Below are 57,671 nucleotides of genomic sequence, written 5' to 3'. Positions count from 1 at the left end.
GCATGGCTTTGGCACTCATTGATTGCAGTATTGATAGCCAAGTGGCAATCAATTGCCTGAAACGGCAAAGAGACTGAAAGTATCGGCTAAGTCAACGCGAATAACTAAGAGGGATTTGTTATGTATATCAATGGATACACAGCACCGAGCTATGCCCACAAAGTGGGCAATCCGAGTATGGGCGCGACTGAACGTACGCCTGGCTCGCAAGTACAAAGTGGCGGCTCTGCACCCGAATCAGATAACCGAGAAAGTTACGTCAAATACATAAACTCAGCCACGGAGGAACAATTAGCTGGCTCTATTGATGCAATAAAAAAATATGGACCGCCCGTGGCCATGTTCAGAATGAGCGATATTGTCAATGCGGCTAACCAAGATGAAATACATGGCCGTATCGGCAGAGCAATTGAGCATTTTGAGGTGGAGGCACAGCAATACCATACTCTGGAACTGGCAATCATCAGTGAGGGTGAGCAAGCTGGAAAGTCTTCAAAGGAAATTTTACAAGAGATTGTTGCGCTGCGCGATCAACAGTCAGCGCTATTCAAAATGGGCACTCAGTGGGGCAGCAAAGGGCTCGCTCACCCTGATAACGATAAGCAGTTAGTCGCAGCAACGCCAGGTTACGTTAATCTTTATGCGTAGCTGGACATAAAAGTGCGCTTCACCTTCGAAATAAATTACACGTATAACTTTTATTTCTTCATAAATAACAGGTGTTTATGCTTTTATTCCAAGCGTGGCTGGGGGTTAAAGCTCTATCACCTGACGCCTAGAGTACTGAACGGCCTGGGTTCTAAAGCTTAGATATGTTTGGGTACGTGCCTTTAGATTAGAAAGATTGATCTAAAACGTACTTTATCTATTTAAGGGAATAAATAATTGCAAATGCTTAACTTTACATTTACTTTAATGGCGTAATGTAAACTCAATAAGGATATCAATATGAAAAAACATACACTTACACTCTCTCTTCTCTCAATTCTTGCTTCAACGCACGCGCTTGCGATTGACCATGACCTGGAACATGCAGGTCAGGTTAAGAAATTCGTAAATAATGCATTAAATGCGCCTGTAGCGGTTATGCAATCTCAACGAGTTGCCAGTGCGTCAGTTCAGTCTGAAACGACAGCTGCCATCACGCCAGTCTGCCCAACGCTTGCGACAGGCAGCCTGTATACCCTTAGCAACTCTAGCGCGGGTGAGAGTATTTGCTATCACTTTGAAATTACTGAAAGAAGTAAAACTACAGCTTTGTTAGTGGGGCAATCTCAGGGAACCAATGTCAATTTAAGTATCATCAAACATAACCCTGATAATACCTTTACTGCTATTGGTAGCTCGGCAAACCCTGGCAACCAAGACGAGGTCGTCTTAGCGCTCACTGAGCCGGGACACTACTACTGGTTTATGGAGGTTGTAGAATCAGATGGGGCCGAGTATAACTTCGGTGCAGCCGTTGCTAACAACCTTGACCCTTACGAGTTTAACGATACTGTTGCTTTATCAACAGTACTGCCTGACAGACAAAATTCGCTTGTTGGTAACATGGACAGTATTAACGATGTTGACTATTACCAATTCACGGCAGTTAGAGGGCAAGACTTATCACTGAGCTTTTTTGATGGTTTAAGCAATGAATATGTTGTCGAGATCTATAATAGCGGATGGACGCCTATAGCTCCTAATACCTATCAAATTATTTCTAATTTACAGGAAAATCAGTCAATTAATTTAAGAGTGAGTGCAAACAAAGCGTTACCTGTTAACCCGGCAAATAGCTATACATTAAATATCGCGTCTATTGTCGCATCTTTTGATAGCGATGTTATTACGGGGGAGAGTAATGTCAATCGCATTCCTTATTCTGCAAAATACTACTCAGGTCCGTATCTTACAACGCAAGCGTATAGGAAGTTAAATTGGTCATTGGTACTTAAAGATACAACTGGTGCGCCAATTGAAGGAGCGCTTGCACAATTTACGCTTATTAAAAATGTCAATGACGCTGAAAATACTTTGGCAACTTATAGAGTAAACTCTGATAGTAACGGAGCGATTTCTGAGCAAATTAACCTAGGCGCTTGTAATCCAAATGCCAGAGGTATCGAACATACTGAATATAGCCTTGGCTATAAGAATGAGTGGCGTTCTGATGTTGAAGTGGGTCTATGGCGTTTAGACATTCCAACAAACAGAGGCGTGGATGAGAACGGCAAGTTAGATACCATCGGCATTGGCGGTGACAATGTATCTTATGTTTATTTTGGACATATCTGTGATCAAGATCTGATCTCCAGCAACCCATCATAAAAAAGCGAGGGCTTCCATGTAGTTGGAAGCCCTCATACCAATCAGTATTTACTTGCTTTACTACTCAATTGCGCCGAAATATTATCATTCAATTTCATCCAGTTACTGTCATAACCCCATGCGCTTTTAAATTCGCTATCAGCCTTAGAACTATCTAACATATTCTTAATATCAAAAACTTGCGAGAAGTTTTCCTCGGTGACGTTATATTTGGCCCAACCGCGAACTTCCATCTCGACATTCTTTAAATAACTGGCCTTAAAATCATTCGCTGCAGCAACAAATTCATCGTTGCTATTGAGTGTCTGCTCTACCAGCTTTCGCTCATCTTCAGTCAAAGAGCCTGTGACTTGCAATTCACCAGACTCTGTTATCGAAATGCCCCAGTCTTTCTTCGCTAACTGTGGTTGCTGTTCATTTAGTTCAGACATGATCTCTTCATATTGTTTCGTCATCCGCTCGACAGACTGAGAAAGATCTCCGCTTGGGGTATATAGATGAACGGTTGCCAGTGCAATGTCGTCCAATGCTTCATCGACTGTTTTTGTAACCGCTTCTGCATTAGATGTGATCGACGCTGGCCGCTCATAAGTTGAAGGAAGTTCTTTAGCAGAATTACTATGATAAACATCCGCGAGCATACCTGCTTGCTTATCTGACAGCTCGGATTTCGTATTGACTGATGATGTTTGTTTCTCCTTTGCTGGAGATATAGTTTGCTGCGTTAAACTACTCACATTTGTACCAATTTTCATAATTTTTTCCTTGTACGTTGCATTCTTAAATTGTTATCGACATGTTACCTTTTATCTTGAGTATATTTAATAACAAAATGGTCTTTTTTGGTCAAACTCAGGTAACTATGGTTGTCGTTGAGTGGTTAGTCACGTATCTGAGTCCCAGGTAGACTTGCCTCACACCTTTGTAAAATGTGATGGCTGTGAGTGGTGCCTGAGAGCAATGGGGGCTCAATTGGCGATTAGTCAATGAACCATCTATTTGTTGTTGTAGGTACGAAGCTGCGCCTCTTTTCAATTGTATTCTTAAAATACCAATCTGGTTGTTACCTGCTTAGATAGGCAATTTGCTGCCTTCAGCCCCTAAAGACTGACGTTTCTAAAGCGCTACAGAGCCGACTTTTTTATTATCTGGCAGGTTGGAATACAAAGGCTTTGTCTGTGTTTGAGAGATTGAACATCACAGTTGTGCGATATTTCTTTTTCAACAGGTGTGAATTGGTTTAAATTGGTTAGCCTGTATAAATTAAATAATATTTTATAAGCTGGAAACTAACTGAAGGTTTTCAAAAATGCATTATATATTGGTATTTTTTCAGTGAGTGTATTTTTAAGGGGCTTGTTTCTGTTAAGCAGATTAAAATAAAAAGCGGTTGACGCGCCAATGTTCTTTTTTATAATCGACGCCGAAACCCCTCACTGGTAGAGGGAGACAAAATCAATAAGGATGACTATGTCTTTTTTCAAAAAAGCACTTGGCGCGGTGGGTATTGGCGCAGCAAAAGTAGACACACTGTTAGATTATCATCAATTTGCACCCGGTGAAGAAATTTCCGGCACCGTCAAAATCAATGGTGGCAAGGTTGCACAGGAGATCAACAAAATCGATCTTAAAGTGATGTGTACTTACACCGTTGAAAGAGAAAACAGTGAAGGTGAGTCGGAAACTTTCACTAAGCAGCACACGCTGGCCAAGTTTCGTATTAACGAGCGCTTTACCATTGAGCCCGGTGATGAAAAACATATTCCTTTCGCTTTCGAGTTAGACTTGGAAACGCCGATCACGGTGGGTGAGTCGCAAACCTGGATTGCCACTAACCTGGATATCGATATGGCACTGGATAAGTCAGATCGCGACTACATTCGGGTGGTGCCCACCGAGTTGCAGCAGGCAGTGATTGATGCAATGGAAGAGCTTGGCTTTAAACTGTACGAGTCCGATTGTGAAGGGATAGAAGAAGCGTCTTTTTCACGTCTGCCGTTTGTCCAGGAATTAGAGTTTAAAACCAATGCCGGTGAGTTCCATGGTCGTTTTGATGAGGTTGAGCTGGTGTTTTTCAATCGTGGAGAACAGCTTGAAGTGATTTTTGAAATTGATCGTAAGGCCCGTGGCCTGCGTGGTTTCTTTGCCGAAGCACTCGACCTGGATGAGTCAAAAGCCCGCCTGGAGGTGGATGAAGACAACCTTGAAGATCTCGAAGATTTGATCTTCGAACTGCTTGAAGACAACTGTTAACGCCTTGCCAATTCGAGTCAGCCGCGTGTACTTCACAGTTACGTGGCTGATATCACATAACACGCTGATATTAAATAAGGTGCATACTGCTTTGGGCACGATTTTAAGTGAGCGATTATCGTGATCAGTGATGCGTTGTGAAAATTACCGCAAGTGCCAATGAATGCTGCTTGGTTATCCATCGCAATTATGTAGAATAGAAAACTCAATTCGTAGCAAGGTAGACTAGGTGACAATGAATGTCCGATTTTAAAGTTTGGAAACTGATAAGTCTGCTCTGTGTCATGGTGTTAATGCTGGGGTGTGAATCGAAAGAAGAACGCATACAGCAGACCATTACCCACACACAGCAGGATGCCTCCCGAGCCATTAACGCATTGGGCGATGCCCTGGATAAAAACCAGGTGCGCAATGCAAATCTCTTAACTGAGTACGCCAATGTACTGAGCCAACAAAACCCGCAACTAAGTAATATTGCTCAGCTGATAGCACAGGATGCAACCAGCAACGGTCCATTATATCAAAGTCTGCTGAGTCGCTATCAGGCATTAAAGTCGCCTCAGCCAGGTATGAGTAGTGATGACATCATTGAACAAGCGGTGTTGCTTAAAGAGGCCGCTTCAGTGAGTTTATTCAATGACGCGCTGACCGATCCCATCAATGTGTTGGCCGACATGTCTAACGGCACGCTGGCCCGGGTTGGGGCGGTCAGTCAGTCGGCTGAGCAGGCGGCCAATAATGGTCAACCTGCACTTGGTAACCAGCTGGTTGGCAATGCCAACTATGGTGAATGGCAAACCAACTCCAATGGCACCAGCTTCTGGATGTGGTATGGCATGTACCGGATGCTCGGCGATCTGGTTGGGGACATCGAATATAGCAGCTGGAGCAAGCGCCGCAAATACAGCTACTACAGCGATTATGGACGCAAACGTTACACCAGCTATCAGGGTTATAAGCGCCAGAATGCCATCGAACAACGTACCCGGCAGTCTTACCAGCGCCAGGGCCGGCAATTTACCAGCCCGTATGCAAAAAGAAAGGCGGGCGCGTCAGGCTTAAGCCGGGCCAGTCATACCCCATCGTCAATATCGCGAAGCAGCTACTCGAGAGCCAAATCGAGCTCGGGCTCAATTCGCAATAGTTCAAACCGGACCTCTCGCGGCGTGAGCCGGGGCAAGTAGCGCATCAGATAGCGGAGTTTAAACATGTATCAATTTAACGGATTAACCGTCTGGACATTACAGGCACTTCTCATCGATATGGCGGTCATCATTGCCCTGTTTGTGAGTTTAAAATATATCAAAGGGTGGGTGTCTAACCTGCACGCCAATGACGAAATTACCGAAAGAGACAATTTTGCCTTTGGCCTGAGCTTTGCTGGCGGCCTTACCGGCCTGGCCATTGTACTGACCGGGATCACCAGTGGCGCTTTTGCCAGCACGCTGACTCAGGAAGCACTGCAAATGGCGGGCTATGGTGTGGTGGGCATTGTGCTGATCAAGCTGGGTCATTTCTTTCAGGACAAAGTCGCGCTGCGCAAAGTAGACCTGCACAGTGAAATCATTAAGGGCAACATTACCTCCGCATTAATTGACTTTGGCCATGTGGTCAGTGTCGCGATTGTGATCCGCTCGGCGTTACTCTGGGTGCTGACCGAGGGCTGGTATGGCCTGCCGATTGTTGCCATTGCTTTTGTCATCGGCAATATCTGTATGTTGTTGGTAAGCCAGTACCGGGTGCAGTTGTTCAAGCGGACTAATCGTAACGGCGACTGTTTGCAGCAGGCTATTTTAGATAACAATGTGGCTGTGGGTATTCGTTATGCTGGATTTCTGATTGGTGCGGCACTGGCCCTGACTGCGGCTTCCGGCCTGGCACCTTATGTGGCCGATAACATGACCAGCAGTTTAATCTACTGGAGTGTGGCGGCGCTGGGCAGCATTGTGTTATTTACTTTGTTGCACCTGGTTATGATCAAAGTCATTCTCGCGGGTACCGATATTTCTGATGAGGTCAATCGGCAGAAAAACATTGGTGTGGCGACCATTTCTGCGGCGGTGTCATTTGCCGTGGGCGTGACCATGGCAACCCTGTTAGGCGCATAATTCTTGAGTGTATCTGTTCCTCCCAATCAGCCAAAAGTGACCGGCAGTTTATCGCTGCTGGGTCACGATGTTTTACTGATCGGCGTGATGGCCATTCTGGCTGGCTGTGGCCTGATCTACGAGTATTTACTTTCTCACTATGCCGGGCGAGTGCTTGGCTCAGTGGAAAGCGCCATTTATGCCATGATAGGCACTATGATAGTGGCCATGGGGATAGGTGCGTTTCTGGCGCGCTGGTTTAAAGATCCCTTTACGGCCTTTGCCTGGCTGGAAAGCGTGATTGCGTTGCTGGGCATGAGCAGTATCCTGATCATTGCCAGTATCATAGCGCTGACCTACACCTTACCGCACACCCTATCCAGTCATTATAATCTGCCCCCAGACAGCCTGCTCGACGGCATGCCGTTTCAGCAGCTTCAGGATTTTGCCCGGTTTTTGCCCTATATATTCGGGCTTATTTTGGGGATCCTGATTGGCATGGAGATCCCCCTAATTGCCCGTATTCGCCAGCAGGTGTATGGGCGCTTTCTGGAAAATAATGCCGGCACCATTTATGGGGCTGACTACATTGGCGCCGGCGTCGGGGCCGCTATTTGGGTGATGATCATGCTGGCTTTGCCGATTATGCAAGCCGCAGCCTGGACGGCTTTATTCAATATCGTTGCCGGGCTGATCTTCTTATGGCGCTATTTTAGCTATGTGCGTTTTGCCAAACTCCTGCTGGCCTGCCACATTTTGCTATTAGGGGTATTTGCCATCATCTTGGTGCACGGCAGTGGTTGGATGAAAGATCTCAGCAACGTGCTGTACAAAGACAAGGTCATTTACTCTGAATCAACCAAGTATCAGCATGTGGTGATCACCGAGCGACTCAGTCGCACGCAGGCCACGCCCATACACGATTTATTTTTAAATGGCCGCTTACAGTTCTCATCGGCGGATGAGCAAATCTATCACACTATGCTAGTGTATCCGCCTATGCTGGCATCAAACCGGCACGAGAGGGTGCTGATCATTGGTGGCGGAGATGGGCTAGCATTGCGCGACGTGCTTAGATGGCCGGTGCAAAGCGCTACGTTGATTGACCTGGACGGCCAGTTGTTGTCGCTGTTTGGTTTACAGGGGCAAGGGTTTGAGGCGCGCCCGGAGATCACAACTAAGCTAGTGCAGCTGAATCACAACGCGCTGAACGACCCAAGGGCAGAGGTGATAGTTGCAGATGCCTTTTTAGAAGTTGAGCGCATGCTGGACCGTGGTCTGCAATTCGATACCATCATCATTGACCTGCCTGATCCTAACCATCCGGATCTGAATAAGTTGTACAGTGATTACTTTTATAATCATGTCAGGCAATTACTGGCACCAGATGGGGCATTGGCCATCCAGTCAACCTCGCCCTATCATGCCAAAAAGGCCTTTATCAGCATTGCAAAAACCGTCAAGCAGGCGGGTTTTGCCCACGTTGAGCAGTATCAGCAAAATATTCCATCCTTTGGTCAATGGGGATGGACCATAGCGACGCGTACCGGTCAACCTGCCAGCGCCAGAATTGCATCCGTTGAGGGGCTGCCGGTGGCGAGTAACTGGGTCAGTAAAAACTATTTACTGTCTTCTTTTGTCTTTCCTAATCGCTTTTTTGACAAGAATAAAGAGATTGAAGTCAACCGGTTAGGCTCAGGTGTACTGTACGATTATTACCGCCAGGCATGGCAAACCGAAGATGAGCTGTATAAAAATTAACGCAACAGTGTTGACATATTATGTCGCACATGCAAATCTTAACTCAGACATAATATGTCAAAATCAAAAGGTAAAGAAAGATGGAATTAAATGAGTTATCAATCAAATTGGCATCGTTTGAAACAGAAGGTGCTAACTTCGAATCCTTTCTGATCTCCAATGAGGGTGAGCAGGATGTATTACAAGTGATTGTAGAGGGAAATGACGAATTACCGATCTTTGTAACTCAGACAGAAGAGCAACTGGTGTGTATTAGTTATCTGTTCAACGAGAATGAAGTGAAGCCTGAGTTATTGAATGAGTTAAACGAAGCATTGTTAAAACTCAATGTGCCGATCCCGTTGAGTGCGTTTGCTAAAATTGATGAACAGTACGCCATCTTTGGCGCGCTGGCTGTTTCCTCCTCCATCGATGAGATAACGCACGAACTGGTCACGCTGGCAGACAATGCCATCGAAGCGCTGGACGCTGTGACTGTGTACTTGAAAGACTAATAGTGGAGAAGTGAGATGAGTATTTTAAAGAAATTATTTACTGCTGTGCGTGGCGGTGCCCGTGAAGTGGGTGAGTCGATTGTTGATGCCAATGGCATCCGTATTTTCGAGCAGGAAATTGCCGACGCAAAAAATGCCCTGGCGAAAGCGAAAAAGAGCCTGACTGAAGTGATGGCGAAAGAAATGCAAACCAAACGCAAACTGGCGGCGCTGGACGAGAGCATTGCCGAGCATGAAGAGTATGCAGGTCAGGCATTGCAACAGGGCAACGAAGCGCTGGCGGTCGAAATTGCGGAAAAAATTGGTGAGTTCGAAACTGAGAAAGAAGAGCATCAGCAAGTGCTTAACGGCTTTACCAAGCACGTTATTTTGCTTAAGCAGCAAGTGAAAGACGCTGAAAAGTCGATTAAAGAAAACCAGCGTCAACTGACCATGGTGAAAACCACCGAAAGCGTGCAAAAGGCCACAATGGCGGTCAACAGCACACTGAATACCAACGAATCGTCTATGGTCAACGCACGTCAGTCACTGGAGCGCATTAAGCAGCGTCAGCTGGACAGACAAGACCAGCTGGCTGCGGCTAAAGAGCTGGAAGCGGCTGAAAGCGGTGCCGATCTGAAAGCAAAAATGGCTGAAGCGGGCATTGGTACAACGCAAAAGAGCAACGACATTCTGGATCGCATTAAGGCAAAACAAGCCAAATAACCGAGTTTGTTTTTTTAAAAAGGAGGCCTGGCCTCCTTTTTTGCCTGCTCTAATTGAATAAAGGTGAGTTATGTTTGGTTTTTTTAAATCTAAGAAAGCGCCAGAGCGCCAGCTCAATCATGCCCGTGATTTACGCGTAGGTGATATGCTGAGTGTGATTGATTCGTTTGCTTATCCAGACTGGTTAAAAGGTCAGACCATGAAGGTGATCGCGGTGCAAACCTATCAATACCAGCGCAGTGCTGAATATGAATTTGTGCTGGAGTCTGAATCGGGCAAGGTGGTGTTTTTACAGATTGAGCAGGATGACGGGGAAGAGTTTGCCAACTTCTCAGTGAAAATTCAGCGCGATGATGTGGACGCCATTTTTACTCTGGACGAGTTTGCCCGGATCTTCGATGAAGAATCCCTGACCCGGATTGAAACACAGGCAAAGCCTGCTGAGTTCGAACGCTTTTTGGGGCAGAGCTACCAGCAAAGTGAAGCGCCGTATGTTGCTTATTACCATGAGCAGGATTACCGCGGACGCACATTACCACGATATCAGGATGAAAGCGGGGACGTGTGCGAGGTGATTGAGCTGGCTTCGCCCGATGAAAAGCACAGCATTAATATTGAAGTCTGGGACGGCGGAGAAACGGAGGTGTCTTTAACGCTGACGCGACCGCTGAGTGATATTGTCGACTTGTTTCCCGGAGCCGGCGAGTGACAGATAAACAAGCGAAATGGCAGCGTCAGGAGCGGGCGCTGCGGGCGACTCAAATGGCGTTTGACTTAACCACAGAGGTGCAGAAAAGCCTGAAAAAACAGGCTATAGACGAAGAGTTAACGCCTTCTGATATGATCCGCAAAATCCTCGATTTAGAAGTCAAATCGAAAAAAACCCGACAACGTTTGTCATTCAATCTTACAGACGAAGAAATTGCCCTGCTGGCGCAACGCTTTGGTGTAGACCCCAGCGACAAGCGCGCGGTTAAGCAGCAGGTCGCCAGCTTATTGATCAATCGCTACACAGACGCGCAGGGCTCTTAGCTGATGCGCGCCTGCACTGGATATCTCAAGCCAATGGTTTGATGGTCCTTTGAAAAGCTGCTACCAGAGCACATAGCACCACACCGACAAACGGCAGGACCGCTCCACTCACAGCAAAGCGGCCTTATCTGCTATCCAAGCTAACCCCGATTTCTCTGCTAAGACTCACCACCACAATCGCAAAAATCTGCGTTTTACCAGGCGCCAGGTTTGCGCGAATGCCGCTCAATTTACCATAACGCACCAGCATGATGCCCTACTAATCCGCCTGTATAGATATTTATCTGAGCAGCAGGCAAAGCTGGGCAGACTGGACTAGAGTTACTAAGCCGCGTATCGCAGTTGGGCTTTTCGTTTAAATAAGTCTATGACACAGGTCGTCAACCTTACTGGAGTCTGCAGGTAGTAGGGATAAATTATTTTCCAAACCACCAGGCCGGCTCTGACCATAAAGTTGCAGCAAGCTTTACAGCAGGTGTGCAGTTGAGCTGGCATGGAGGCGGTGTTTTTTAAGGAGCAACTCATGGCAGAACACCAATCACGCGCACGCTTTTTTCAGCAGCACCCCAAAGCCCGGGCCCACGCCGCACTGGATCACGCAACCAATCAGCAACTCAAGGTTACACCGGGACCCGTCACTCTGACCAAGAATAAATACCAGGGCAAAAAGGCCGTGATCATCGGGGCCGGTGTGTCCGGCCTGACGGCGGCTTATGAGTTGTTAGCGCAGCAGTCGGGGATGGAAGTCACGGTGCTTGAAGCGCAAAACCGCACCGGGGGGCGCTGTTTGAGCCTGCGCACCGGTGATACCTTAATTGAAGATGTCGACAGTGATTTATTTAATTCTAAGCCTGGTCAGCCTCAGGTGGTGCGCTTTGATCGGCCACAAGGGGATGCAGAGCCGTATTTGAATGCAGGTCCGGGCCGTATTCCTTCGAGTCATAAACGCCTGCTGTCATACCTGAAGCAGTTCAGTGTGGATGTTGAAGTGTATGTGATGAACAGTGAGTCAAACCTGGTACAGATGTCGGATAGTTTTGCTGGGTTACCGCTGGTGTATCGTCGTTTAGATCACAATACCCGGGGCTGGCTTGCTCAGATGGTGTTTGAGAATGCCGAGCAGCTGATCAAAACCACGGAATGTGGTGTGACGGATCGGGATGTACAAAGTCGTGCCGAACAACTTAAAGAGTTAATGATCAGTTTTGGTGAGCTGGTACCCAGTGGCCCCAATGTCGGCAAATACGTTGTAACGGCCGGTGAAGATGGACTGGAGAATGGCCGCTCGCGGGCAGGTTACACTGAGCTGCCGGGAGTAGATGCAGGGACAATTGCAGAGCCTCTGAGCTTCGACAGCCTGCTGGCGTCAGAGTTTTGGGATAAAACCCGATTTTATCAGCCCGTTGACTTCCTCTGGCAGGCGACTTTGTTCCAGCCTGTTGGTGGGATGGATCAGGTACAACATGCGTTTGCGCAGCATGTCGCTGAATTGGGCGGCACCATCTTACTCAACAGCCCGGTAAAACGCATTGACTGGGATGCATCGCGCCAGCAGTTCGCAATCTCCATTGCGAAACTGGGCACCGAGGACCTGGATGTTATGTATGCTGATTATTGTTTTTGTAATCTGGCCATTCCTTTCTTAAAAGAGATTTTGTCAGAGACGCTGCAGGACCCGAACAGCCAGGTGGGCCTCAACAGCGATTTCAAATCAGCATTACAGGCCGTGTATCAGTCTCAGTTTGTCGATGATCATGGTGGCTATAAGGCGAAATTCCTGGCCTGTACCACCAAGGTAGGCTGGCAGGCAGACCGTTACTTGTGGCAGGGTAGCCAAGTTCAGGAAGTCCATGATGATAGTGCGGACGTGGATGTTCTGAGTGTGCCTGATTCTGAAATTGGCGTGGTGCCCATTTTCGGCGGTATTTCCTGGACGGACAACGACATCACCCAGATCTGGTATCCCTCCACCGCCTACCATGACCAAAAAGGTGTACTCACCGGGGCCTATAATTTCTCTGAAATTGCCTATGAATGGGGCAAGCTGCCAGTGCAGGCGCGTCTGGACAAAGCGCGGGAAGGGGCTAAGTTATTCGGTCAGGCGTTTGGCAACGGTCTGGAACATGGTCTGGCGATCGCCTGGCAAAATATGCCCTACATTAAAGGCGGTTGGGCACAGTGGCACGTGGTGGGCGATCAGGCGGTGCATCATTTCAATATGCTGGCACAGGGAAGCGCAGTCAAAGCAACAGATGGCAGCGAAACTCAGCCTAATTTCTTTATTGTGGGCGATCAGCTGTCTTCTTTACCCGGCTGGCAGGAAGGAGCCATTGCCGCGGCGCTTAATGCACTGACCCGGATGGAGTGCCCGCAAATGGCGATCCCGCATCTATCTTGTCTGCCAGATACGCGCCTGATAGTGGAAGGGGTTTAACCGCGACACCCGAGCGCATTCAGGAGTGGCGAATGCGCTCTAAGTTTGAACTTGCAGCAGTGGTTAAGGCGGTACCACTGCTTTTATGCTGTGACTAACTATAAAGATTTGATCGGCGGAACTATTCCTGGCATTTGTTGCCACATAACCGCAAAAGGCTGCTATTTTTAAAGGAGCTTAAAATTGCTTATGTGAATACGTCATTTTAGATGTTAGATCAGTCCCTTGCGCACAATTGATGTATTCAGTGCAGACACAATAACCAGTAAATCAAAAACCATACAGCGGTGATCACTTATGATAATAAAGCATTCCTTCCTTTTAGTCGTCATGGCGACGGTTTTGTCTGCGTGCTCTGAGCCACAGACGTCAGCCGAGAAAGCACCCCAATTACGACCGGTCAGAACCATTGAACTCAGCGTGAATAATTTTGGACCGCTGCAGGAGTTTCCGGCTGTGGTCGATGCAGCCAGCACCGCGGATCTGTCGTTTAAAGTGTCTGGTGAACTGACCCATCTGAATGTGAGACAAGGTCAGGAAGTTAGCAAAGGGGATGTGATTGCAAAAATCGATGACACCGATTACAAGCTGGCACTGGAAGAAGCACAAGCGGCGTTTGAAAAAGCCGAAGCCGACTTTGAGCGGGGCAAGCAGCTAATCGTCACCGGCACCATCAGTCAGTCGGATTATGACTTACTGAAGTCGCAGTTTGCTAGTGCCAAAACCAAGTTAGCCAATGCCAGAAACAACCTCGATTATACACAGCTGAGGGCTTCTTTTTCGGGGATTGTGGCACGCACACATGTCGAACAATTCGAAGAGGTGCAGGCCAAACAAGTGGTGGCAACCTTGCAAGACATAGAGCACATTAACCTGAAAGTGAATGTGCCGGAAAGTTTGATGATCCACGTTAGTAAAGACACGCCAAAACAGGTGTTTGCGGAGTTTGCCGCAATTGAAGGCAAGCGCTTTGAACTTGAATTTGTCGAGGTGAGTACCCAGGCCGACGAGGTAACCAAAACCTATGAGGTGACGCTGGGTATGTTGCCTCCTCCGGGTTACAACATTTTACCGGGCATGACCGCCAAAGTGATGGCCAGTGCGCCCAGTGAGGCCCAGTCTCGTCTTTATCTGCCTTTGTCTGCAGTGCTAAAAGATGATCAAGGCCACTACGTCTGGACGGTGACATCAATCGGTGACGGAAAAGGTAAAATAGCGAAAACGCCGGTACAAATAGGAGAAGTATCTTCGCTCGGGTTTCCGGTGATCTCCGGGGTGACGGCTGGCACGCACGTGGTCACGGCAGGCATGAGCAAAGTGACTGAAGAGCAGGTTGTGAAATTCCAGGGAGGTCGTGAGTGAACATCACCCGAATTGCATTAGAGAATAATCGCACCACCTGGGTTTTGATCTTTGCCTTACTGTTTTTCGGCATCGTGGCGTTTAACAAGATGCCCAAGGATTACGACCCGGGTTTTATCATCAGAACGGCACAGGTTGTGACTTACTTTCCCGGTGCAAGCCCGCAACGGGTCGAAGAGCTGGTCACGGACAAAATTGAAAAGGTCGTACAACAAATTCCGGAACTGGATTTTGTGAAAAGCACCTCGAAAACCGGGGTCTCAATCGTCAGTGTCAATATTAAAGAAAGCTACAAAGAAATGCGGCCCATCTGGGACAATCTGCGCCGTAAGATTGAAACCGTGGAAAGCGACCTGCCGAGCGATGCGCAAAAGCCCATAGTGAATGACGAGTTTGGCGATGTGTTTGGCGTTGTCATCGGGCTGACTGCCGAGGGCTATACCTACCGCGAAATGGAAGAAGTGGCCGAGCAGGTCAGAGATGAGTTACTCAGGTTGCCTGAAGCGGCCAAAGTGGAGATCTTTGGTGCCCAGGAGCAGCGTGTTTTTATTGAGTTTGAAAATGCCAAGCTGGCATCTCTGGGCATTTCACCGGGGCAACTCAAAGATCAGCTGGCCGCGCGCAATATTGTTAACCCGGGCGGCTCCATTTTTATTGAAGATGAAACACTGGCGCTGGAGCCAAGTGGTAATTTTGAATCGGTGGAAGACATTGCCGGCACCATCATTAATATTGCTGGGTCGGAGCAGGTGATCCTGCTCAGTGACATTGCCAGGGTGTACCGTGATTATGTTGATCCGGCCAAAGTAAAGGTGCGGGTTGCGGATGAGCGCGGTATGACGATCGCCATTTCTATGCGCCAGGGGGGCAATAACCTGTTACTGGGTGAACAGGTGCTCGATGCCATACATTATCTGGAGTCTGTGTATCCGATTGGTGTGGACTTTGAGCTACTGTCCTTTTTGCCCCGAGAGGTTGAGCAAAAGGTAGATGATTTTGTCTCTAACCTGGTTCAGGCGGTGCTGGTGGTGACCCTGGTGATGCTATTCAGCTTAGGGCTGCGAACCGGTTTGATTGTGGCCAGCCTGATCCCCATGAGTATGGTGTTTGGCATACTGGCGATGTCGTTTTTTGACATCAGCATAGATCAGATCTCTCTGGCGGCACTGATCATCGCACTGGGCATGCTGGTGGATAACGGCATTGTGATGTCGGAAAGCATCATGGTGCAGATGGAGCGCGGCAAGTCGGCGGTCGATGCCGCGGTAGAGTCTGCGGATGAGCTGAAAGTGCCGTTACTGGTGTCTTCGCTGACCACAGGTGCGGCGTTTTTGCCTATCTTCCTGGCAGAATCCGCCACCGGGGAATATACCGCCTCTTTGTTTAAGGTTGTGACCATCACCTTGTTGTGTTCCTGGTTATTGGCAATGACCATGATCCCTATGCTGTGTGTGCTATTCACCCGGGTAAAATCTGAATCTGCTAATTACGATGCAGGCGTGTATCTGGTTTATAAAAACATTCTGATGGGGCTTATCAAGCACCGCTGGATGACGCTCGCCGGGTGCGTGCTGATGTTTTTCCTGGCTATACAGGGCTTGCAGCTGGTGCCTAAGTTGTTTTTCCCGCCCTCGGACCGGGATTACTTTAAGGTTGAGCTGGAGCTGCCGGTTGGCACGCGCCTCAGTGCCACCGAGGCCATGGTTAAGGATATGGAAGCCTTTTTACAGCGTGATTTAACGGTCAACGAGTCGCGTGACAAAGGCGTCACCAATTGGGTCACTTATGTGGGCAACGGAGGACCCAGGTTCCTGCTGACCCATACCCCGGAGCCGACCAGTTCAAACTATGCTTTGATGATAGTGTCGACCACCTCCTATCGTCATATCGATGAACTGATGGCAAAAATTGAGACCTATGCGCTACAGCGCCATCCCGACTTACTGATTAAGCAACGAAAAATCGAAAATGGCTCACCGATAGATAACCCCGTTGAGGTTCGTTTAACTGGCAGCGATATTGATGTGCTGACTGGGCTGGTCAATCAACTCAAGGCTCAAATGCGTAGCACGCCGGGATTGAAGGCGGTGAGTGATGACTGGGGCTTACCAATTAAGAAGCTGCAGATCAAAATTAACCAGACCCGCGCGCGCCGCGCCGGTGTATCCAGCAAAGACATCGCCAGTTCTTTGCAAACCGGGTTGAGCGGGCTGGAATTAACTCAGTACCGCGAGGGTGATGAGCTTATTCCGGTTACCCTGCGCTCGGTGGCCGCCGACAGGCAGGATATCGGTAAGTTAGAAGCCATGGTAGTGTATTCACAGGCCTCGGGTAAGTCGGTGCCACTGAAGCAAGTGGCGGATATTGAAGTGGTGTGGGAAAACGCGCAGATCCTCAGACGAGACCGCCTCAAATCCGTGACTGTGGGCGCTCAGCTGGATGGTATCACTGCCGATGAAGGCTTTTCTAAGCTCAAGCCCTGGCTTGAAGAGCAACAAAAAAATTGGCCCTTTGGCTACAGTTATGAGCTGGGCGGCGAGGCCGAGTCTTCTGGCAAAGCCAATCAGTCTATCGCCGAGAAAATGCCCATTGCCATCTTCATTATTGTGATCCTGCTGGTTGGTCAGTTTAATTCACTCCGTAAATCGGCCATTGTCCTGACCACTGTGCCACTGGGCTTTATCGGGGTGGTTGCCGGGTTGCTGGTCGGACAGTCATTTTTTGGCTTTATGACCTTACTGGGGATCATCTCACTGGCGGGTATCGTGATTAACAACGCCATTGTGTTACTGGAGCGGATTAAGTATGAACTGGATCAGGGCGACGATGCAGTACTGGCCATTATTCAGGCCGCTCAGCAGCGCATGCGGCCTATATTGCTTACGACCGCAACCACAGTGCTGGGACTGGTGCCGCTCTATCTGGGTGGGGGTGAAATGTGGGAACCCATGGCGTTGGCGATTATGGGTGGCCTGTTGTTTTCAACTATACTGACATTAGGCGTTGTGCCCGTCTTATATGCGCTGCTGTATCGCATTTCTGTGAAGTTGTAACACATGGCAGATACCAATCCGCCAAAGTCAGTGGATTGGTATCAAATTGTCGTTAAATGTTACCTTTCATTGCGTGTTCAGCAAAAAATGCACAGTATTTAAGGGTTGAATAGCTAATACCAATTTGCTTAATTAAGTGTTCTATTTTGAGGCGAGAAAATATGTTCGATAACAAGGCAAAAATTTTGCTATTTAGTTGTTCTAAATGAGAAATTTTTAACACAGTTAGCGTCATATTTGCTCCGTCAAATTGAACAGGTATTAAGTGAAATTGGTATAATATCGACCACAGATGGGTTGGCAATCGTGAGGAGAACATCATGAAACTTTTACATGCAATAGCGTTGCTTTGCCTGAGTCCATTGGCTGCGCAGGCCGGGGAAGCCAATATCACCTGGCGCGACTTTAACGATTATCGCGATGTGGTGCCGGCCAATGAAAGCAAAGCGGGTTACCACAAACGGGTGGCTGCGCAGCTTGAAAAGCACCTGAGCAAGTTGATGACAGAGGCCCCTGAGGGTTATCAGCTTAATATTACCTTTGACGACATAGATCTGGCGGGTGATGTGCGCTTTAACATGCACGACATCCGGGTTGTTAAACCGATTTTCTTTCCGCGTCTGAAAATCAGCTACACGCTCACCGACAACAATGGTGCGGTTGTGGCGCAGGCGCAGGAGAAGGTGCTTAAAGATCTGTCGTTTATGGACCGGGTAAGAACCGGGCGAGACAGTGAGTTTTACTATGATAAACGGCTGTTAAGCACTTGGTACAAAGAAGAGATCGCAGACAAAGTGAAAGGGTAACTGCGCCATCGCCGGGTTGACTCACCCGGCCAGTGGTTTTGGTGCGCCCTACTTAAATGTGGCGAGTAACTGGATGAGCTGCTGCAGCTTAAAAACCGTTTTTGTAAGTAGCGCCTCGTCTAGTTGCTCTGACTGGCTGAGTGCTTCGACATCAGCGGCAATATCCAGCACATAAGGCTTGAAGCGCTTGGCAGCAAAATCAAAACCGGCGTCTTCGGCAAATAATGCCTGGAATTTTCCGTGACCTTGTTGCTGTAGTTCGTCTAATTTTTTATCGGCATCAAGTGCTTGACGGTAAACAAGTTTTAGATTTTCATTCAGCTTTTCGATAACGGTCTGCATATTTTTCCTAAAGACTTACATGAACTGGCCGATATTGTACTTGGATCCATCAATCTTGTCAGGTATAAGCTTATGAATATATCCGGAAGTAACCTACCTGCTATGTCTGGGACAGGGCAAAGCGGCGAAGTAATGAGCGCGCAGCTAGCCAAAAAACAGCAAAAAGCAGATGGACAAGCCGCCCTGGCCTTAATTGAGTCTGCTGGAAATTCAGCTCCAGCAAAGTCAACCACGGCCACTATGGGCAATAATATCAACGTCTACGTGTAGGCATTGATATGCTGTGCCTAACCTGAATTCGCAAGCCCTGGCTTGTGTGTGGTATCAGGCCGGGCTCAGTCCCAAATCAATCGGCGTCTTACTAGGTTGGCCGCCGATTTCTCTTACCAGCTTAGGCACCAAAAAGCCGGGCAAGGCGTCCAGTAGTCCATGCATCAATGTAATGGCCTCTTGTTCTGACACCTCAAAATGACTGGCACCTTCTACCTTATCCAGCACATGCAGGTAGTAAGGCAGTACATCTGCGTCAAATAAGGCTTCGCTTAGCGCCTGTTGAGCAGCCAGGCTATCGTTAATCCCTTTGAGCAATACCGCCTGATTTAACAGCATCACGCCGGCACGTTTTAGCTTTTGCATTGCCGCTGTAAAGTGTATATCGATTTCGTTGGCATGATTAATGTGATTTACCAGAACCGGTTTTAGCCGGCTTCTACTGAGCGTCTCGCATAAGCCGTCGGTTACTCGTGCCGGGATCACCACAGGTAAGCGGGTGTGAATTCTCAGGCGTGTCAGGTGAGGTATTTCATCGAGGTGTTCAAGCAGCCAGGCCAGCATGTCATCTTTGGCCATCAGAGGATCGCCGCCGCTTAAAATCACTTCATTGATCTCAGGGTGGCTGCTCAGATAGTCGAATACGGCCTGCAAAGAACGTTTATTGAGCTGGTTATCCTGATAAGGAAAGTGACGACGAAAGCAATAGCGGCAATTCACGGCGCAGCCAGTTTTTAGCATCAGCAGCACGCGGGAGCGGTACTTGTGCAGCAATCCGGGCAGCGCTGCCTGTTGTTCGTCGAGGGGATCTTTGTGAAAACCGGCTTTGGCTATGAATTCCTGATGCTGAGGCAGCACCTGAAGCAGCAAGGGATCTTTGGCATCCCCATAACGCATTTTTGCGATAAAGGGACGTGGAACTCTGAGCGGAAACAATCGCTTAGCGGCCAGGTCTTGTTCACTGAAGTGGCCCTCCAGGCCCACCAGTTTTAGCAGCTCGTCTGCACTGGTGACCACATTCGCCAATTCTTTTTGCCAGTTAGTATGCAAATTTACTTCATTTATTTGTATCATTAGCGGGTTTATTACTCGAAATACAAAGATTAGAGGATACGATGGCGAATTATAGCACCAACGAATTCAAGGGCGGCCTAAAAATTATGATCGATGGAGAGCCTTGCTCCATCCTGGAAAATGAAGTGGTCAAGCCCGGTAAGGGCCAGGCGTTTAACCGCGTTAAGATCCGTAAGCTGATCTCAGGTAAAGTTTTAGAGAAAACTTTTAAGTCTGGTGAATCGGTTGAAGGTGCAGACGTCATGGACACCGACCTGGCTTACCTGTACACAGATGGTGAGTTCTGGCACTTTATGAACAACGAAACCTTCGAGCAAATCGCGGCAGATGAAAAAGCGCTGGGCGATAGCGTGAAGTGGTTGGTTGAAAACGATGTGTGTACCATCACATTGTGGAACGGCAGTCCAATTGCTGTGACGCCGCCTAACTTCGTTGAGCTGGAGATCACTGAAACAGATCCAGGTCTGAAAGGCGATACAGCAGGCACCGGTGGTAAACCTGCGACGCTGAGCACAGGCGCTGTGGTACGTGTTCCTTTGTTCGTACAAATCGGTGAAGTGATCAAAGTAGATACGCGCAGCGGCGAATACGTGAGTCGTGTTAAGTAAGCCAGTGCGCTGTGTTGCTATCTCGCTTTGTTATTAAGTGAGTCTGCATCGACAAGTCACCTGTAAATCCCGGTCCTGACCGGGATTTTTTTGTCTGGAGTAATTATGAGTCATTCTGCATCTGGTGGGGCGTCTGATATTGTTTGGGCACCGAGTGCCAGTATCGATACCTTGCGTCAGCGTGCCGCTGTCCTCGCTAAAATTCGTGCTTTTTTTGCCGCACGCGAAGTCCTTGAAGTCGAAACTCCGAGCCTGGCCCAAGCCTCAGTGACGGACGTTCATCTTGCCACCTTCTCAACCACATTTGTCGGGCCGGGTCATGCCAGCGGTACGCCTCTGTATCTGCAAACCTCACCGGAATTTGCCATGAAGCGGCTACTGGCTGCCGGCAGTGGTGCGATTTACCAGATTGGTAAAGCGTTTCGCAATGAAGAGTCAGGCCGACATCATAACCCCGAGTTCACCATGCTGGAGTGGTATCGGCCCGGGTTTGATGAATTTGCGCTGATGGCGGAAGTGAACGACTTAATGCAGGCTATTCTGGGCTGCCCTGAAGCCGAGTCACTGAGTTATCAGCAGGCCTTTATCACCCATTTGGGCCTGGATCCGCTGAGCGCGTCTATGGATGAATTAAGACAGCTGGCATCTCAGCGCGGCCATGGCCACATTGCAGAGCAGGAGCAACACCGCGATACGCTACTGCAATTGCTGTTCTGTATGGAGATTGAGCCTTTAATTGGTCAGCAGGCACCGTGCTTTGTTTATTATTTCCCGGCCTCTCAGGCCGCACTGGCACAGCTCAACGCCGAGGACCCCAGAGTGGCTGGGCGGTTTGAACTTTATTACCGTGGCATGGAGCTGGCCAATGGCTTCAATGAATTAACGGATGAAGTCGAGCAGAGCGCGCGTTTTGATGAAGATAACGCGCTGCGTGCTGCAATGGGGCTGGCACCTGTGGCAAAAGACCCGCGTTTTTTGGCGGCGCTGGCGCAAGGGCTACCTGCGTGTGCCGGGGTGGCGCTGGGCGTCGATCGCCTGGTTATGCTGGCGACTGGCAAGACCCAACTCAAAGAGGTTATCGCGTTTGATGTTGACAGGGCATAAGGCGAGTGTGAGTAATTAGGGGCCTGAGCAGGCCCTATACAAAACGCTTAAGCTCTTGCTGTGTCCTGGTCGAGCGCTGCTGTGCATCCTGACAGTCAGTCAGGGCGGCATCAATCTGCGCTTTGGCGGATTGCCCCAGCTCAACAATGCGTTGTACTGACTGGTGCGTGTGCTGCTGAGTGGACTCGAGCTGATGCACGGCGCTGACAATCTCTTCGAGCTGCGACTGATTGCGTTCAAAGTCCTCAGACATATCGGCAAAGCCCTGCGACGTAGTACGAATGGCTTTCTCGGCAGAGCTTGAATGATCGATCAGTTGCTCAGACTCCTGATGGGTTTCACCGACCAGCACATCCATTTGGTTAATAAAGTCACTGATCTGGCGGGTGGCGTCGTTCACCTTAACTGAGAGGTTACGCACTTCATCCGCGACCACGGCAAAGCCCCGGCCAGCTTCTCCAGCCCGCGCCGCTTCGATGGCGGCATTGAGCGCCAGCAGGTTGGTTTGATCGGAAAATTCTTCGACCATTTTCAAAATACTGCGGATGTTCTCACTGTTTTCTTTAAGCCCGGCCACGGTAGAAGAAAAGCTGCCGAGCAGATGGGTAATTTGCTGCACTTCCTTCACCAGCGTCGCCAGTGACTGTGACGAGCCACGTACAAAGTGCAGACTTTCCGTATTGGCCTGATAAACCTGATCGGTATTGTGTACTATGCTTTGCAAACTGTGCGTGACCTGATCGCTGGCGGCGATAATGGTATCGCCCTGATCGATCTGCTGGCCACCCAGTAAAGCGGTTTGTTTCATCGAGTCAGTGACCTGCTGATTACTGCGGTTCGCCGCTTCTGCGCTTTGGTAGGTGGCTGCTAGCAGTTCGCTGAGGTGCTGAGTAAAGGTATTGTATTGCTCACTGAGGTCGCGAAATTCGTCATAGGTGAACTGTGGTAACCTGGCATCGAGGTCGCCATCCTGACGGTTAATTTGCTCCAGCGTGTCCCGCATGGCCTGCACGGGGCGCACAATCAGGTAGCGCATATAAAAGAAGGTAAAAATAAAGGCACCCACCGACACCAGGGCCAGCAACCAGAATACACCGGTTGAAGCATTTTGTTCGGCCAGCTCACTGTGTAGCCACAGTAAGGTAATGATTTGAAAAACTAATAAAAACCCCAGATTACCAAAAATCTTGCGGGTCAGGGTGAAGAACAAAGATTCTTCGATCAAATTATAGATGCGCATGTACAAACTCATATTAGGCTCTTCACTGTGCCGTTTAGCATACAGTATAGAGTAAACCTGGCAGGTGCAACTGTTTACAGGTTAAGCAATTTATTTTAATCAGCGGCATAATCCTCAGCGCGTTTTGCCTGCTTACTTTGCCGCTGAGGTCTGGTTTAGCTGTTGCTGCACCACCATTTTGGCGTAACAGGGATAATTACTGAATATGCCGTCTACCCCATAATCTAACATTAATTCAATGTCTTTTGCCTTATCGACGGTATAAGCCAGAACTTTAAGGCCGCGCTGTTTGGCATCCTGAACAAATTCATGGTTAATGAAGTTCTTGTCCATATGGATACTTTCGGCATGCAGTTGCTGGGCAAATTGAGCAAAAGTGAGCGGAATAGACGCCGTGAGTGCGCCGATCCTCACCCAGGGAAGCTTTTGCTTAAGCCACAATAGCTGGTGGTGATCAAAAGAAGACAGCAGCAGCTGGTGTCTGGCAATGATGCCGCGCTGCACATTGTCTTCTATGGTTGCAACAAACTTATCCAGGCTGAAGGTATGTTTAAGTTCCAGGTTAATCGTCGTTTGCTGACCTATGGTATCAAGCACCTGTTGCAGCGTTGGTACAGCCTCGTTGTTACTGAGCTTAAGCTGGGACAGCGCCGCTCGCGTGGTTTCATTGACCTTGCCCCGGCCGTTGGTGGTGCGATCCAGCCAGGTATCGTGAATAATGGCATAATCATCCAGGCAACTTTGCACATCGAGTTCTATGCCATCGACCCCCACTTCTAATGCCGCTGTAATTGCGCTGAGTGAGTTTTCCGGATAGTTGCCACTGGCACCTCGGTGTGCATAAACCTGGATCATAGCTTATTCCTTGTGATCGACCACGTTTCATAGCAGGCTGCACTGACAACCAGGACGCCCCCTGCCAGGGTGGTGAGAGTTATGGTTTCTGCCAACAGCATATAAGCCAATACAGTTGCGTACAAGGGCTGCAAGCAAGAAATCAGCCCGGCGGTAGTGGCTGATAAGTAACGTAAACTGGACGCAAATAAGGCATGCGGAATGGCTGTAAATACGCAGCCTGCCAGGACGATAAGAACTAGGTTGTCAGTACTTAATTCGGCGGGGGGCACTTCAACAAAAGCGCAGAGCATCAGGCTGGCTATCAGAGTTTGATAAAACATGGTGTGTGGCCCGCCATAGCCGGAAAACAGCTTCTTTTGCAGCAAGTTTCTGAGCGCAAATAAGGCACCAGAAAACACCCCGGTCAGTATGCCCAGGGTAATTTGATTGCCGGGGTCGCTGGTGGGCACCAGTAAATAAATGCCGATCATTACGACGAGCGCTGTAAAGACATCTTTGCGCTTTAATCGGCTATGAAAAAACAGCGGCTCCAGTAGCACAGTGATCACCGGATAGGTGAAAAAGGCAATCACGCCCACGGCGATACCGGCCATTTGCATGGCGGCAAAGTAGGTCACCCAGTGCAGTCCAACGCAGATCCCCAGTATTAACACCACGCCATAGTCTTTACGGGCATTGAGTTTGAATACACTGCCTTTAAATTTCAAAATGCAGGCTAAGGTGACAAAAGCAATGGCAGTTCGATAGACCGTGATATCGAGCGCAGACAGGGAAATGAGCTTGGAGAATAACGCGGTACCGCCAAACAGCAGCACAGCCAGGTGTAAATTAACGAGAGAGGATTGTTCCGGGCGCATGGCGAACTCGGCTTGTTTTTCATTAGCTTATCACGGTAACTGACGGTTGCTAAAGTATTATGATAAACCCCGGGCAGTGATGGCTTATCCATCCATTCGGATAAGCTGGCCTGAGCTGGCGAGGCACTTTTCAAGATAAAAGTATGAGGTGTAATGCCGTGTAATGTCAGATGGATTAGATTTTGCTTCCGGATCGGACAAAATTAATACTATACTAGTAGTTCTTTTTGACGATGTTTGATGAAGTATGGGCGATCCGAAACAACTTTTACAGATCCTGGCTTTGACGTCGTGCGTGTGTGCACTGTTTATGCTGGTCAACTGGTTTATTCATCGTCGTTTGCTCGGAACCCGGTTATGGGCTGGTTTTTCTGTCTGTACTGCGTTTGGCTGTATTTTCATCGCCTCCTTTTCGCTGTCTGTGACCTGGACCATCTTTATCTCCAACAGCCTGATCTTTATTGGTTTGTATTGTTTAAGCCGGGGCAGTGAGCAATTTTTTTCGGTGCCAAAGCTGACCTGGCCCTGGATATTGCTGGCGGGGGTATTCTTCCCGGGTTACCTGTATTACACCTACTTTGATGCCAATTTTATCGCCAGGGTGATATTGAATTATCTGGGGTGGGCGCTGAGCATGATTTTATGCCTGCGCGCTTTATGGCTGGGCCAGCGACGGTTGTGGCAGAGCTTTTCGCCGGCACACTGGACCTTTGCCCTGGCCTGTGTTTGTCTGTTTATCGTCTTTACCGTGCGCCTGGCGATGCTGCACCATTACTCTCAGCACGACAGCCTGATCACCAATAACTGGGTTAATCAGTTTTTCTCCGTGTCCGTCATCGTAATGCCTTTGATCTTGTGTTTTTCTTTGTGCTTGTTGTGTAGCGGACGGCGTGAAAAAGAACTCCATGAATTGCGCCACCGGGCCGAGCTGGCCGCGCAGCACAAAGAGCGCTCGCTCACATTGCTCAGTCATGAACTCAGAACCCCGTTAAATGCCATTGTTGGTCACGCAGAGTTACTGAAACGGGCCCCGCGTGAGCCACAGCAGCACGGACAGTTTTGTGATGTGATTATTGCCACCGCTATGTCGATGTCGGATCTGGCTAATCAAATCTTGTTGCAGGCACGTGGCGCTGTGCCCAATACCATCATAGAACCGGTCAACCTCGCCAGTCACCTGAAAGAGCAAATGACCTTCTTCCGACCACTGGCCGAGAAAAAGCAGCTAAAGTTGTCGCTGACCATGCAAGGCATAGAGGCCAATTTGCAGGTTATGATAGATAAAGATCCCTTTACCCTGGTGATCAAAAACCTGTTATCCAATGCAATAAAGTACACTGAACGCGGTGAGGTAGAATTAATCGTCTTTGGTTATGCGCTGAATCCGAACCGTCATCAGCTGCGTATCGCCGTTAAAGATACCGGAGTCGGGCTGAGCCGCGCGCAGCAGCAAAAGGTGTTTGAGCCCTTTGTCACCTTTGGCGCGCCGCGTGCTATTGCCGATAGCGCCGGGGTGGGCCTGGCCTTGTGCAAGCAACTACTGGAAAACATGGGTGTCGACCTTGAGGTCGAAAGCGTCCCAGGCCAGGGCAGTGAGTTTTTCTTTGAGATGCAGGTCAATTCGCAGCGGAGCGAACAAAGCGAAGTGCCCGAAAGCAGGCCGACGACGCTGGGCGACATGTCTGTCTTAGTGATTGAAGATAATCATCTGAATCGTGAAGTAGTGCGCGGCTATCTCGATACTTTGGGCCTGGGTTATCAGATGGTTGAAACTCTGGCCGCAGCGGAGCAGCAGCTCACAGAAAGCCAGTTTGACGTGCTGCTGCTGGATATGCACTTACCGGATGGCCATGGCTTAGAATGGTATCAATCGCGTTTTGCAGACTTGAGATTGGCACACCCACCGGTAGTGGTGGCGCTCACCGGTGACGTTGATCAGCAAGCGCGTCAGGCTTATCAGCAGGCGGGTATTTACAGCTGTCTGGAAAAGCCCCTACGGATTACTGCGCTGCGTCAGGTATTCGAAAGCATTGTACAGCAAAACAGCAGCGGCCTGGCGGCAACCGAGGCCGCCTATGTGGATCTGACCTTTGTTGAGCGCCAGTTAAGCGAGTCATCCGAGCGCTCCGACTTTTCCTCGCGGTTAATCTATCTCAGTGATCGACTGGATTATGAATTTGCTCAGTTACGTGGTCTGGCCGATATTCAGGCCGACGAATCGCTGCGCGAAAAACTGTTGCAACTGGAGCATGAGGTGGAGCAGCTGGGGTTATATGCCTTACGTCAGGCATTACATCAGACCCGACGCCGTGCAGCACAAGAGCGCGACATTGACTGGTCTGCCTTACATCAATTTGCCAAACAAAGTGCCTCGGCGCTGCAATCCTGCCATCAGCGACTGAATGCCTGAGTGCTTGAAAAAGCGCAAGGTTAGGTGGGCCATTGGCAGGATTTGAGTTAGAATACAGGTATAACTTCTCTACATACTCAGTGAATGTCTAAACAGGATCCCTATCTCAGCCGAGAACAAGAAAAATACGATAACCCGGTACCCAGCCGTGAGTTCATTCTTGACCACATACAAAAAAGCAATAACAAAAACAATTTCAGCCAGTTATGTCAGGACCTCAAAGTTTTTGAAGATGACCGACAGATTGCCTTCAAGCGCCGACTCAGAGCGATGGAGCGTGATGGCCAGCTGTTTTTCAACAAGTTTAAGTGTTACGTGATCCCAACCGACGATGGCCTGGTAAAAGGCCGGGTGATCGGGCATCGCGATGGCTTTGGCTTTTTGGAGGTTGAAGGGGAAGCCAAAGACTGGTTTATCACTAAGTATCAGATGGACAGAGTATTGCACGGTGACTGGGTGCTGGCGAAAGCGGGTTCACGTGGCTCTGGTGGCAAAGTAGACGCGCGTATCGTACGGGTGCTCGAAAAAGAACGGGCACCGCTGGTCGGGCGCTTTTTTGTGGAGCACGGTATGGCCGTGGTGGTACCGGAAGATCCGCGTCTCACCCAGGACATTATCATCTTACCCGGCAGCGAAAATGGTGCACGCCATAACCAAATGGTGCAGGTGGAGATCACCCAAAGCCCCAGCAAACAAATGAACGCCGTGGGCAAGGTCACCGAAGTATTGGGTGACCACATGGCGCCGGGGATGGAAATTGAAGTGGCATTGCGCAACCATGAAATCCCTTATGAATGGCCACAGGCGGTGCTGGATCAGGTCGCTGAACATAGCGAGTTTGTTGCCGAGCCGGATAAACAGGGGCGGGTTGATTTACGGGCGCTGCCGCTGCTGACCATAGACGGGGAAGACGCCCGGGACTTTGATGACGCGGTTTACTGTGAGCGCAAAAAGTCCGGTGGCTGGCGTTTATGGGTCGCTATTGCGGATGTCTCTCATTATGTGCCAAAAGGCAGTGCGCTGGATAAAGAAGCCATCTCGCGGGGGAACTCGGTCTATTTCCCTGAGCAAGTGGTGCCTATGCTGCCCAAGGTCTTATCAAATGGCCTGTGTTCGTTAAACCCGCAGGTCGATCGCCTGTGCATGGTGGCCGAAATGACGGTGTCCGAAGCGGGGCGTTTGTCGGGCTATCGTTTTTACGAAGCGGTGATGAACTCTCATGCCCGTCTGACCTATACTAAGGTCCACGCCATGTTGCAGGGCGATGAAGGTCTGCGCGAACAATATCGCGAACTTTATCCGCACATCAGCGAGTTACATCAGATGTATATGGCGCTGAAGTCGGAGCGTCAGGCTCGCGGCGCCATCGAGTTTGAAACCCTCGAAACCCGCTTTGTGTTCAATGCCCATCGCAAGATCGAATCCATTGTGCCTGTGGTACGCAACGATGCACATAAGTTGATCGAAGAGTGTATGATCCTCGCCAATGTGTCGGCAGCGCGTTTACTGGAAAAACACGAAGCCAGTGCGCTGTATCGGGTACATGACCAGCCGGATCCGGAAAAACTCAGTCAGTTCAGGTTATTCCTGCAAGATTTGGGCATTGAAAGCACGCTGGGCCACGAGCCCACACCGCTGGAGATCACCGAGGCCCTGGCCGGTCTTGGCGAGCGCCCTGAGCTTGAATTGATCCAGACCATGCTGCTGCGCTCGATGAAACAAGCTGTCTATCAGCCCGATAACATCGGCCACTACGGCCTGGCCTTAAAAGCGTATGCGCATTTTACCTCGCCTATTCGACGTTATCCGGATTTGGTGGTGCACCGTGCGATCAAAGGCATTTTAGCCCAGCAGGGGCAGCAGGTGTCTGGGGCTTATGCCTACGAAAATGACGAAGCCAATCAGCTCGGTGAGCAGTGTTCTATGACAGAGCGCCGCGCCGATGATGCCACCCGCGAAGTGGCGGACTGGCTGAAGTGTGAGTTTATGCAAGATCACGTGGGTGATGAATTTACCGGGGTGATCTCATCGGTTACTAACTTCGGTTTATTTGTCAGGCTCGATGAACTGCAAATTGACGGCATGATCCATGTCAGCAACCTGGGCCATGAATATTTTCACTTTGATGGTGCCAAGCATTGCCTGATAGGCGAGCACAGCCGCAGCGTGTTCAGGCTGGGTGACAAGTTGAGCGTCGTGGTGAACTCCGTCAGCCTGGATGAGCGACGCATTAACCTGGCACTGGCGGAAGAAGCCGTGCCGGATCGTTATGCCAGACGACGCCGTAAAGCGGCTGGTGGTGCCCCCAGCAGTGTCCGCGCGCAGCTGAAAGACGGCAAGATCCCAGGCAAAGACAGCAAAGCCGATAAAGACGCGAAATCGGCCAACAGCGAAGGCAAAAAGCCGAAAAAGGGTAAGAAGACTACGCCCAAAGGCAGCGCCAAAAAAGCCAAGCAGGCAGGGACACTGAGCGGCAAGAAAAAAGCCAAGAAAAGTGCAAAGAACGCCAAGGCAAAACGACCTGGCAAAAACGCGCGTAAAAGAAACAAACCAAGTGCGGGAGCTTAAACCTTGAGTAATGAATTAATTTTTGGTTTCCATTCCATTGAAGCCATTTTATCCACCACCCCTGAGCGCTTTTTAGAGATCTATGCGCTCAAAGGACGAGACGACAAACGTCTCAATGCCGTCGTCAATGAGGCGCGTAAGTTTGGCATTTCTGTGCAGTTTATGCAGCGCAAGGCGCTGGACAATAAAGCCAATGGTGAGCAGCATCAGGGGATCATTGCCAACGTTAAAGCGGCCAGAGTGCTCAACGAGCGCGATCTGGATGAGATCTTAGCCCGAGAGTCTACTCCTTTCTTTTTGGTGCTCGATGGGGTGACGGATCCGCACAACCTTGGCGCCTGCTTGCGCAGTGCGGATGCCGCCGGTGCCCACGCTTTAATCGTGCCCAAAGACAAGTCGGCCAAGCTCAACGGTACGGCCCGTAAAGTGGCCTGTGGTGCGGCGGAAACCGTGCCGCTGATCCAGGTGACTAATCTGGCACGGACACTAAGAGACATTAAAGAAGCCGGTGTCTGGGTGGTTGGCACCGCAGGTGAAACCGATACTGAACTGTTTGATGCCAGCCTGAGCGGCCCAATCGCCATTGTGATGGGGGCAGAAGGAGACGGTATGCGTCGTCTGACGCGCGAACATTGTGATGTACTGGTGAAAATCCCTATGGTGGGCACTGTATCCAGTCTGAACGTTTCGGTGGCCACCGGGATTTGCTTATTTGAGGTATTACGCCAGCGAAATAATCAGTAACCGCTTGGCACTCAGTGAGATGAAAAAGGCAAGCTTAGCTTGCCTTTTGTGTTTTTGAATCCAGCAGTAACACCTTGAGCTGCGTTAGATTATCGACCGTATAAGTTGGCTTGATTTCAGGCGGGCACTCGGCACCCGGGTGGCGTAACCAGCAGCTGTCGATACCAAACCGATTGGCACCGAGCACATCACTGGCAGGTGTATCACCGACCATCAGTACCCGAGACTTATCTGGATTGCCCAGCAATGACAGTGCGTGCTCAAAAACGCGGGGATCGGGTTTAGCCACACCCACCTGCTCAGAAATCACAATACTGTGAAAATAATCTTTGAATCCGGTGTGTGCCAGACGTTTTTCCTGCAAGGCGGTAAAGCCATTGGTGATGATGGCCAGAGTCGCTTTGCCCTGTAAAGCATGTAATAACTCAGCTGCACCAGGCAGTGGGTTACAGAGCTCGGCCATGGCATCCAGAAATCCGAGGTTGAGGGTTTCAGCGGGTACATTGAGGCGCTCAGACCAAAATGCAAAGCGGGTGATCTGCAGGGTTTTTGCATCAATTTCACCGTTCTGATACTGCACCCACAGAGGTTTGTTGATACGTTGGTATTCGGCGTTATCGGCTTCGCTAAACTCGACATTGTAACGGGCAAACAGGGCCTTCAGGCCTAAAAAGGCATTGAAACTGAACAGGGTTTCATCGGCATCAAAGAGAATATGGGTATATTTCATGCGTACAGCTCTGGATGGTTAAAGGGGGCCATGGCCAGTAACAGGGCCTGAGTATAGGCGCTTTCTCGGGTTGCCAGATGGTTGGTCAGCAAACCTATCGCGCCTCCTTTTTGTTTTATATTGTCGGTATTGAACAGGCGGTCCATCACGTGACCCAGTTCGTCTCCCGCCAGCAGCGCATCATAAATCCGTTGCGGCAACGGCAGGTTGGCACTGCGGCCAATGCTCTCATGCTGACCATTAGAAATGACCACAAAAGCAAAGGTAGCGGGGCCATAAGTAAACTGATGGGCACCGCCTTCCATTGCGCAGTAATAGTCGGCTGTGTGTTGGTCAACCAGGTATTGCACGCGGTTTTGTGCGCCCAGTAGTGTGTCGGCTTCGCCCAGTGGTTGGTTGGCAACCCCGCTTGGCGCATCCAAGCCTTCACATTGGATGACACTGTCTGGGAAATATTGCGTGAATATCTGCCTTGCGGCATTGATTTTAATCGGGTTCTTTGACCCGACGAGTACCTTAATAACTGCCATGTGCGATGCCCTGAAAAAGCGCTAGTGTAACGGCTTCGCCGGGCAGGTCGCAAGCGGTGAAGTGTAACTGTGCGTTAAACGGGTAAATCCAGCGGTACAATTTGCTCTAGTGCCCGCTTCTTGGTAAGTAAGTCTTTGATAAGCGGTGTTAACACTAGCTCCATTGCCAGCCCCATTTTACCACCCGGGACCACCAAAGTGTTCACGCGCGACATAAAGCTGCCCTGGATCATCTGCAAATAATAGGGGAAGTCAACGTCTTTGATGTCGCGAAAGCGGATCACCACAAAGCTCTCATCCAGTGAAGGAATATCTTTGGCGCTAAAGGGGTTGGAAGTATCGACCGTTGGAACACGCTGAAAGTTAATGTGCGTGCGTGAGAACTGAGGCGTGATATGGTTTATATAGTCATCCATACTACGCACGATTGAGGTCATAACGGCTTCGCGGGAATGACCACGCTCATGGGTGTCGCGGATCAGTTTTTGGATCCACTCCAGGTTGATGATGGGCACCATGCCAATTAGCAGGTCGACATGATGGGCCACATCATGCTCTTCGGTCACTATGCCGCCATGCAGGCCTTCATAAAACAGCATGTCGCTGTTGCTGTCCAGTTCCTGATAAGGCGTAAAGGTACCAGGTAGCTGGTTGTAAGGCACTGCGTCATCAAAGGTATGCAGGTAACGTCGGACCTGGCCGGTGCCGGTCTGGCCATAGCTTTCAAACAGGGCTTCGAGTGCGGCAAAGTCATTGGCTTCCTGACCAAAATAGCTCAGATGTTTACCTTCTTGCAGGGCCTCGCGTTTTAACTTATCCATTTCCGGGCGGGTATAACGGTGAAAGCTGTCGCCTTCGACAAATTCAGCTTTGGCGTCCAGGCTGCGAAAAATGTGCTTAATCGCGGCTGTGGTGGTGGTGGTCCCGGCACCAGAACTTCCCGTGATCGCGATGATTGGATGCTTTGCAGACATTTTGTCCCCTTACCTGGCTCAGCTGGCCTGAGCGTAACTTCCGATTAACACCTCTCGATGTTACTCGATAAGGGAAAATTCGCAAGGCATTTCGCGGCGACTTGAATGGCGATGATTGAGTTCCTACGCTCGCCCGGTATGATAGCGAAAAAAACAAGGGATATAACACAATGACACTGCTGAAAAAGATCATCACAATCGGGTTGCTATGGGGCGTAACGGGCGCGCTCAATGCGATGCCTGCCTCCCAGCTGTGGCTGGCGGAAGAACACGCCGGCACGCTCTCGGTCAAACCGATTAGCGCAGCGGATGGCTATCACAACCAGCCTTTGGTTGTCGACAATGGCGTCTATTTTACGCAGCAGGTTCAAAGCCCTGAAGGGGCCCAAACCGACCTGTTTTTTTATGATTTTACCACTCAAGAGGCCCGTAATCTCACCAATACTCCGGTGTCTGAATATTCACCCACTCTATACCCCTATGATGACGGGCTTTCTGCGGTGGTCGTTGAAGCCGATGGCTCGCAAAAATTATGGTTTTATCCATTTTCTGAAGCACACTCACCGAGGCGGTTGTTTGAGCATATTGCCCCAGTGGGATACCACGCCTGGGGCGAAGACGAGCAGCTGGTAATGTTCATTCTTGGCGCGCCACACACTTTGCAATTCACCGACTTAAAAGGGCATTTACCTAAAGTAGTGGCCAGTGATATCGGCCGGACCCTGGCCTATAATCCTGCGCGGGCGATATACAGCTTCACCTATACCACCCAAGGCCAGCAGTGGTTTGCCAGTTTCAATGCGAAAACACAGCTGGTGACGCAACACTTTGCGCTGCCAAACAGTGTTCAGTATTACACCTGGTTTGATAGCAACACCCTTGCCTATGCCATTGATGGTCGTATTTATACCCGTCAGCTGGATAATCCAAATAAAGTGCAATTATGGCGCAACCTGTCGGCTTATTGTGCCGGGAATATTTCGCGCCTGAGTAAGCAAGGACGACGACTGGTGTTTGTGTGTGACAGGGCCTAAACAGGCGCGGTCATTATCGGCAAAGCACTGACACATCCGACGTGATCGTTTACAATGAGCACAGTTATATTTTTAGGAAAAGAACTATGACCGTCTTAGTTACCGGTGGTGCCGGGTATATTGGTTCGCATACTGTGCTGGAGTTGCTAAATGAAGGCAAGGATGTGGTTGTTGTCGATAACTTGAGTAACGCCTCGCAGCAATCTTTGCAGCGCGTAGAGTCGCTGACAGGTCGCGCTGCGACCTTTTATCAGGGTGATATCTGCGACAAAGCATTTCTCGACGGGGTTTTTGCTAAACATCAGGTAGAGCAGGTGATCCACTTTGCCGGGTTAAAGGCGGTCGGCGAGTCAGTACAAAAGCCAGTCGAGTATTATCAAAACAATGTGCAGGGCACGCTGACTTTACTCGATGCAATGCGCGATGCCGGTGTATTTCAGTTGGTGTTTAGCTCTTCTGCAACCGTTTATGGCGACCCCGCCAGTTTACCAATCCGTGAAGAGTTCCCTGTGGGTGGCACAACAAACCCGTACGGTACCTCTAAACTGATGGTAGAGATGATCCTGCAAGACCTGGCTAAATCAGATACGCGCTGGGCGTTTGCGATTTTGCGTTACTTTAATCCGGTTGGCGCACATCTCTCAGGCCAGATAGGCGAAGACCCCAATGGTATTCCAAACAATCTGCTGCCTTATATTGCACAGGTTGCAGTGGGTAAACTAGAAAAGCTGGGCGTGTTTGGCAATGACTATGACACCCATGATGGTACCGGTGTACGCGACTATATTCATGTTGTTGACCTGGCCATTGGTCACCTGAAAGCGCTGGACAAGATAGCAGCGCAATCCGGCGCGCATGTCTATAACCTCGGCACAGGCAATGGCTACTCGGTAATGGACATGGTCAAAGCCTTTGAAAAAGCCGCAGGTAAACCAATCAATTACGAAGTAAAACCGCGACGCGATGGCGACATTGCCGCGTGTTATGCCGCCCCTGAAAAAGCCCTGAATGAACTAGGCTGGCAAGCACAGCGTGGCATCGATGAGATGATGCAGGACACCTGGCGCTGGCAAAGCCAAAACCCGAACGGGTATGAAGGTTAACCCTCAATAAGCGGCCCGGCGTGGCCGCTTACCCCACCTCCTGTCAACGCTGGATGAAACTCATCACAACAGCGTGTATAATTCACCCCTAGTTATTTTGATGGCCACTTACTCCACTCCCTGTCAACGCTGGGTGAAACTCACCACAACAGCGTGTATAATTCTCCCCTTAGTTATTTTGATGGCCACTCGCGACCCACTATTTGCGACAGACGGGCCAGCATGTAGTTTGGTATTAGTCTTGTTGGCAGTTTCGAGCTGTTAATTTGAGCGTTCAGAGGTAGTATGACAAACACAGATAATTCAGGCGCAAGCCCGCTAGACACAAGCAATTCGGCGTTTCGCCGCTTTTCCGTTGCGCCCATGCTGGATTGGACTGATCGCCATTGCCGGACTTTTCACCGTAAGTTGACTCAGCACGCGGTGCTTTACACTGAGATGATCACCACAGGCGCGATTATCTTTGGTAAGGGCGATTACCTGCATTTTGGTGAGCACGAAATGCCGGTGGCATTGCAGCTTGGCGGATCAGACCCTAAAGCCCTGGCTGAATGTGCAAAGCGCGCTGAGCAATACGGCTATAACGAAGTGAACCTCAACGTAGGTTGTCCGTCGGATCGGGTGCAAAATGGTCGTTTTGGTGCATGTCTGATGGCAGAACCTGAGCTGGTGGCTGAGTGTGTCGCAGCGATGAAAAGCGAAGTCTCTATCCCGGTGACGGTGAAAACCCGCATTGGGATTGATGAGCAGGACTCCTATGAATTCCTGACCCGGTTGATTGAAGCCTCAAAAGCCGTCGGCTGTGATGACTTTATCATTCATGCCCGCAAGGCCTGGTTGCAGGGCCTGAGCCCTAAGGAAAACCGCGAAATTCCTCCGCTGGATTACCCTCGGGTGTATAAGCTCAAGCAGGATTATTCGGATCTTCATATCAGTATTAATGGCGGCGTTAAAACCATTGAGGAATGTCAGCATCACCTGGCACACCTGGATGGCGTGATGATAGGCCGAGAAGCCTACAGTAATCCATTTATGCTCTCTGAGGTTGACAGCGCCCTGTATGGTGCGCCGGCGTTTACCCAGACCCGTCATCAGGTTGTCCGTAGCATGTACGACTACATTGAGGCTGAAATGTCTAAGGGTGCGAACTTTTGGCATATCGCCCGCCATATGCTGGGGATTTTCCAAAACCAGCCGGGTGCCCGTGGTTTCCGTCGTCATTTGTCGGAAAATGGCCATGGTAAAAGCGCCGATATCAGCGTGATGGAAAAAGCGTTGAGCTTTGTACCGGAACTGTAGTTCTAATTTTGGTCAAAAAAGCTAACAATGTGCTTTTTTGACCACACCCCTTTCTTTATCTCTTGTCTCTACAATCAATATTTTTATTTAACCATCTGATTTTTAATCATAAATGTGTTTTGGCATAAACCTTGGAATAAGTTAATCAACATTAGCTTACTCAAGGAGCCTGTCATGGCCTTAATCGACCGAATCGAAGATTTAATCAAAGCCGAGTTTAATGCGTTGCTCGACAAAGCAGATGACCCGAAAAAAAACCAGCGTCAGATTCTGACTCAGCTTGAGGAGGCGCTCAGTGAATGTCGCAGCACTGTGGTACAGGTGATCTGTGAGCAAAAAGCGCTGGCGCGCCGCAATCAGACGCTGGCTAAAAAAGCCGAGCAGTGGCAACAGCAGGCTGAGTATGCGCTGCAAAAAGACCGCGAAGATCTGGCCCGCGCTGCGTTGCTGGAAAAGCAAAAATGTCAGCAAGCCCAGCAGCATATTGAAGATGAGGCGGCGCAGTTACAGCAGGCTTATGACAAGCTGGAGCAGGACGCGCAAACCCTGACTGAAAAGCTTAATCAGCTACGCCACAAAGAAGCGCAGCTGGCACGCCGTGAAGACACAGCCACCACCCAGCTGAAAGCACGCAGTGTGGCAAGTCAGCAGTCGATAGCAGACGCTTTAAGTCGATTTGAATACCTTGAACGTAAGGTTGAGCGGGTCGAAGCCGAAGTTGACAGTTATGAGCTGGTCAGCAAAGAGCAAGCGCAATGGCAGGCGCTGGAGACACTGGCACGTGAAGAGCAAGTGGATAAAGCCCTGGCCGAGTTGAAACAAAAAACGCAACCCGCTTAGGTGAAAACAATATCGGTGCCCACAGGCCCCGCAAGGTAGTTATAGTGAGGAGAGATCTGATGACAGAACATGATACTTATTACAGTACAACACGCCCGCAGCAACCGCGCAAAAAAGTGGCCGGGGTATGTGTCAATGTCGCAAACAGGCTGGATATGCCAACCTGGCTGGTCCGTGTGATCACCGTCTTACTGGCACTTACAGCACCGGTATTGGTAATGGTGGCGTACTTTATCGCCTGGATTGTGCTCTCGGAGCGCACCTGAGGAGGCACTATGAAAGCGGCATTTATCTTACTGATTGGTTTAGTGATGCTATCCGCTTTGTCCTGGGTGTCATCGCCACTGGCCTGGTTCAGTGTCCCTGAGATGGTCCTGGATATAAGCTGGGTTGGGATCGAAATGCTGAGCCTGTTTGTGGCTATGATCGCCGTTTTTGCTTTGTTGGCTTTGCTGAGCATAGGGTTGCTTGGCGTTATGTTAGTTGTGCTCATTGGGCTAGTATTAGCACTGCTATTTAACTCGGTACTGATTGCCATTCCGTTGTTATTTTTGGTTGCAATCGGCTGGTTGGTGAGTGATAAACAGGCGCTGTGCTAAGGCGCCTGTTTTGGCATTAGGCGCTAGATTGAACGCAGCAGCAGGCTGTAAAGAAATGGTGATGAAAGCGCGTTAAACTAAGGCTAATGTGGTATAGTCAATGAACTATACTCAACAAGGAAAGCGCTTATGATCAAAAATTTAGCCTTCTTTTTACTGTGTACTTTGCCCTGGATGTCACAGGCACATCCGGACCATACCCATGAGGCGGCACATCATGCCCATGCTGAGCCGGGCTCGATGCAGTTGATGCACGCCAGGCTGCGGGATTTTCTGCCTACAGCCAGCTCGACCGCCGGCTATTTTACCCTGACCAATACCAACCAGCAGGCTATGACCTTAGTTAAGGCCGAAATAGAAGGGCTGGGGCGAGTTGAGATCCACGAACACACCCACGTCAATGGCATGATGCGCATGCAAAAGATAGACAAACTTGAGATAGCGCCAGATAGCCAGGTTGAATTTAAGCCCGGCGGCTACCATCTGATGGCCTTTGAGCCGACAAAACCATTAAAAGTGGGCGAAAATCGTAAACTTACACTATATTTTGCTGATGGCAATCGCGTCTATGGGTTGATTGAAGTGGTGTCACTAAAGGCGCAGATGCATAACGCGAAAAATGGACATCAGCATCACTAGGAGTCTTGATGGATCACAAAACACACAGTCATATGGGGAAAGTCTGGGCTGCACTGGCGGCAATCCTGTTGCTCGGTTATGGCCTGGCAATTTACTGGAGTGCGGAGCCTGAGCAGTTCGATGTGGTGGGCAGTGCGCAGCGCCACGCCGAGCAGACTAACACTCAGCTGGTGACCGGTTACGTCACTACCCACACGCTTATTTCCGTATCGCAAACCTTGCTCGATAAACCGGGAGGCTATTTATCTAATGATGTGCTACCACCGAGTGTGATCATGGACAATATGCCGGCCTGGGAATATGGCGCGCTGGAAATGGTACGTGACATGGCCTTGTCTATGCGCAAAGATTTTAGTCGTTCTCAGTCGCAATCAACCGAGCACCCCAGTCTGAAAAAGGCCCAGCCGCAGTTTAATATAAGCTCAACGGCCTGGTTATGGCCCAGCGCCGAAGGCGAGTATCGCACCGGTATTGCGCATCTGAATGACTATTTGCTGCAAATTTCTAATCCCGCCGATCAGGGCAGTCAATTTTACGCCCGGGCAGATAACCTCAGGGGCTGGCTGAAAGAGGCTGAAAAACGCTTGGGTAGCCTAAGTCAGCGGCTGAGTGCCAGTGTTGGCCAGGACAGGCTGAACACTGACCTGGCTGGCGACAGCGCAGCGAATCAGGCAACCTCTGCCGCCAATCATCACGAAGTGAAAACATCCTGGTGGAAGATTGACGATGTATTTTATGAGTCCCGTGGTGCCACCTGGGCTCTGTTACACTTTTTAAGAGCGGTAGAATACGACTTTGCGGATGTGCTCGAGAAGAAAAATGCAAAAGTGAGCCTGCAACAGATCATCCGGGAATTAGAAGCCACGCAGGAAACCGTGTGGAGCCCGATGATTTTAAATGGTAGTGGTTTTGGATTGGTCGCCAATCACTCGCTGGTGATGGCGAACTATATTTCCCGGGCCAATGCGGCTCTTATTGAACTCAGTGAACTTTTAGCGCAAGGATAAATAAATGAAAAAGTACTGTTTAGCGGCAGCCTTATCTCTGGCCTGCCTCGCACCTGCAGCACAAGCAGACACCCTGTTAGGGTTATATTTGGGTGGTGAAGCATGGGGCGCAGAGCCAGAAGGTAGCTTTGCGAACAAGGGCAATCAGCAAGACTTTGACTTTGTTGATAAAAACTTCTCGAGCTTCTATGCCGCGCTTGAGCATCCGGTGCCTTTAGTGCCGAACGTCAAGCTCAAGTATACCGAGTTAAAACTGGAAGGTTCAGCAGTACTGAATGAAACCTTCGACTTCGGTGACAAAAGCTTCACCGTGGGCGGTACAGTGAATACAGTGGGCGATCTGAACCACATGGATTACATCCTGTATTATGAGCTGTTCGACAACGACCTGGTGTCGTTTGACTTCGGTCTGAATGCCAAACACTTTGATGGCGATATCAGCGTTACCGGTTTTGCTAACGGCGAATCAACCACAGAAACGGTGGACTTTTCAGGCTTTATCCCGCTGGGTTACCTCAGAGGCGAAGTAGGCTTACCACTGACCGGGTTGAGTGTGTTTGCCGAAGGCAGTTTACTGGCCATTGATGACAGTAAAATCCAGGACTTCCAGATTGGCGTTGCCTGGGAGTTTATCGATAATATGGCTGTGGATGTGGCAGTTCGCGCGGGTTATCGCTCTATGGTGGTTGAACTGGACGATGTTGATGATATCACTACCGATTTAGATGCATCGGGTCCGTTTGCAGGCGTGCAGGTTCATTTCTAAATCAATAAAACCAGAGCGGATATACCCGCTCTGGTTTTGCTGCTTATAAGTCCACGCCGCAACGGTGTGGCTTATTTAAACAACTAATTTTATACGTTTGGGTGATTTCATTATCGTGCCCACCGCTGGCAAACGCCCTGGTCCGGGTTTACTTAGATAGCCTGTAACAATGGCTCTACACTCCGCCTCGCCTAAGCGCTGCAATCCAGCAGCAGAGCATAACCCCCCAAGTTATTTAAATAGCTCACTTTTTTTATGGTGATTTCTTATTGATGTTCAACGCATTTATGTTGCTGCCCTGGAGATCCGTCGGTGCTATCCAGTTAACACGTGAACGTTTCGTTGTAAATTTTCAGTGCTCACACTCTTTGTTTGTGAATTCTGTACATTTGTGTTACTAAATGTGTGTTGACCCTAATTTTGGGATCAGCCTGCGCACTTTGCCGGTTAAGTAGTACGGACAACTTAAAAAACACAACGAAAGTTAGTATTCAGGAGTAAGGAAATGAATAAGAATAAACTGTTGCGCGCCGTGCAGTATGCCATTGGTGGCTCTGTTCTGGCCAGTAGTGTGGTGGCTCTACCCGCACTGAGTGAAGAAAGCAGCGCTGAGGTTGAGCGCATTGAAGTAACCGGATCGCGGATCAAACGCCATGATCTGGAAAAATCCGCCCCGGTGTCGATTGTTGATGCCGCTCAGATTGAGATTTCCGGCGTTGAAAACGTGGCCGATCTTATCAACCGCCTACCTGCCATTACCGGGATCACCAACACTACCCAGGCTGGTAGCGCCACATCGAGTATTAACCTGCGGGGTTTGCCCGGTACGGCGACTCTGGTTTTGATCAACGGCCAGCGCGCCGCCAATAATGCCTCGGATGGCGAAACCGTCGACATTAACAGCATTCCCCCTTCCGCGATTGCGCGCATTGAGGTGCTCAAAGACGGCGCATCGGCCATTTATGGTTCCGATGCCGTTGCCGGGGTAGTGAATATTATTCTTAAAGAGCGCTATGAGGGCTTTTCGGTCGATGTAAACAAGTCGGTATCAGAAGAAGATGGCGGCGACTCTACCAGTATGAACCTGTTGTTCGGTGGCGCATCGGATAAAGGCTCATTTGTGATCGGGGCCAATATTTATAAGCAGGACGCGGTATATTCTCGGGACCGTGATGCGACTCGGGTAACGCCGCAGCTAAGCTCAGCTATCCCTTCCGGGTTGGCGGCAATTTCAGGTTATAAAACCAATGACGACGGCAGCGTGGTGTTCACCGGCAATGAGGATGACGCGTCAACTGTAACCCGCATCAATTCAGCAACGGATCTGTCCGGTTACAGCGGGCAGTTTGAGCGCTATAATTACCAACAGGTCACCTCTGAAATACCTGATAACAAACGCTTTTCTATTTATGGTAGCGGCACCTATGAGCTCAGCGATGAGCTGATTGTTAAGGGCGAGTTTATCCACTCAGACACCGAAGTGTTTGAGACCTGGGCTTATGCCCCGATCTTCTCCGCCTTTGAGGTGGGAGATGTGTCGTGGAAGGCCACCAGCCAGTATAATATTTTTGGTCAGGATGTGGCTGACTGGCGTCGCCGTATGACTGACTCCGGCGAGCCGCGTTTCTTTGCCCACGACACCCAGTTTGACCGTATTGTGCTGTCATTGCAGGGCAGTTTTAACGACAACTGGCAGTGGAGTGCCAAGGCGCTGGGCTCACAGAGCCGTTATCACCAGATCTATGTTAACGTGATCAACAAAGAGCGCCTGAAACTGGCCGTGGGCGATAAAGACGTCTGTGCCCAGGTGGAAGGGTGCGTGCAGATGGATCCGCTGGCACCGGCCGGTGCCATGAACGAAGAACAATGGCGTTATGTGCTGACCGACGTGCAGATGGCCGGTAAAGCCAATGTGGAGTCTTATCACTTCGACGTTAATGGCGATTTATTCGAACTGAGTGCCGGGGCGGTTGGCTTTGCTGCCGGGGTGGAGTTCAGAAACGAGCGTTTCGACAAGCAACCGGATGGCCTGATTGAAAACTTTGGCACCATAGGCGGGGTTAACCTCAAAGCCACCGAGGGCAGTCGGGATGTCAGTGAGGCCTATGCTGAGGCGTTAATTCCGGTAACGGAAAATTTTGATATCAACCTGGCGCTGCGTTATTCCGACTTCAGTGACTTTGGTGATACGCTGAACCCCAAAATCGGTTTTGACTTTAATCCGGTTGAGTCTGTAAAGCTGCGTGCGACTTACTCTACCGGGTTCCGTGCCCCGTCTTTGCAGGAGCTTTATCTTGGCGACTCGGAGGCATTTGATTGGTTGACAGACCCCTGTAGTGCCGACAATGCCGGGTCTACCCCGGCAACCCAGGGATGTGTTACGCAATCAGATCCTAATATTCTCCAGTTTCTGACAATCACAACGGGTAATTCGGTTAAGCTTGAAGCAGAAGAGTCCGAGAGCTTTACTGCCGGAGTGGTGTGGAGCCCGGCGGTGGATAATGACTTCAACATCCGTCTGGATTATTTCAGCATTACCTTAGAAAACGCCATTGATAACCCCAAGCAGTACTTTATCGACAAGAATGCGGCGGGCGATACTGAGCTGGGAAATCGTGTCATCCGAAGTGCCAATGGCAACATTAAGCGCGTCGACGTCACTTATCTGAACCTCTCTGAACGTGAAGTGTCCGGCTTTGATCTGGGGGTAAACTATGCCCTGGACACCAGCATAGGTGGATTTAATTTTGGCGCTGAGTTGTCCTGGTACGAAAAGTACAACGACCAGGCACACCCGGAAGCAGAAGTAATAGACCGGGTTGGCACCTTCGACAACGGCTCAAACGCTGGATTGTTACCTGAATACAAGCTATCGGGTTTTGTGACCTGGAAACAGGATGATTTGACCATTGATTTGCGTACTCAGTGGATGGATGAAGTGGAAGATCTGGCTAAAGCGGATTCCATGATCGATTCTTATACCCGCTTTGATGTGACCGCTGCGTATAAGTATCAGGAAAACTGGACCTTCTCAATGGGGGTCGACAACCTGTTGGACGAAGAGCCTCCACATGTATCAACTGTTCCTTCAGGCATTGAAGGCAATACCTATGACATCACAGGGCGCAGCGTCTTCTTTAAGGTGAAGTACGAACTGTAAACCCGGCCGTCTTGCTCCAAAATTGGGGCAAGATATTTTCTCCCTATTTAGGCTCCTTTAGGGGAGCCTAGTTCCAGTGCAAGGTAAATTCTTCTTCAAGTGCCTTACCAAGCAGTTGCCTGTAGGTTTTGTTCACAGGCGTATTGATGAGCTTTTTCAGTTCATCGCCGGTTTGGGTCAGCTTGTAATAGCTCAAGACCAGATCATTACTGTTCGCTTCAATTGACAGGTGTTTGCCCTGATAGGCCAGTGTCAGCGACTGACCTTTTTGCAGGTTGGCTGATTCAATCTCCTGGCGATAGATTAAATTGATGTCCATCAGGGTCAGAATATGTGGAAAGCTCAATCCGGCCTGCGCCAGGTTCAGAGATTCTTTCGCGCCTTTGCGGAGTAAATCGAACAGCGATGGCTTTTTATAAAACCCCAGCAAAATAAGATAGCTGTCTTCTTTTTCCAGATAGCCGCATAAAGACGCACAACGCTGCAGTGCATCGGCCTCTTTTTGGGTCATTTGTTTTAGTGTTTGCAGGCTTTTGATTGAAAAGGTGCCCGGCGCAATTGATTCACCGACTAAAATTTTCGCCCAGAGTTTTTGCATGGCACTGTTGGCAATGTCCTCGGCCAGGGCGATAAAGTGCTCCAGCCAGTCCGGGTCGGGGCGCCCCCGGCTGGTGACATCGGGGCATAAAGTCAGTGACATGCCCATAATTGACTCGATATTGCGTTGCTGGGCAATTCGCTGCAACTGACTGCGCTTGAGTGCTCTTTTTAGTACGCCGTGTTCGCTGCGCACAATAAATTGATTTTGATTCGCATCGGGGGTCTGCGCAAAGCGCCGGTCTTCGGATTGTATCGCGGCTTTTGGCTGTTTGATCATGGCATAGCCCAGCTTCTCTTCGATAAGAAGCGCCAAACTGGAGCGTGCCTGGGCATTTTTTATTGTCATACCACTCCCTGCGTGTGTAATTTTAACTGGCTGATCAACTGGTTCAGCATCATTTTGAGTTGTTGTTCTATATAGTAAGCCGCAAAGCGGGCATACAGTCCGCCCACCAAAGGCGTGTGGTTTTCCCCTCTGGCACTGAACTGGACCAGTAAGGTGTCGGCCTGAGGTTGTAGCAAAAGCTCGATATGGGCGACGTGCTCGGCATTGAATCGCAGTTGAATGGCTACGCGTTGTTGTTCCAGGCTCAGCACAGTCACCTCTGCCAACCCCCAGGGATGAGCCAATTCACCATAGCCACCTACGTGCTCAGCCTGCGTCAGAAACACCAGCTGCAGATCTGGTTGGGGCGTCAATAGCCCTTGCCAGTGTTCGGCATTTAAATACTTTTGTAAAACTGGCAGGTCATGATTGGCTACCCGCTGCGCTGTGTGGGCCTGATAGTCAGAGGGAAGCAAAGCGGTGGCCACAATCAGGCCGAATATCAAAACAATGCTGAACGTAAAAGCCCGAAAAATTGATGCTGTCATAACCTGCTAAGAGCCGCTATATTATTTAGTTAACGAGCACAAGTTGTTGAACATCGACTATAATATTACTTGAGTGTTAACGGGTATGGATCTTGATAGTAAAAACCTATCATAATTTATAAGATAACACATAGGCAAATATGTCATGTGGGCAGAAACTAAGTAGTTGAACATAAGGTTGATGATGGCGTCAGAACAAGAAGAGTTTTTGTTTGCGGATCAAGACTCAACGCATGACTCACAAGAAACAGTCAGCGCGTATTGGGATGTACTGGTTGTGGACGACGATCCGGAGATCCACTCGGTTACTAAGTTGGCCCTGTCCGGGGTTGAGTTCTGGGGGCGTGCGCTCAAATTTCATCATGCTTATTCGGGTAAAGAAGCACTGGAGGTGTTGTCTCAACATCCCGAAATTTGCATCCTGTTGCTCGATGTGGTGATGGAAAGCGATGACGCGGGCCTGTCCGTTGTAAAGAAAGTACGAGATGAATTTGGCAATTACGCCGTGCGGATCATTTTGCGCACCGGGCAGCCAGGCTATGCGCCGGAAGAAAAAGTCATTCGAGAATACGACATCAATGACTACAAAATGAAAACTGAGCTGACCCGCGGTAAGCTGGTCACCTCTTTACTGACTGCCATTCGCTCTTATCAACAGATCTGCGAACTTGAACAACAAAGCCTGGCACTGACCAACATCCTCGAAGCCTCCCATGCCATCTTAGGCCACACAGATATGCCGTCTTTTGGTTTGTCTGTGGTCAATCAGCTGGCTAAAATTCTCGGCTCCGAACCCCATGGCCTGGTTGCTGGCGCAATTGAGAAAGATGCTAAGGTGCTGGTGTTTGGTGGCACAGAGCCTTACTTAACCCACATTGGCCAGGGGTTGGAGCAAATCGACAATGGCCGGGTGATCATGCAGGTACAAAACTGCTTTGATATGGATGCCCATCAGCAAACTGATCACGATGTGACCTTTTTACTGCAAGGTAAAAATCGCCGTGCAGCCATTTATCTGGAAGTAGCAGAGCCACCTAATGCGGCGCAGATGCAATTTGCGGAAATCTTTTTGACCAACGTCAGTGTTGGTCTGGATAACATAAAACTGATCAACGAGCTGCGCGATGTTGCCTATAAAGATGCCCTGACCCGATTACCAAACCGGGCCAACTTTGTTGATCAGATAGCCCAATATTATAAGTCTGGGCAAGATAGTCTGGTGTTTGTGCTGATTGATATTGCGCAGTTTTCGGATATCAACAACGGCTTAGGTCAGGAAGTGGGTAATTTGCTGCTGTTGGCGGTGAAAGAGCGCCTGCAACAGGAGTGTCCGCAAGGCGAGCTACTGTCACGTATCGGGGCGGATGTATTCGGGGTCTTGCTGCCAAAGCAAAGTTTTGATGAAACCCTGTTTTTAGATGCGCTCACCGTGCCTTATCAGGTTGGTGAGCATGTACTGACTATGCACTTTCATATCGGCGTGTGCTGCCAGAGCGACTTTTCATCGCAAGGGCTGGAAACGCTGAAACTGGCCTACATTGCCCTGAACCAGGCAAAACAGGCGCGCCAAACACTGAACTGGTATAGCTCAGATCTTGAAGAGAAAATGGCCTGGCGACTGGGCCTTATTCGCCAGCTTCGGCAAGACTTTGAACAGGGCAAGCTGGAAGTCTGGTATCAGCCGCAGCTGTGTTTACAGTCTGAGTCTAATGCTGTGATTGGTTGTGAGGCCCTGCTCAGGTGGCCAACCGGAAAGGGTGACTACATTTCGCCGGCGGTGTTTGTGCCGCTGGCAGAAGACGCCGGTTTGATTGTGGAAATCGGCCAGTGGGTGCTGGAGCAGGCCTGTGTGATGCAAAAGCAACTGAGCTCGCTGGGCCATGACATCAGTGTCGCAGTGAACGTGTCTGTGCCGCAGTTTAAGGTGCCTAATTACGCTCAGCAGGTCAAACAAACCATTCTGGATCACGATGTTGAGCCACAAAAAATTGAACTGGAAGTCACAGAAAGCGTTGTGATGGACGAAATCAATACCGTAGTACACACCCTCAGTGAACTAAAATCCTTTGGTGTTGAAGTGGCCATCGATGATTTTGGCACTGGCTTCTCTTCATTGAGCTATTTACAAAAACTACCACTGGCGAGGCTCAAAATAGACCGCGCGTTTGTTAAAGGGATCCCCCATGAAGATTCCGGCGCCATTGCTGAGCTGGTGATCTCTTTAGGCCGCCACCTTGGGCTTAAAACCATTGCTGAAGGGGTTGAGACGCAGGCGCAGGCAGATATTTTACGTGCTCTGGGATGCGATGAAGTACAAGGGTTTTTCTTCGCCAAACCCATGGCCGAGGCCGATTTGCTGGCGTATTTAAAAAGCTAGGGCTGGGAAGCCATCACGCTTTTTAGTATAATCCGCTTCTTTTTTCAGCATTGAGCCGTCATCATGAATGCGTTACAGGCCGAGCGCCCGCTTTTTTCTTATCCCAAGTATTGGGCCGAATGTTATGGTCCTGCCCCTTTTTTACCGACCAGTCGCGCCGAAATGGATGCGCTGGGCTGGGATAGCTGCGACATCATCATAGTCACGGGAGATGCTTATGTCGACCACCCCAGCTTTGGGATGGCAGTCATAGGCCGGGTGTTAGAGGCGCAAGGTTTTCGAGTTGGGATCATCGCACAGCCAGACTGGTCGAGCAAAGATGCCTTTATGAGCCTGGGTAAACCGAACCTGTTTTTCGGCGTGACGGCCGGCAATATGGATTCCATGATCAACCGCTACACCGCGGAAAAACGCATTCGTCACGATGACGCCTATACGCCCGGCAATGTGGGTGGTAAGCGCCCGGATCGCGCCGTGGTGGTGTACAGCCAGCGTTGCCGTGAGGCCTATAAAGAGGTGCCACTGGTGATCGGTGGTATTGAAGCCAGCTTACGTCGTATCGCACATTATGATTACTGGCAGGAAAAAGTACGTCGCAGCATTATTTTCGATGCCAAAGCAGACTTGCTTATTTACGGTAATGCCGAACGCCCGTTGGTTGAAGTGGCGCACCGTATCGCCAATGGCGAGTCCATTGATACCATACAGGATGTGCGCGGCACCGCCGTGATCCGTAAGGAGCCACTACCAGAATGGCGCGGCAGCGATTCAACCGCCATAGATAAAATTGGCAAAATTGATCCTATCCCTAATCCTTATGGGGCCGACGATGTTGGCTGTAGTAAGTCGGAGTTTGTGCAGGCTGAACAGGCACAGGATGCAACCCAGGCCCAGCCTATTGTGGTGCAACCTCCAAAACTGAAACCCTGGGAAAAAGTCTATGTGAAGCTGCCGGCTTACGAGCAGGTGAGTGTAAACAAACCTTTGTATGCCCATGCGTCACGGATTCTGCACCAGGAAACCAACCCGGGCTGTGCGCGAGCGCTGTTTCAGCGTCATGGTGATCGCAGCGTATGGGTCAATCCCCCCGCCTTTCCGCTGGAAACTGACGAGATGGACGACGTTTTTGGTTTGCCTTATCAGCGTGTACCGCACCCCAGCTATGGCGATGAAAAGATCCCGGCCTACGACATGATCAAAACATCCGTGAACATCATGCGGGGCTGTTTTGGCGGGTGCAGCTTCTGCTCAATCACAGAGCACGAAGGGCGCATTATTCAGAGCCGCTCTGAGCAGTCGATCATTGATGAAATTGAACAGATCCGCGATAAGGTACCGGGATTTACCGGCGTGATTTCAGACTTGGGTGGTCCGACAGCTAACATGTATAAACTGCGCTGTAAGAGTAAAAAAGCAGAGAGTACCTGTCGTCGTCTGTCGTGCGTGTATCCGGATATTTGTAAGCATATGGACACAGATCATACGCCAACCATAGAGCTGTACCGCAAGGCGCGCGATGTCGAAGGGGTGAAAAAAATCCTGATTGCGTCTGGCGTGCGTTACGACCTGGCCATTGAAGATCCGCGCTATGTCAAAGAGCTGGTTACTCATCACGTTGGCGGTTATCTGAAGATTGCGCCCGAGCATACCGAGCAGGGGCCATTGTCCAAGATGATGAAGCCGGGCATGGGTACCTATGACAAATTCAAAGAGCTATTTGATAAATACTCTAAAGAAGCGGGCAAAAAGCAGTATTTGATCCCTTATTTCATCTCTGCGCATCCGGGCACCACGGATGAGGACATGGTCAATATGGCGCTGTGGCTTAAAGCCCATGACTTTAAGCTGGATCAGGTGCAGAACTTCTATCCGTCACCGATGGCCAACGCAACCACCATTTATCATACCGAGATGAATTCGCTGCGTAACATCAAAAACAACAAAGAAGTGGTTGCGGTCCCTAAGGGGGCCAAACAACGCCGTCTGCACAAAGCCATTTTGCGTTATCATGATCCGGCTGGCTGGCCGATGATCCGCGAAGCGCTGAAAAAAATGGGCAAGGCAAACCTGATTGGACGCGGGCCACATTGCCTGGTGCCGGAAGCCGGGCGCAGCGAAGGTAAGAGCACTACCCGACGTAAGCCGGGCAGCAAAGCGCTGACGCGTCACAGTGGCTTTGGCCAGTTTAATCAGGCCAATACCAAGCCCAGAGTGGGTAAGAATAAACCCGCAGGGCGTGCTGCTAAACGCTAGCGCGGAGCAAAGAAAAAGCCGCTGGATAGCGGCTTTTTTTGGGCTTAGTTTTCGGGCTCTTTACGATAAGGGATCCCGGACTTGATCCAGCTCGCAGCGGGTTTACCCATCAGGTAATGGTCAAAGTATTCCTTCATGCGAACAGAGTAGTCCACCTGGTTCGGGAACTGTTTTAGATGATGCGGTTCGCCCTCGTACTGTAAGAAGATGGCATCTTTGTTGTGACGGCGCAGTGCAAGATAGTACTGGATCCCTTCTTGCCACGGTACCGCACCATCTTTATCACCAAACATCAACAGAATGGGTGTATTGACCTTGTCGGCATAGAATACCGGTGAGTTTTCAATATACAACTCAGGCGCTTCGGTGAGTGTTTTACCAATCCGGCTTTGTCCGGTCTCATACTGGAACTGACGTGCCAGACCCGATTTCAGGCGAATACCACTATAGGCCGAGGTCATATTAGATACGGGCGCACCGGATACCACCGCTTTAAACATATCGGTTTGGGTGACAGCAAAAGCACTTTGATAACCTGCCCAGGAGTGCCCCTGAAGGCCTATCTTATCCGGATCGGCAACGCCCAGGTCAATCAGCTTCTGTGCGGCATTAACCAGGGTTTGCGTTGATGAGCGCCCCGGGTAACCAATTTCAAAGCGAATGTCGGGCAGGAAAATGGCATAACCGTTCGAGGTAAACATTGGCAAATTCGGTCTGTGGTTCAGCACCATGTGCGGGAAATCATACATGCGCTGGCTCATATAGCGATAGAAATAGAAGATCACCGGCACTTTTTTACCTGGCTTATAGTTGGCAGGTTTGATCAGCACGCCCTGCAAGGGCTCGCCATTGTATCCCTGATATTGCACCAGCTCGGGCTTTTGTCCCCAGGCAAAGGTGCTGAGCTGAGGGTTCAGGTTAGTGATCCGGTTGCGCTGGCTAAAGGCGCTGTCGGTTTGCCACAGATCAGGAAACTCATGGTAGCTCTGTCTGGTAAACAGCAGGGTATCCGCCTGTTTGGCTTTTTCCAGCAAGCTGTATTTTGCTTCCCCTGAGGTCAGGGTGGTGAGCTTGCCCGTAGCCAGGTTGAGCCTGGCTATGTGTGTTTGCTTGTTTGCCAGGTTGTGTGCAGACAGGTATACCTGATCATCGGCATCAAAACCAACAAAGTCTTTGTCCAGTTTGATCACCCGGTATTGTGTCTGGGTTTCTTTCCCTTTTGTCAGGCGTTTAGCCTGGGCGGTTTGGCTATCAAAGGCCCAGATATCAAATTTACTGTAGGCATACAGCGTGCTGCCATCGCGTTGCCAGCCCGCAAATCCGTATCCCGGATTCGGCTCTGGGTAATCGTGACGGTCATCGGCAAACAGTGCGTCGCGAACGGCCTGACTGACGGCTGTTTCTTTTTGTGCATGTAAATCTTTAAGCCACAGCTGATCGTTCAGGAAATAAGCGGCATGCTGACCCGTTGGCGACAGCGTGGGGCGATTCGGTGCTTCTTTAACGATAAAGCTGCGTGCACCCGTTGCAACCTGCACGGCATAGTAATCGGCGTAAAAGCCTTTATACATGATCTGATGCAGATAAGGCTGATCATTGCTGGCCAGCAGGAAGCGAGCTTCACGATTGAGGGTCAGATCCCGTGCCGTTTCGTCACTCAGCTGAGCCACACGTTCACTGCCTAAATGGTAGACCGCCTGATAGTCACGATCCCGGTTGGTTTTTTCCCAGGTATTGATCTCGCGTGGTTTGATCTGCGCATCGTTGTTATGCCAGACCTTCAGACCTGACTGGGCCATAATGGTATCCAGGTCGGTCAGCGATGGCTGATCCTGGTATTTTTTCTCGACGGGCTTAGGCGCAAGGCGCGGACGGTTCTCAAAATACAGTCGCTCACCTTGTTCTGACCAGCTTAGTGTTGCAGATTTCGCGCTATACCAGCCCTGCGCTTGTGCCACGTCGGTAAAGCGGTCTACTTTGGCATCCCATAAACGTATCTGGTAGTCGCGGCGGCGTGTATCGCTATTGACATAATTGCCCTGCGTAAAGGCCACCAGTGAGGAATAGGGGTGCCAGGCGATAGTAGACAGGGTCACGCCAGGCTCGTCTATTAATACGCTGAGCTGTGCCTGGCTCAAATCAAAATACTGAATTTGGTTGTCGGTGCCATCTTCACTCTGCGTGCTCATTAGCACGCCATATTCCGCCGGGCTCAGTGCGTAACGGCCAACCTGTTCAAACTTGTGTTGTTGGTCAGAGGTTAAGTCTACAATGACCAGTGGATATGCTTTGTCTTTCTTATCGGCTGGAATGGCAGCGTCGCCCTTACTCTCGGCTTTGTCTGATTTACTGGCTTCAACATCCTGCCGATAGGCCAGCCAGCGACCATCGTCGCTGAGTTGATAATCCTTGACGGCTTCAAAGGTGCGCTGTTCACCCGTTTGTGTATTCACCAAAACCAGAGCGCGCTTGAGCTCTTTACGGGCTTTTTTGTCTGTGGTTTCTGATGTCAGCAGGCTCGGCACCTGAGTAAAGGCGGCCCAGTTGGCTGCCCGGTTGAGTTGGGCTTTGGTGCCGCGCTCTACACTGGCTATCAATTTCTGGGTGCTGAGGTTATACAGCTGGCCCGTGCTGTCTCCCCGGTAAGGCTGCGCACTCAGGGCAACAAAGCGTCCGTCTTCTGACAGGACCCGACCCTGGGCATATTTAAAGTCAAATACATCGTTAAATTCCAGGCTGGGTTTAGCGGCGAGGGCGGATGTGCAAAACAGGGCGGCCGTGAGTAAAGATTTGGCAAACGTCATAATATGTTTCTTGTTCGATAGGAGTTGTAACTTTGTAACACTTTTATCTGAGAGACTAAACTGTACTGCGTTGGGTATTAGGAAAAACTGGATAAAATCAGGCGGAGCGGGTCCGCCTGCTTGTTGCTAGGCCAGCCAGATACGCTGTAGCTCTTGCCAGTGGCTGGCGAAGTTGGCCGCCGGCTTGGCTTTAAAGTCGCTGCGTACAAACTGGTTCATTTTACCTTCAACATACGCGAGGAAAAAGTTTGCTAAAGCGGCTTCATCACTGGCAAAGGTCTTCCCTTCACGCAGTTTGCGCTCTCGCAGCACTTGTTTAAACTGGGTTTCGAGTTTCTCAAACAGACCTTGTACACGCTCGCGCAGTCGCTCCTGCTCACCCTGCAGTGCATCACCGGTCAGGATGCGGGTGATCCCTGGATTCTTTTCTGAGAAGGTCAGTAACAGCATCAGAATATTGTAGATACGGCTTTGCGTTTCTTTTTCGTTTTCCAGGATCAAATTGATGCGCGACAGCAAGGTATCTTCTATAAACTCAATCAGGCCTTCAAACATCCGTGCCTTACTGGGAAAGTGGCGATATAGTGCGGCTTCAGAGACGCCGACTTCAGTTGCCAGCTTGGCGGTGGTAATACGCTGCCCTGGACTGGTTTCAAGCATCTGCGCAAGGGATTGAAGTATTTGCTCTTTGCGATTACTGCGTTTAGTCGCTGGCATGAGGTTTCCTTTATCATTATCATTATTTTAGTAGGAGCGGGCTCCATGCACGCTGGTCGTTATGCTCACCTGAACGACTAACTGCGGAGCCCAAAACTCAATTATTTGGCCATGTTAATGCTTTATTCAGCTTCTTTCCAGTCTTTTAACATGAACTTAATTAAGTTTACCGGCAATTGCTTTGACGACAGTAAGCGCTAACTCTGACTTGCTTGCCAGGGGTAAAGATTGTTGCGCATTGTCCCAAAACAGGGTCAGTGCGTTATCATTAGCATTAAAGCCTATCCCGGCCTGACTGACATCGTTGGCGCAGATCATATCTAACCCTTTGTTTTTCAATTTGCCTTGCGCATATTGCGCGACATCCTGGGTTTCAGCGGCAAACCCCACTGTGTAAGGGCGCTGCGCGGTCAGCGCGGCAACGTCGGCGATGATATCCGGGTTTTTCACCAGCGTCAGGGTCATCTCATCGCCCTGCTTTTTGATTTTTTGTTCGGCGATGTCTGCGGCGCGGTAATCCGCCACGGCCGCGCAGCCTATGAACACATCTGAATTAGGTGCTAATTTCATGGCTGCCTGATGCATATCGAGCGCACTGCTCACCGCATGTACTTCACAACCTGGTGGTGGCGTGAGCGTGACCGGGCCGGAGATAAGATGAACATGAGCGCCCAATGCAAGCGCAGCTTCTGCCAGTGCGTAACCCATTTTTCCTGAGCTGTGGTTACTGATATAGCGCACCGGATCGAGTGCCTCGCGCGTGGGGCCCGCAGTGATAGTGACGGTTTTACCCGCCAGCAGCGGGGCTTCGGGTGTCAGTGCATCCAGTGCCAGCGCGACCAGCTCATGTGGCTCCAACATGCGGCCTTTACCCACATCGCCACAAGCCTGCTCGCCCTGACCGGGTCCCCAGACAGCCACTTCCCGGTTTGCCAGTGTGCTGAGGTTGGCCTGGGTTGCCGGGTGTGCATACATTTGCTGATTCATGGCCGGTGCTATGGCCACTTTGGCCGGCGTTGCCAGCAATAAGGTAGTAAGCAGATCGTCGGCGATACCTGCGGCCATCTTGGCGATGATATTGCTGCTGGCCGGAGCCACTAAAACCAGGTCAGCCCACTTTGCCAGCTCGATATGGCCCATAGCGGCTTCGGCAGCCGGGTCGAGTAGAGAGTCAGCAACGGGCTCGCCCGATACTGCCTGCATGGTCAATGGGGTAATAAACTGCTTAGCCGATTCAGTCATCACCACTTTGACTTCACAATGTTGCTCTTTTAACCGTCGTACCAGTTCGGCACATTTATAGGCGGCGATCCCACCGCTGATCCCCAGAAGAATACGCTTGTGTGTTTGGCTCATGCTCGGCCCCTGCAAATAAAAACTAGCGCTAAGATAGCATAGCCTACCCCGGGTTTTGAATTATTCTGCCCGGTGACTACACTCAGAGAATCACAGTGACGTGATGAATGCCCACAAGGAGGATGCAAACATGCAACTATTGGCCATGCCCAAAGCACAGCGCCCGAGAGAGCGCCTGTTAACCAGTGGCGCCAGTGCGCTCAGTGATGCCGAACTACTGGCTATTTTTTTACGTACCGGGGTGGCAGGTATGAATGCCATAGAGCTGGCTCAGTCGCTGATTGAGCAAAGTGGCTCGTTACAGGCTTTGATGAATGTGTCGTGCGGCGAGTTTTGTCAGTTTAAAGGGGTGGGTGAAGCCAAGTACGTGCAGTTACAGGCGGTACTGGAGCTGAGCCGCCGCTATTTGCTGGAAGACATGGTTCGCGATGCGCAGTTTGGCTCGCCTCAGGCGGTCAGTGACTATCTGAAAATTCAGCTCAAGGGATTGCACCATGAGGTGTTTATGGCGCTGTTTTTAGATAACCAGAATCGCCTGATCCGAGATGAGGTGCTGTTTTCGGGCACAATTAATGCCGCCAGTGTGTATCCCAGAGAAGTGGTAAAAGCGGCACTAAAATACAATGCGGCCGCCTTGATCTTTGCCCACAACCACCCTTCGGGGGTGGCTGAACCCAGTGAAGCAGACAAGCTGATCACCAATAAATTGCAGCGCGCCCTCGCATTGGTAGATATTCAGGTACTTGATCACTTAATTGTGGCGGGGAGTTGTTGCCTTTCATTTGCCCAAAGGGGGCTGTTGTAGCAGGGGATTGGCCCGGATATGGCGTGTTTCAGGGCGCTTTCCTAGCATAAATTAAAAATAGTTTAATTTAAATGCAGTTTTTACTTTCCTAAGCGGCCATGGATCATTATAATTGGCCGCTATCAAATTTACCCATGAGCTGATTAGGATATCATCAGATCCTTGAACTCTGCCTGTAAATACTGTATAAAGAGCGCCCTTTGATTTTACCCAGGGCAAGCAGTTTGAAGGCCTAAGGGGAAGTTAAGCTCGAGCGAAGTTATTGGAGATATATAGACATGTCTAAAGTCTGTCAAGTTACAGGTAAGCGCCCGGTTGTTGGTAACAACCGTTCACACGCGCGCAACGCAACTAAGCGTCGTTTCCTACCTAACCTGCAAACACACCGTTTCTGGGTTGAAAGCGAAAAGCGCTTTGTTACTCTACGCACTACTACTAAAGGTATGCGTATCATCGATAAAAAAGGCATCGACGCGGTATTGACTGATATCCGTGCTCGCGGCGAAAAAGTATAAGGAGCTTAAATCATGCGTGATAAGATCCGTCTAGTTTCTACTGCTGGTACTGGTTATTTCTACACTACCGACAAGAACAAGCGTAACATGCCTGAAAAAATGGAGATCAAAAAGTACGATCCTAAAGTACGTAAGCACGTGATCTTCAAAGAAGCGAAAATCAAGTAATTCGCTTTTAGATTCGAAAAACCCGGCTCAGGCCGGGTTTTTTATTGCCTGCGTTTAGCCTGTTTTAGCATTCTGCCAAGTCTGAGCTACTTTTTTGGTGTCTCATCACACTATGCAGATGGTGCTTACCCTTTTTTTACGTCTCTCCACATATCTTTCGCGACATAACCTAGCATGGTGACATGATCATGCGCGCTTATTTCACAATACGCCCAGCGAGAACATAGAGTTGCACAGCCGAATATAGTCGCTTCTTCATTGTCCGGGGGCATCGGCAGGTATCGTGCTAAAAACTAGCGTTTTATTCAGAGGTTATGACTAAGAGGCCGGGCTATTACTGGGGGCATTTTAAGCTACTGAATAATACCAAAGTGCATGGCTTTGGCGATGGCCTGAGTACGGTTAATCACATTGAACTTGGTAAATATATTCGATAAATGAAATTTGATGGTGCGCTCAGATATACTGAGGATCTGCGCAATATCGCCGTTGGCTTTGCCTTCCTTTGCCCATTTTAATACTTCAAGCTCGCGAGCGGATAATTGCGGCATTCCCATTTTGCGTCGGGTATTTTCGCCATCGCGTGAAAATAACTCATGAAAATGTGGCGCAATATATGAGAGGAGCTGTTCACCATCTTGGTCTGGCATAGCTTGTGTCGCAAGCGACAACAAGGTAGAGCCACTGTGATTATTGACCACAACCGACAGGCCGTGACTGCCCACATATTTCTGAGATAGCAGCTGAAAGTCACTGGAATAAGGCTGTTTGGCAGGTGAGAACTGAAAGGCACTTTGCCAGTCGATGACCCGGCTGCTGTGTGAGGCTGCGTTAAGGACCGGATCTTGTTGATAGAACTTACGCTGAAAGTGGAGCTGTTGCCACTCACTATTTAAATTGTAGGTAAATAGTTGCGAGGGACTGGTAAGTTGAAATTGCTCATGTATATCAATGGCTAAAATGGCGCTTTTGATGGGAATAATTTTATCCAGTTTATTAAACAGTAGATGGACTGAATGACCGTCATTATCTGATTTTACACAGCTGTCAATAAAATCCAGTGTCTGGAACAGTTTATCCTTGTTAATCATAGCAATGCAGCACAGTTATTTTCCATTATGAGTAACGATATTATTATCGGGATATGGTTAGTCAAGTGTTTATTTTTAAAGCTTAATTTCTCTCAATTATAGTCGCGCGCAAAGAGTAGGAGTATGACGCCTCTTTGTTTTGGTCTGGTTTGGCGTAAATCGGACCCTTTAACCGGCTTATCAAGCTTCTCTGCGCCATGACCTGACCACCTGTACAGGTGTAAAACCGGGTAAAGGCACTAGCATAGCAGGGGTTGAAGCACGCTATCTAATCAGGAGAAAATGATGAACAGTACAACAATGCAGGCCCTTCGAATTCATACCTATGGCAATCGGCAGGTATTGCTTGAAGAGCAAGTACCATTACCCCATGTCGCTGAAGATGATGTCTTGATTGAGGTGGTCTGTACCAGTGTTAATCCGGTTGACTGGAAAGTGCGGGAAGGCTGGTTAGCAGCAGAGGGGCTGCATCAATTGCCTTTGATCTTGGGCTGGGATGTGGCAGGCAGGGTCGTGCAAATGGGCAAGCAGGTGAGTGGCTTACAAATTGGCAGCCCTGTTTATGCCTTTGGCGATTTGAGCAGGGACGGGGCTTATGCGCAATACATCAGCGTGAATGCCGCGCTGGTGGCAAAAAAACCGCGCTCTTTGAGTTTTGCCGAGGCCGCCTCAGTGCCGCTGACTGCGCTTACGGCCTGGCAGGCAATGCATCAGCTGGCAGAGATTGGGCCGGGTACAAAGGTCTTGATCCATGGTGCCAGTGGTGGAGTTGGCAGTTTTGCTGTGCAATTTGCAAAGCGCCAGGGGGCGCGCGTGAGTGCGGTTGCATCGGCCGCCAATCATGATTACCTGCGCGCACTGGGCGCAGATCAGGTGGCAGACTATCGCACCCCTGATTATCTAAAAGCGTTGGGACAGTTTGATGTGGTGTTTGATGTTGTCGATAACGATGCGCCGGGGATATATGATGCGCTAAACGCATCCGGCCTGTACATTTCAACGCTGAAGACGCACGCGTTACCCAGCCGATATCGCTTCGCCCATGAACGGGTG

51 protein-coding genes (1 of these 51 only partly in view) are annotated in these 57,671 nt (G+C 49.8%); 36 read left to right on the top strand and 15 right to left on the bottom strand.

What is annotated here, in order from left to right; genetic code table 11:
* Positions 1–120 precede the first annotated feature (120 nt).
* Together TW77_RS10135 and TW77_RS10130 are read left to right on the top strand one after the other, a co-directional pair.
* Positions 121–648: a hypothetical protein gene (locus TW77_RS10135; protein WP_046004862.1), complete on the top strand. Its 528-nt coding sequence runs from the start codon at positions 121–123 to the stop codon at positions 646–648.
* Between the two features lie 300 nt (positions 649–948).
* Complete coding sequence (locus TW77_RS10130; protein ID WP_052713138.1) at positions 949–2,316, top strand: hypothetical protein; 1,368 nt, start codon at positions 949–951, stop codon at positions 2,314–2,316.
* Between the two features lie 41 nt (positions 2,317–2,357).
* Here TW77_RS10130 and TW77_RS10125 read toward each other — a convergent pair whose 3' ends face one another.
* Positions 2,358–3,071 (bottom strand): hypothetical protein, encoded by a 714-nt coding sequence (locus tag TW77_RS10125; protein WP_046004861.1) that lies wholly within the window; start codon positions 3,069–3,071, stop codon positions 2,358–2,360.
* A 715-nt stretch (positions 3,072–3,786) separates the two neighbouring features.
* Between TW77_RS10125 and TW77_RS10120 the strand changes: the two genes are divergently transcribed.
* From TW77_RS10120 to TW77_RS10060, 12 genes are all read left to right on the top strand, one after another.
* Complete coding sequence (locus tag TW77_RS10120; RefSeq protein WP_046004860.1) at positions 3,787–4,569, top strand: sporulation protein; 783 nt, start codon at positions 3,787–3,789, stop codon at positions 4,567–4,569.
* A 239-nt stretch (positions 4,570–4,808) separates the two neighbouring features.
* Entirely contained in the window at positions 4,809–5,753 is a 945-nt protein-coding gene (locus TW77_RS10115) for a hypothetical protein (protein WP_046004859.1), read from the top strand.
* Positions 5,754–5,777: 24 nt separating this feature from the next.
* Positions 5,778–6,677, top strand: a complete 900-nt coding sequence (locus TW77_RS10110) for a DUF350 domain-containing protein (protein WP_046004858.1) — start codon at positions 5,778–5,780, stop codon at positions 6,675–6,677.
* A 3-nt stretch (positions 6,678–6,680) separates the two neighbouring features.
* Complete coding sequence (locus TW77_RS10105; RefSeq protein WP_046004857.1) at positions 6,681–8,417, top strand: polyamine aminopropyltransferase; 1,737 nt, start codon at positions 6,681–6,683, stop codon at positions 8,415–8,417.
* An 80-nt stretch (positions 8,418–8,497) separates the two neighbouring features.
* On the top strand, positions 8,498–8,911 hold the full coding sequence (locus TW77_RS10100) for a DUF2170 family protein (RefSeq protein ID WP_046004856.1): 414 nt from the start codon (positions 8,498–8,500) through the stop codon (positions 8,909–8,911).
* Between the two features lie 15 nt (positions 8,912–8,926).
* Positions 8,927–9,616 carry a PspA/IM30 family protein gene (locus tag TW77_RS10095; protein WP_046004855.1) on the top strand — a complete coding sequence of 230 codons (690 nt, stop codon included), beginning with the start codon at positions 8,927–8,929 and terminating at the stop codon, positions 9,614–9,616.
* A gap of 70 nt (positions 9,617–9,686) precedes the next feature.
* Entirely contained in the window at positions 9,687–10,325 is a 639-nt protein-coding gene (locus TW77_RS10090; protein ID WP_046004854.1) for a DUF4178 domain-containing protein, read from the top strand.
* Positions 10,326–10,378: 53 nt separating this feature from the next.
* Positions 10,379–10,648: a hypothetical protein gene (locus tag TW77_RS10085; RefSeq protein WP_268836033.1), complete on the top strand. Its 270-nt coding sequence runs from the start codon at positions 10,379–10,381 to the stop codon at positions 10,646–10,648.
* Positions 10,649–11,171: 523 nt separating this feature from the next.
* Positions 11,172–13,082, top strand: coding sequence for a flavin monoamine oxidase family protein (locus TW77_RS10080; RefSeq protein WP_046004852.1), 1,911 nt, complete (start codon positions 11,172–11,174; stop codon positions 13,080–13,082).
* Between the two features lie 297 nt (positions 13,083–13,379).
* Positions 13,380–14,444 (top strand): efflux RND transporter periplasmic adaptor subunit, encoded by a 1,065-nt coding sequence (locus TW77_RS10075; RefSeq protein ID WP_046004851.1) that lies wholly within the window; start codon positions 13,380–13,382, stop codon positions 14,442–14,444.
* On the top strand, positions 14,441–17,497 hold the full coding sequence (locus tag TW77_RS10070) for an efflux RND transporter permease subunit (protein ID WP_046004850.1): 3,057 nt from the start codon (positions 14,441–14,443) through the stop codon (positions 17,495–17,497). Before TW77_RS10075 ends, TW77_RS10070 begins: the two co-directional genes overlap by 4 nt.
* Positions 17,498–17,817: 320 nt before the next feature.
* Entirely contained in the window at positions 17,818–18,303 is a 486-nt protein-coding gene (locus TW77_RS10060) for a DUF3016 domain-containing protein (protein WP_046004848.1), read from the top strand.
* A 48-nt stretch (positions 18,304–18,351) separates the two neighbouring features.
* Here the strand turns inward: TW77_RS10060 and TW77_RS10055 are convergent, their stop codons facing one another.
* Positions 18,352–18,645, bottom strand: coding sequence for a hypothetical protein (locus TW77_RS10055; RefSeq protein ID WP_046004847.1), 294 nt, complete (start codon positions 18,643–18,645; stop codon positions 18,352–18,354).
* A 72-nt stretch (positions 18,646–18,717) separates the two neighbouring features.
* Between TW77_RS10055 and TW77_RS10050 the strand changes: the two genes are divergently transcribed.
* A complete protein-coding gene (locus TW77_RS10050) occupies positions 18,718–18,915 on the top strand; it encodes a hypothetical protein (RefSeq protein WP_040644570.1) in 198 nt (65 codons plus the stop codon).
* A 54-nt stretch (positions 18,916–18,969) separates the two neighbouring features.
* Here the strand turns inward: TW77_RS10050 and epmB are convergent, their stop codons facing one another.
* Complete coding sequence (epmB, locus tag TW77_RS10045) at positions 18,970–19,989, bottom strand: EF-P beta-lysylation protein EpmB (protein ID WP_046004846.1); 1,020 nt, start codon at positions 19,987–19,989, stop codon at positions 18,970–18,972.
* A gap of 41 nt (positions 19,990–20,030) precedes the next feature.
* On the opposite strand from epmB, the gene efp reads away from it, so the two are divergent.
* Both efp and epmA read left to right on the top strand, forming a co-directional pair.
* On the top strand, positions 20,031–20,597 hold the full coding sequence (gene efp / locus TW77_RS10040; protein ID WP_046004845.1) for an elongation factor P: 567 nt from the start codon (positions 20,031–20,033) through the stop codon (positions 20,595–20,597).
* Between the two features lie 105 nt (positions 20,598–20,702).
* Positions 20,703–21,701 carry an elongation factor P--(R)-beta-lysine ligase gene (gene epmA, locus TW77_RS10035; protein ID WP_046004844.1) on the top strand — a complete coding sequence of 333 codons (999 nt, stop codon included), beginning with the start codon at positions 20,703–20,705 and terminating at the stop codon, positions 21,699–21,701.
* Positions 21,702–21,735: 34 nt separating this feature from the next.
* Here epmA and TW77_RS10030 read toward each other — a convergent pair whose 3' ends face one another.
* The 3 genes from TW77_RS10030 to TW77_RS10020 all read right to left on the bottom strand — a co-directional run bounded on the left by TW77_RS10030 (position 21,736) and on the right by TW77_RS10020 (position 24,656).
* Positions 21,736–22,953: a methyl-accepting chemotaxis protein gene (locus tag TW77_RS10030; protein WP_205623860.1), complete on the bottom strand. Its 1,218-nt coding sequence runs from the start codon at positions 22,951–22,953 to the stop codon at positions 21,736–21,738.
* Positions 22,954–23,073: 120 nt separating this feature from the next.
* On the bottom strand, positions 23,074–23,796 hold the full coding sequence (locus TW77_RS10025) for a glycerophosphodiester phosphodiesterase (RefSeq protein ID WP_046004842.1): 723 nt from the start codon (positions 23,794–23,796) through the stop codon (positions 23,074–23,076).
* Complete coding sequence (locus tag TW77_RS10020) at positions 23,793–24,656, bottom strand: DMT family transporter (RefSeq protein ID WP_046004841.1); 864 nt, start codon at positions 24,654–24,656, stop codon at positions 23,793–23,795. The genes TW77_RS10025 and TW77_RS10020 overlap by 4 nt, the downstream gene beginning before the upstream one ends.
* Positions 24,657–24,903: 247 nt before the next feature.
* Here TW77_RS10020 and TW77_RS10015 point away from each other — a divergent pair, with 247 nt between their 5' ends.
* The 3 genes from TW77_RS10015 (at position 24,904) to rlmB (ending at position 30,378) form a co-directional block, all read left to right on the top strand.
* Complete coding sequence (locus TW77_RS10015) at positions 24,904–27,066, top strand: ATP-binding protein (RefSeq protein ID WP_046004840.1); 2,163 nt, start codon at positions 24,904–24,906, stop codon at positions 27,064–27,066.
* 84 nt (positions 27,067–27,150) lie between these two features.
* Positions 27,151–29,634, top strand: coding sequence for a ribonuclease R (rnr, locus tag TW77_RS10010; protein ID WP_046004839.1), 2,484 nt, complete (start codon positions 27,151–27,153; stop codon positions 29,632–29,634).
* A 3-nt stretch (positions 29,635–29,637) separates the two neighbouring features.
* A complete protein-coding gene (gene rlmB / locus TW77_RS10005; RefSeq protein WP_046004838.1) occupies positions 29,638–30,378 on the top strand; it encodes a 23S rRNA (guanosine(2251)-2'-O)-methyltransferase RlmB in 741 nt (246 codons plus the stop codon).
* 34 nt (positions 30,379–30,412) lie between these two features.
* On the opposite strand, the gene yjjG is transcribed toward rlmB, so the two are convergent.
* The 3 genes from yjjG to TW77_RS09990 form a co-directional block, all read right to left on the bottom strand.
* Positions 30,413–31,108, bottom strand: coding sequence for a pyrimidine 5'-nucleotidase (gene yjjG / locus TW77_RS10000; RefSeq protein WP_046004837.1), 696 nt, complete (start codon positions 31,106–31,108; stop codon positions 30,413–30,415).
* Positions 31,105–31,638 carry an inosine/xanthosine triphosphatase gene (gene yjjX, locus TW77_RS09995; protein WP_046004836.1) on the bottom strand — a complete coding sequence of 178 codons (534 nt, stop codon included), beginning with the start codon at positions 31,636–31,638 and terminating at the stop codon, positions 31,105–31,107. The genes yjjG and yjjX overlap by 4 nt, the downstream gene beginning before the upstream one ends.
* A gap of 74 nt (positions 31,639–31,712) precedes the next feature.
* A complete protein-coding gene (locus TW77_RS09990) occupies positions 31,713–32,612 on the bottom strand; it encodes a phosphoribulokinase (RefSeq protein WP_046004835.1) in 900 nt (299 codons plus the stop codon).
* Between the two features lie 170 nt (positions 32,613–32,782).
* Here TW77_RS09990 and TW77_RS09985 point away from each other — a divergent pair, with 170 nt between their 5' ends.
* The 10 genes from TW77_RS09985 (at position 32,783) to TW77_RS09940 (ending at position 43,059) form a co-directional block, all read left to right on the top strand.
* Entirely contained in the window at positions 32,783–33,646 is an 864-nt protein-coding gene (locus TW77_RS09985) for a hypothetical protein (RefSeq protein WP_046004834.1), read from the top strand.
* An 86-nt stretch (positions 33,647–33,732) separates the two neighbouring features.
* Positions 33,733–34,749, top strand: a complete 1,017-nt coding sequence (galE, locus tag TW77_RS09980; RefSeq protein ID WP_046004833.1) for a UDP-glucose 4-epimerase GalE — start codon at positions 33,733–33,735, stop codon at positions 34,747–34,749.
* 285 nt (positions 34,750–35,034) lie between these two features.
* Positions 35,035–36,048, top strand: a complete 1,014-nt coding sequence (dusA, locus tag TW77_RS09975; protein WP_046004832.1) for a tRNA dihydrouridine(20/20a) synthase DusA — start codon at positions 35,035–35,037, stop codon at positions 36,046–36,048.
* Between the two features lie 174 nt (positions 36,049–36,222).
* On the top strand, positions 36,223–36,888 hold the full coding sequence (locus tag TW77_RS09970) for a PspA/IM30 family protein (RefSeq protein ID WP_046004831.1): 666 nt from the start codon (positions 36,223–36,225) through the stop codon (positions 36,886–36,888).
* Between the two features lie 59 nt (positions 36,889–36,947).
* Complete coding sequence (locus TW77_RS09965) at positions 36,948–37,154, top strand: PspC domain-containing protein (RefSeq protein ID WP_046004830.1); 207 nt, start codon at positions 36,948–36,950, stop codon at positions 37,152–37,154.
* Positions 37,155–37,163: 9 nt separating this feature from the next.
* Entirely contained in the window at positions 37,164–37,487 is a 324-nt protein-coding gene (locus TW77_RS09960) for a hypothetical protein (RefSeq protein ID WP_046004829.1), read from the top strand.
* A 129-nt stretch (positions 37,488–37,616) separates the two neighbouring features.
* Positions 37,617–38,126 (top strand): copper chaperone PCu(A)C, encoded by a 510-nt coding sequence (locus TW77_RS09955; protein WP_052713137.1) that lies wholly within the window; start codon positions 37,617–37,619, stop codon positions 38,124–38,126.
* Positions 38,127–38,134: 8 nt separating this feature from the next.
* Entirely contained in the window at positions 38,135–39,133 is a 999-nt protein-coding gene (locus TW77_RS09950) for a DUF2333 family protein (RefSeq protein ID WP_046004828.1), read from the top strand.
* A gap of 4 nt (positions 39,134–39,137) precedes the next feature.
* Positions 39,138–39,899: a TIGR04219 family outer membrane beta-barrel protein gene (locus TW77_RS09945; RefSeq protein ID WP_046004827.1), complete on the top strand. Its 762-nt coding sequence runs from the start codon at positions 39,138–39,140 to the stop codon at positions 39,897–39,899.
* Between the two features lie 505 nt (positions 39,900–40,404).
* Positions 40,405–43,059: a TonB-dependent receptor gene (locus TW77_RS09940; protein ID WP_046004826.1), complete on the top strand. Its 2,655-nt coding sequence runs from the start codon at positions 40,405–40,407 to the stop codon at positions 43,057–43,059.
* 67 nt (positions 43,060–43,126) lie between these two features.
* Here TW77_RS09940 and TW77_RS09935 read toward each other — a convergent pair whose 3' ends face one another.
* Both TW77_RS09935 and TW77_RS09930 read right to left on the bottom strand, forming a co-directional pair.
* Positions 43,127–44,005 carry a TIGR03899 family protein gene (locus TW77_RS09935; RefSeq protein WP_046004825.1) on the bottom strand — a complete coding sequence of 293 codons (879 nt, stop codon included), beginning with the start codon at positions 44,003–44,005 and terminating at the stop codon, positions 43,127–43,129.
* The gene (locus TW77_RS09930; protein WP_046004824.1) at positions 44,002–44,532 is read right to left on the bottom strand and encodes a hypothetical protein; all 531 of its coding nucleotides are present in this window, start codon (positions 44,530–44,532) and stop codon (positions 44,002–44,004) included. Before TW77_RS09930 ends, TW77_RS09935 begins: the two co-directional genes overlap by 4 nt.
* 184 nt (positions 44,533–44,716) lie before the next feature.
* Between TW77_RS09930 and TW77_RS09925 the strand changes: the two genes are divergently transcribed.
* Both TW77_RS09925 and TW77_RS09920 read left to right on the top strand, forming a co-directional pair.
* Entirely contained in the window at positions 44,717–46,909 is a 2,193-nt protein-coding gene (locus tag TW77_RS09925) for a bifunctional diguanylate cyclase/phosphodiesterase (RefSeq protein ID WP_046004823.1), read from the top strand.
* 63 nt (positions 46,910–46,972) lie between these two features.
* On the top strand, positions 46,973–49,162 hold the full coding sequence (locus tag TW77_RS09920) for a YgiQ family radical SAM protein (RefSeq protein ID WP_046004822.1): 2,190 nt from the start codon (positions 46,973–46,975) through the stop codon (positions 49,160–49,162).
* Between the two features lie 44 nt (positions 49,163–49,206).
* Here TW77_RS09920 and TW77_RS09915 read toward each other — a convergent pair whose 3' ends face one another.
* The 3 genes from TW77_RS09915 to coaBC all read right to left on the bottom strand — a co-directional run bounded on the left by TW77_RS09915 (position 49,207) and on the right by coaBC (position 54,039).
* On the bottom strand, positions 49,207–51,966 hold the full coding sequence (locus tag TW77_RS09915; RefSeq protein ID WP_046004821.1) for an alpha/beta hydrolase family protein: 2,760 nt from the start codon (positions 51,964–51,966) through the stop codon (positions 49,207–49,209).
* 126 nt (positions 51,967–52,092) lie between these two features.
* Positions 52,093–52,683, bottom strand: a complete 591-nt coding sequence (gene slmA / locus TW77_RS09910) for a nucleoid occlusion factor SlmA (RefSeq protein ID WP_010383685.1) — start codon at positions 52,681–52,683, stop codon at positions 52,093–52,095.
* Between the two features lie 156 nt (positions 52,684–52,839).
* A complete protein-coding gene (coaBC, locus tag TW77_RS09905) occupies positions 52,840–54,039 on the bottom strand; it encodes a bifunctional phosphopantothenoylcysteine decarboxylase/phosphopantothenate--cysteine ligase CoaBC (RefSeq protein WP_046004820.1) in 1,200 nt (399 codons plus the stop codon).
* Positions 54,040–54,169: 130 nt separating this feature from the next.
* Between coaBC and radC the strand changes: the two genes are divergently transcribed.
* From radC to rpmG, 3 genes are all read left to right on the top strand, one after another.
* A complete protein-coding gene (gene radC, locus TW77_RS09900) occupies positions 54,170–54,844 on the top strand; it encodes a RadC family protein (RefSeq protein ID WP_046004819.1) in 675 nt (224 codons plus the stop codon).
* A 278-nt stretch (positions 54,845–55,122) separates the two neighbouring features.
* Positions 55,123–55,359, top strand: a complete 237-nt coding sequence (rpmB, locus tag TW77_RS09895) for a 50S ribosomal protein L28 (protein WP_010383680.1) — start codon at positions 55,123–55,125, stop codon at positions 55,357–55,359.
* A gap of 12 nt (positions 55,360–55,371) precedes the next feature.
* On the top strand, positions 55,372–55,527 hold the full coding sequence (gene rpmG / locus TW77_RS09890) for a 50S ribosomal protein L33 (protein WP_005493124.1): 156 nt from the start codon (positions 55,372–55,374) through the stop codon (positions 55,525–55,527).
* Positions 55,528–55,880: 353 nt separating this feature from the next.
* On the opposite strand, the gene TW77_RS24235 is transcribed toward rpmG, so the two are convergent.
* Entirely contained in the window at positions 55,881–56,618 is a 738-nt protein-coding gene (locus TW77_RS24235) for a helix-turn-helix transcriptional regulator (RefSeq protein ID WP_052713136.1), read from the bottom strand.
* Between the two features lie 285 nt (positions 56,619–56,903).
* On the opposite strand from TW77_RS24235, the gene TW77_RS09880 reads away from it, so the two are divergent.
* Positions 56,904–57,671, top strand: the 5' portion of a protein-coding gene (locus TW77_RS09880) for an NADP-dependent oxidoreductase (RefSeq protein WP_046004818.1). 165 nt of this gene lie beyond the right edge of the window; only the first 768 of its 933 coding nucleotides appear in the window; it begins with the start codon at positions 56,904–56,906; the stop codon falls past the right edge of the window.

The organism is Pseudoalteromonas rubra (assembly GCF_000967655.1).
Classification (GTDB): Bacteria; Pseudomonadota; Gammaproteobacteria; order Enterobacterales; family Alteromonadaceae; genus Pseudoalteromonas; species Pseudoalteromonas rubra_A.
The sequence above is the reverse complement of the archived record's forward strand: the minus strand, read 5'-3'. Positions and strand labels throughout refer to the sequence as shown.

Coding starts and splice junctions, on each gene's coding strand:
- TW77_RS10110 (WP_046004858.1), top strand. CDS start 5,778: ATGTATCAATTTAACGGATTAACCGTCTGGACATTACAGGCACTTCTC.
- TW77_RS09960 (WP_046004829.1), top strand. CDS start 37,164: ATGAAAGCGGCATTTATCTTACTGATTGGTTTAGTGATGCTATCCGCT.
- TW77_RS09935 (WP_046004825.1), bottom strand. CDS start 44,005: ATGACAATAAAAAATGCCCAGGCACGCTCCAGTTTGGCGCTTCTTATC.
- TW77_RS10120 (WP_046004860.1), top strand. CDS start 3,787: ATGTCTTTTTTCAAAAAAGCACTTGGCGCGGTGGGTATTGGCGCAGCA.
- rpmB (WP_010383680.1), top strand. CDS start 55,123: ATGTCTAAAGTCTGTCAAGTTACAGGTAAGCGCCCGGTTGTTGGTAAC.
- dusA (WP_046004832.1), top strand. CDS start 35,035: ATGACAAACACAGATAATTCAGGCGCAAGCCCGCTAGACACAAGCAAT.
- radC (WP_046004819.1), top strand. CDS start 54,170: ATGCAACTATTGGCCATGCCCAAAGCACAGCGCCCGAGAGAGCGCCTG.
- TW77_RS10055 (WP_046004847.1), bottom strand. CDS start 18,645: ATGCAGACCGTTATCGAAAAGCTGAATGAAAATCTAAAACTTGTTTAC.
- TW77_RS10080 (WP_046004852.1), top strand. CDS start 11,172: ATGGCAGAACACCAATCACGCGCACGCTTTTTTCAGCAGCACCCCAAA.
- TW77_RS09915 (WP_046004821.1), bottom strand. CDS start 51,966: ATGACGTTTGCCAAATCTTTACTCACGGCCGCCCTGTTTTGCACATCC.
- TW77_RS10125 (WP_046004861.1), bottom strand. CDS start 3,071: ATGAAAATTGGTACAAATGTGAGTAGTTTAACGCAGCAAACTATATCT.
- TW77_RS09925 (WP_046004823.1), top strand. CDS start 44,717: ATGGCGTCAGAACAAGAAGAGTTTTTGTTTGCGGATCAAGACTCAACG.
- TW77_RS10090 (WP_046004854.1), top strand. CDS start 9,687: ATGTTTGGTTTTTTTAAATCTAAGAAAGCGCCAGAGCGCCAGCTCAAT.
- TW77_RS09930 (WP_046004824.1), bottom strand. CDS start 44,532: ATGACAGCATCAATTTTTCGGGCTTTTACGTTCAGCATTGTTTTGATA.
- yjjX (WP_046004836.1), bottom strand. CDS start 31,638: ATGGCAGTTATTAAGGTACTCGTCGGGTCAAAGAACCCGATTAAAATC.
- TW77_RS10115 (WP_046004859.1), top strand. CDS start 4,809: ATGTCCGATTTTAAAGTTTGGAAACTGATAAGTCTGCTCTGTGTCATG.
- epmA (WP_046004844.1), top strand. CDS start 20,703: ATGAGTCATTCTGCATCTGGTGGGGCGTCTGATATTGTTTGGGCACCG.
- TW77_RS10025 (WP_046004842.1), bottom strand. CDS start 23,796: ATGATCCAGGTTTATGCACACCGAGGTGCCAGTGGCAACTATCCGGAA.
- TW77_RS10075 (WP_046004851.1), top strand. CDS start 13,380: ATGATAATAAAGCATTCCTTCCTTTTAGTCGTCATGGCGACGGTTTTG.
- TW77_RS09945 (WP_046004827.1), top strand. CDS start 39,138: ATGAAAAAGTACTGTTTAGCGGCAGCCTTATCTCTGGCCTGCCTCGCA.
- TW77_RS09940 (WP_046004826.1), top strand. CDS start 40,405: ATGAATAAGAATAAACTGTTGCGCGCCGTGCAGTATGCCATTGGTGGC.
- rnr (WP_046004839.1), top strand. CDS start 27,151: ATGTCTAAACAGGATCCCTATCTCAGCCGAGAACAAGAAAAATACGAT.
- epmB (WP_046004846.1), bottom strand. CDS start 19,989: ATGATACAAATAAATGAAGTAAATTTGCATACTAACTGGCAAAAAGAA.
- TW77_RS10015 (WP_046004840.1), top strand. CDS start 24,904: ATGGGCGATCCGAAACAACTTTTACAGATCCTGGCTTTGACGTCGTGC.
- TW77_RS10050 (WP_040644570.1), top strand. CDS start 18,718: ATGAATATATCCGGAAGTAACCTACCTGCTATGTCTGGGACAGGGCAA.
- yjjG (WP_046004837.1), bottom strand. CDS start 31,108: ATGAAATATACCCATATTCTCTTTGATGCCGATGAAACCCTGTTCAGT.
- TW77_RS10100 (WP_046004856.1), top strand. CDS start 8,498: ATGGAATTAAATGAGTTATCAATCAAATTGGCATCGTTTGAAACAGAA.
- TW77_RS10030 (WP_205623860.1), bottom strand. CDS start 22,953: ATGAGTTTGTACATGCGCATCTATAATTTGATCGAAGAATCTTTGTTC.
- coaBC (WP_046004820.1), bottom strand. CDS start 54,039: ATGAGCCAAACACACAAGCGTATTCTTCTGGGGATCAGCGGTGGGATC.
- TW77_RS10085 (WP_268836033.1), top strand. CDS start 10,379: ATGGCGTTTGACTTAACCACAGAGGTGCAGAAAAGCCTGAAAAAACAG.
- TW77_RS09970 (WP_046004831.1), top strand. CDS start 36,223: ATGGCCTTAATCGACCGAATCGAAGATTTAATCAAAGCCGAGTTTAAT.
- slmA (WP_010383685.1), bottom strand. CDS start 52,683: ATGCCAGCGACTAAACGCAGTAATCGCAAAGAGCAAATACTTCAATCC.
- rpmG (WP_005493124.1), top strand. CDS start 55,372: ATGCGTGATAAGATCCGTCTAGTTTCTACTGCTGGTACTGGTTATTTC.
- TW77_RS09965 (WP_046004830.1), top strand. CDS start 36,948: ATGACAGAACATGATACTTATTACAGTACAACACGCCCGCAGCAACCG.
- TW77_RS09955 (WP_052713137.1), top strand. CDS start 37,617: ATGATCAAAAATTTAGCCTTCTTTTTACTGTGTACTTTGCCCTGGATG.
- efp (WP_046004845.1), top strand. CDS start 20,031: ATGGCGAATTATAGCACCAACGAATTCAAGGGCGGCCTAAAAATTATG.
- TW77_RS10095 (WP_046004855.1), top strand. CDS start 8,927: ATGAGTATTTTAAAGAAATTATTTACTGCTGTGCGTGGCGGTGCCCGT.
- TW77_RS24235 (WP_052713136.1), bottom strand. CDS start 56,618: ATGATTAACAAGGATAAACTGTTCCAGACACTGGATTTTATTGACAGC.
- TW77_RS10060 (WP_046004848.1), top strand. CDS start 17,818: ATGAAACTTTTACATGCAATAGCGTTGCTTTGCCTGAGTCCATTGGCT.
- TW77_RS09990 (WP_046004835.1), bottom strand. CDS start 32,612: ATGTCTGCAAAGCATCCAATCATCGCGATCACGGGAAGTTCTGGTGCC.
- TW77_RS10130 (WP_052713138.1), top strand. CDS start 949: ATGAAAAAACATACACTTACACTCTCTCTTCTCTCAATTCTTGCTTCA.
- TW77_RS09920 (WP_046004822.1), top strand. CDS start 46,973: ATGAATGCGTTACAGGCCGAGCGCCCGCTTTTTTCTTATCCCAAGTAT.
- TW77_RS09950 (WP_046004828.1), top strand. CDS start 38,135: ATGGATCACAAAACACACAGTCATATGGGGAAAGTCTGGGCTGCACTG.
- TW77_RS09985 (WP_046004834.1), top strand. CDS start 32,783: ATGACACTGCTGAAAAAGATCATCACAATCGGGTTGCTATGGGGCGTA.
- TW77_RS10020 (WP_046004841.1), bottom strand. CDS start 24,656: ATGCGCCCGGAACAATCCTCTCTCGTTAATTTACACCTGGCTGTGCTG.
- galE (WP_046004833.1), top strand. CDS start 33,733: ATGACCGTCTTAGTTACCGGTGGTGCCGGGTATATTGGTTCGCATACT.
- TW77_RS10135 (WP_046004862.1), top strand. CDS start 121: ATGTATATCAATGGATACACAGCACCGAGCTATGCCCACAAAGTGGGC.